This is a genomic window from Bacillus cereus group sp. BfR-BA-01356, assembly GCF_022663635.1.
In the GTDB taxonomy this organism is placed as follows: domain Bacteria; phylum Bacillota; class Bacilli; order Bacillales; family Bacillaceae_G; genus Bacillus_A; species Bacillus_A cereus.
Genome location: NZ_JAKUFX010000001.1, coordinates 57,672 through 115,342 on the forward strand (window position 1 = coordinate 57,672; position 57,671 = coordinate 115,342).

The following is a 57,671-nucleotide window of genomic DNA, read 5'->3' on the forward strand; positions in this document are numbered from 1 at the left end:
CTGCTGTTTCTTTTTGATCTAGCAGAGGTTTGTCTTGTTTCTTCGAAGACTGTTCTCCTCCAAAGAAAGATAGTTGCGATTCTTCTTCAGTCTCTACTTTCGTTTCCTGTATTTCTGCTATTTCCTCTTTTACAACTACAGGTTCTGGAGCAGCTTCTTGTACTTTCACTTCTACTCGTTTTGGAATAATAATTTCTTCCTGTCCTTCTAGCTGTGCTAACACTTCTTTCGCGCGGGCGATTAAGCTATCTGGAAGCTCTGCAAGTTGCGCAACGTGAATTCCGTAACTTTTATCTGCTGCCCCGTCTTGAATTTTATGAAGGAATACTACTTTTCCATTCTCTTCAATTGCTGAAACGTGTACATTTTTCAGTTGATCTAAACTCTCTTCTAACACCGTTAATTCGTGATAATGCGTAGAGAATAACGTTTTTGCACCAATTTGGTCATGAATATGTTCAATAATTGCTTGTGCAAGTGCCATACCATCATAGGTAGATGTACCGCGTCCAATTTCATCGAATAAAATTAAACTTCTTTCTGATGCGTTTGCAATTGCATTTTTCGCTTCTAACATTTCGACCATAAATGTACTTTGACCTGATATTAAATCATCCGCTGCACCAATTCTCGTAAAGATTTGATCAAATACAGGTAATACTGCTTCTGTTGCTGGTACGAAACAACCGATTTGCGACATAACCGTTACAAGTGCTAATTGTCTCATATACGTACTTTTACCAGACATGTTCGGCCCTGTAATTAAAAAGACATCCATATTCTCTGGCATAATACAATCATTCGGTACATACAATTTCCCGTTCAATACTTTTTCAACGACAGGATGACGACCATCTTTAATAAAGATTTCGCGCTTCGTTGTCAGTACAGGTTTTACAAACTGTTCTTCTTCACTAACTGTCGCAAAACTTTGCAGTACGTCTAATTCACTAATTACTTTCGCTAAATGTTGTAATTTCGGAATAAATACCTTTACTTCTTCACGAAGTGCTGTAAATAAATCGTATTCTAGCTGTACGATTTTTTCTTCAGCTTCCAAGATTAACGTTTCTTTTTCTTTCAGTTCATCTGTAATGAAACGTTCAGCATTAGCAAGCGTCTGTTTACGTTCATAGCGACCTTCTGGAAGTGCTGCAAGATTCGCTTTCGTTACTTCAATGTAGTAACCGAAAATACGGTTGTATCCGATTTTTAACGATTTAATTCCAGTAATATCACGTTCTCTTTTTTCAAGCTCAGCAATCCACGTTTTCCCGTTTTTACTCACGTAACGATATTGATCAAGCTTGTCATTATAACCATCTTTAATAATATCTCCATCTTTAATTGAAAGCGGTGGGTTTTCTTGAATACTTCTTCCTAGTAATTCTGTTAAGCTTTCACATGGATCTGCACCTTGAATTAATCTCGATGCATAAGCGTTATCTAACAAACTAATTGCTTCTAAAATAGCTGGCACTTGAAGTAATGAACGTCTTAATTGTAATAAGTCTCTTGCATTTACGTTACCAAATGCAACTTTTCCTGCTAAGCGTTCTAAATCATATACTTCTTTTAACTTTTCTTTTAAATCTTCACGTAAGAAGTAATCATTTACAAACGTTTCAACCATTTCTAAACGCTCTTCAATTCTTTCTTTCTGTATAAGTGGACGTTCCATCCACTGTTTTAACATACGACCACCCATAGCTGTTTTCGTCTTGTCCAATAACCATAATAGTGATCCTGTTTTTTCTTTCGTCCGAAGTGTTTCTGTCAGTTCTAAATTTCGCTTTGAATGTACATCAATTTTCATAAATTGATTCGTATAATAAATTTCTACTGGTTGCAAATGATCTAAAGAACGTTTTTGCGTTCTTATTACATAGTTAAATAAACGTCCAACTGCTTTAATTAATTTTGCTTGTGAAACATTTTTCACAAGATGTTCTAATCCTTCCGGAATTGCCGTTGCATCTTCATACGAAATCGTCATTTTCAATGTTTCAGTTAACTTGTTTAGTTCATCTTTAGAAAATGAAGAATCAACAACAATTTCTTTCGAACCAGTTGCATACACTTCTAATAAAATATCTTCTACTGAACCAGTCAGTAACGTTACTGTATTTTGTCCAGTCGTTAAGTCGTTACAAGCTAATGCATATGATCCATCTTCAAAATGTGTTAATGCGGCTAAGAAGTTGTTTTCTTTCTCATCAATTGTACGCCCTTCCATCATCGTTCCTGGCGTAATTAATTGTACTACTTCACGACGTACTACACCTTTAGCTGTTTTCGGATCTTCTACTTGCTCACAAACAGCTACTTTATATCCTTTTTCAACAAGTTGTTCAATATAGTTTTTAGCCGCATGATATGGTACACCGCACATTGGTATACGTTCACTACTACCGCCATCTCGGCTCGTTAATGTAATTTCAAGTTCATGGGCTGCTTTAACAGCATCCTCAAAGAACATTTCATAAAAATCGCCTAAGCGAAAAAATAAAAAGGCATCTTGATAATCTGCCTTAACCTTTAAATATTGCTGTATCATAGGCGTATATTGAGTCATACTTTTCCTCCATAATTCTTACATGATAATCTATTTTCATATATGTCGCATTTCACGGACACTCTTATCTCCTATTTCAGGAGTCTTTCTTCATTATAACATATTTCATAAAGAATCATGTTCATTCAGCGCCACTTATATAAAGTAAAAAGCTAGGAAGAACTTCTCCCTAGCTTTCTATTACTCTTCTTCTGCATCAACGATAAAGTTCGGATCTAATTCTTCAAATTCATCATCAGCAATTTGGAAATCATCATCTGATTCTACGCAGCCTTCAGGATTTACACTTACACAAATTTTCGTTTCTCCAACTACTTCTGTTACAAATTCACGTTCTACAGTTACAACAATTTTATTACCATTTGGTGATACAAGTGCTTCTAAACAATTTGGCGGCTGAATAACACGAGCAATAATTTCTAAATCGTCACCAGAAAAGTTTTTATCACGATAACCAATACTTACTTCGTCCGTGTAGTTCACACGTTCTGTTACAACTTCAGTCTTTGTATTTCCATCAAATGAATACCAAGTGTTCACATCATAGAAACCTTCAATTTCCACATGTTTTCCATTCTTTCTTGCTTCGTACGAGTGGTTAATTACCCAGCACCCTAAAATACTTGTTGGCTCATTATTCGATTCACATGTATGCGTTGACTTTGTATACTTACGTCCTTTTCCAACCACTGCTTTTGTAATAATCTCTCTAAATTCGGACATTCGTAACCCTCCTCAATCACTATTCACTTAATCATATGCGTGACAATAGCGGAATGTGTCATTCTTTTTTTGAGAAGACCTTACGTTTAATCCACAAAAAAAGAGATGTCAATATGACATCTCTTTAACAACCACAATTTCCTTTTTTACTTTCTACCGCTGCGCCAGTTTCACCCTTTAGTACATCACCACCAGTTGAAATTAATATTTCATCTGTTACGTTGTTAGAAATTGTACTAGCAACTAACTGTAATAAGTCATTTACGTATGTTTGTGAAGATTTAAATTGTTGTACGACTGGAATACTGTCTAACTTATCTTGCAATACATCAATTTCAGCTTCTACCTTTTTTAAAGCTTCCCATTTCCCGTAATGTTGCAAGTTTACTGCTTGTTTTTGCAGTGCTTTAATTTCATCGATTGCGCGCTTTACATTTTCATTTTTATGAATTTGCGCCTCTGCTTTCTTAAAAAAATCAACTTCTTCTGTTTCAGAAATCATTTTTGCTAATTCTTTCGCTTGTTCAACAATGTCATCTTTCGAATATACTTTCATCTATTATTTCACCTCAATCGGCTCTTCAACTAATTCCCCGTTAAGAGACCAAGTTTTTGCTTCCGTTATTTTTACTTTCACAAGCTGACCAATTAAAGATTTTGAAGCGACGAAGTTTACAAGTTTATTCGTACGAGTATAACCTGCAAGTACTTCCGGATTATTTTTACTTTCCCCATCAACTAACACTTCTACAATTTGACCTTTGTAACGACTATTCTTTTCAATTGCCAACGTATTTACTAGTGTATTTAAGCGTTGAAGACGTTCTTTCTTTACTTCCATCGGTACATTATCTTTCATTTTTGCAGCTGGTGTACCTTCGCGAGGAGAGTAAATGAATGTAAAGGCAGTATCAAACCCTACTTCACGATATAACGACATCGTTTCTTCAAATTGCTCATCTGTTTCATTTGGAAAACCAACGATAATATCTGTTGTTAATACTGCATCTGGAATTGCTTCTTTAATTTTTCTTACAAGTTCTAAATAATGCTCACGCGAATATTTACGTGCCATAATTTTCAGCATATCCGTACTTCCAGATTGAACTGGTAAATGGATATGTTCTACTAGGTTGCCACCTTTGCCAAGCACTTCAATTAAGTGATCATCGAAATCACGTGGATGGCTCGTTGTAAAACGAATACGGGCAATATCAACTTTACGAAGTTCGTCCATTAAATCGCCAAGACCGTATTCTATATCTTCAAAGTCTTTACCATATGCATTTACGTTTTGACCAAGTAAAGTAATTTCTTTATAACCATTTGCAGCTAAATGACGAATCTCTTGGATAATATCTTCTGGACGTCTACTTCGCTCTTTTCCGCGTGTATACGGTACAATACAATACGTACAGAATTTATCACAGCCATACATAATATTTACCCAAGCTTTAATATCACCACGACGTACTTTCGGAAGGTTTTCAATTACGTCACCTTCTTTTGACCATACTTCAACTACCGTCTCTTTCGAGAACATCGCATCTTTTAGAATGTACGGTAATCTATGAATATTATGCGTTCCAAATACCATATCTACATGCTGATTTTTTTGCATAATTTTATTTACAACAGATTCCTCTTGAGACATACAACCACATACACCAATTAAAAGGTCTGGATTTCTTCGTTTGAGTGACTTTAAATGGCCTAGCTCACCAAACACCTTATTTTCAGCATTTTCACGAATTGCACAAGTGTTTAATAAAACTACATCTGCATCCTCAGTTGAAAAAGTTGGTTCATATCCAAGTGCGGTGAAAATACCTGCCATTACTTCCGTATCATGCTCATTCATTTGACAACCATATGTACGAATATAGAACTTTCTTCCTGTACCAAAATTGCGAAACTCTTCAGGTAAGCCAAAATCCCGTTCAATTTTAACTTCTTCTTTCCCGCGCTTTTTCGCATCCTTTAAGGAAGGTGGTTGATATACATTTTCAAAGTATTTACTATAATCTTTCTCTTCTTTTTTCGTAGAGGAATTTGCTTGTTGACTTGCTAATCGTTGTTGCTCGTTCATCGGTAATCTCCTTTCACCCTTAACTATACATACTCTATAGTCCATTTTAATGCGCCTAGACTCACCTCAAAAATGGTTAGATAGCTTGAGAGATAACTTGTCCTTTGAAACTTGAGTAATCAATCTAATCATTCATAAGAATGAAGTCTTCCCCACGCAAATAGACATTCCCTTTTTATCATTTCTTGTTGTCCTACCAAAAAGCATATTGCTTTATCCCTATAAACATTACCATAGTATGATGTATTTCGCCAATTTTAACAATAAAGAGGCCCTTTATGATCTTACATTTCATAAGCAATGAACTTGCCATTTTCATACAACGATTTATATATTATTTTATCATTCTGAATTTTCTAAGTAAATAAGGCTACCCTATATTTTTGTACATAAAAAAAGGTTACCAAATCGGCAACCTCCTCTTCTTACATTACATAAATTCAGCAACAAGCTCATCAAACATTTTCTGATCCATATTTAAATCAGATTTCACTAAAGGCTCTTCACTATAGCCTTTAACAAGTTCTTGATATGATGGTTGCTTAGTATTTTGATAAATTAACCCTGTTACTAAACCGTTATTTTCCATTAAAGTTTGCATAGCCATCATGCGATTAGATGGATCATATCCCTCTACTGTGCTTAGTTTCGTTAAATTCTCTTTAAACCAATCGTAAGTATTTACTTTATTGTAAGTAACACATGGGCTAAATACGTTAATTAATGAAAATCCTTTATGGTTAATACCAGCTTCAATAATTTGTGTTAATTCTTTTAAATCACTCGAAAAGCTTTGCGCCACAAATGTCGCACCAGCTGTTAAGGCCATTTCCATTACATTTAGTGATGGTTCAATTGAACCTTGTGGTGTGCTTTTCGTTTTAAATCCAGCTTCACTACGTGGTGAAGTTTGCCCTTTTGTTAATCCGTAAATTTGGTTATCCATTACGATGTACGTAATGTCGATATTACGACGAATAGAATGGATTGTATGACCCATACCAATCGCAAACCCATCACCGTCACCACCTGAAGCGATAACTGTTAAATCACGATTTGCCATTTTCACACCTTGCGCAATTGGAAGGGCACGACCATGAATACTATGCACACCATATGAATTAATATAACCTGAAATACGGCCTGAACAGCCGATACCAGAAATAACAGCAAGTTCATCTGGATTTAGGCCAACGTTAGCTGCCGCACGTTGAATTGCAGCTTGCACTGAGAAGTCTCCGCAACCTGGGCACCAGTTTGGCTTTACACTGTTACGAAAGTCCTTAAATGTTGCCATTTAATACAACCCCTTTTTTGCATTCGTTGTAAATCTCTTTCGGCAAGAATGGGTTTCCATCATATTTTAAAAGACTAGAAATTTTCTCACCATTACCAAGATTCATTTTCATAATGTTAGCAAGCTGACCTGTTGCATTGTTTTCTACTACTACAACACGCTTCGCCTTTTTCACAAGTGGATCGATTTCAGCTGTTGGGAACGGGTGAATTAAACGCACATGAGCATGGTTTACTTTCATACCCTCTTGTTCTAAACGCGTCATTGCCTCTTCGATCGCACCACGAGTTGAGTTAAATCCAACAAGCAATACGTCTGCTTCTTCATGCTTAACATTTTTATAAACAGGGGTATTAAACTTCAAGTTCTCCATTTTACGGAAACGTTTGTCCATTTGATCTTTACGGTTTATTGCTGATTCCGATGGTTTTCCAGTTTCATCATGTTCTACACCTGTAACATGGTGAACACCATTTTTCATACCAGGTAAAACACGTGGTGAAACGCCGTCTTCTGTTACTTCATAACGCTTGAAGTATGCTTTATTTTCACGTTCTGGTAATTCTACTTCTAAATCAAGCTTACCACGACGAATTTCCACTTTATCTAATTTAAGTGGTTCTACTGTTTGTTTTCCTAAAGAAAGCTGTAAATCTGTTAAGAAAATAACAGGAACTTGATATTCTTCAGATAAGTTAAATGCTTCTACAATGTCATAGAAAGCTTCTTCAACTGTACTTGGCGCCATTACGATTTTTGGAATTTCACCATGCGTACCGTAAATCATCGCCATTAAGTCAGACTGTTCTTGCTTAGTTGGTAATCCTGTACTTGGGCCGCCACGTTGTGTATCAACAATTACTAATGGAGTTTCTGTAATACCTGCTAAACCGATTGCTTCCATCATTAATGAAAGACCTGGACCAGCAGATGCCGTTAATGTACGAACACCAGCATAGTTTGCACCGATTGCCATTGTACAAGCTGCGATTTCATCCTCAGTTTGGATTACTGTTCCGCCGACTTTCGGTAATTTTTTAATTAAGTATTCCATAATTTCTGATGCAGGTGTGATTGGGTATGCTGACATAAAACGAGCACCACCAGCTACCGCACCAAATGCGATTGCATCGTTTCCAATCATAAACATGCGTTTTTTACCATCAGCTTTTTCAAGCTGCATCATGTTTACTTTCTCACCTAGTAATTCTTTCATATATTGAGAGCCGCGTTTAATTGCGTCCATATTCTTTTGAACGACTTGCTCTCCTTTACGACCAAAGATTTCTTCAACAACATCTAAATAAGCTGTTTCATCTAATCCTAATACTGCACTTGATGCTCCAACAGCAACCATGTTTTTCATTAATGATGTGCCTAATTCTGAAGCAATATCTGTAAACGGTATCACATATAGATTTACATCTGTATTGTCAGGTATTGTTGGATTAAATTTCGCATCCGCAACTACAATTCCACCTGGACGTAGTTCGTGGAAATTAAAATCAATTGTTTCTTGGTCAAAAGCAATTAAAATATCTAAATCATCTGAGATCGCTCGTACTTCTGTTGTACTTACACGAATTTTATTATTTGTATGGCCGCCTTTTATACGTGATGAGAAGTGGCGGTAACCGTATAGGTAATATCCTAATCGGTTTAATGCAATACAGAAGATTTCTCCTGTACTTTCAATTCCTTCACCTTGTTGGCCTCCAACTTTCCATGAAAGTTGACTAATCATCTCCTACACCCCTTTTGGCTGCATTCATTGTAGTGTATTTTTTTACAGTAATAGTTTAGCATTTTTTATGCAAATAAACTACAACGGACGCAAATTATGCCTCTTCTGATTTCCCTGAATCTTTAGTATAAAGCTATTTTGTTTTTCATTCTAGTATTAGGTCTTAAAAAAAGCAATAAAATCAAATGAATTAATTTTAATTTTTCTGAATTTTAAACCAAAACTTAAAAACTCATATGTTCTACAAAATTATCATATAAAAATCGTTCTACAGTAGATGCAGCATAGTGTTTACAAAGCTCATTCATTACATTTTCATAATCTCGATAAACTGATACATTTACAACTGTTTCTAAAATCCCATCAAAATCTGAACCAAATCCTATATTGTACTCTCCACCTAATGAACAAATATATTCGATATGTCTTACTATATCTGTTATATTTGCTTCATTTTCATTCGTTAGAAACTGCGGTACAAAAGTGACACCGATCATGCCATTTTTCTTTATAAGAGCTTTAAGTTGTTCATCGTTTAAATTACGTGGGTGCTCGCAAAATTTCATACAATTTGAGTGGGAAGCAATAGGATTTTTTGCAATCTCTATAACATCCCAAAAACTTCTTTCATTCAGATGAGACACATCAGTCCATACATGTAGCGCATTCAGTTCTTGTACAACCTGTTTACCAAAATTCGTTAAACCCGCCCCACGTGTCTCTAGCGCACCATCAGCTAAGAGATTGGCATAATTCCATGTTAGTCCAAAAGAACGTACTCCTAGGCGATACAACAACCGTAATTTCATTGCTTCTTTTCCAATTGCTTCGCATCCTTCTAGTGTTAATATCGCTCCAACCTCGTCCTGTTTTAACATGTTAATATCATCTTTTGTCTGAATAAACTTTACACCTGGTAGGGATAAAATTTCATTATAAAAAATATCTACCATTTGTAATGCTGCTTCAAATCGGTTTTCATATGCCACTGTTTCTGGTACATATATAGCAAAACATTGTATACTTCCTTTTCTTCTCTTTAACTGTTCAAATGTAATATGTAATTGTGAATCATCGTTAAAATTCCTTTTCCCTTGTGCACTCCATAACTGAAGAAGCACGTCACAATGAGCATCAAAAATTTTCATTTTCATTCCTCCATTATAAAAACAACCTGTTTGCATACTGCAAACAGGTTGTTTAAAACTTAACGAGGTTCTACAATTAATTTTATTGCTGTACGCTCTTCGCCATCAATCATAATATCTGTAAACGCTGGGATACAAATCAGGTCCAAACCACTAGGCGCTACAAATCCTCTTGCAATTGCTACTGCCTTTACCGCTTGGTTCAATGCACCTGCACCAATAGCTTGAATTTCTGCTGTTCCGCGTTCGCGAATAACACCTGCAAGTGCACCAGCTACAGAATTAGGGACCGACGTTGCTTTAACTTTTAATATTTCCATTCCGCGTTTCCTCCTCGTTTCTTTAAAAAGTATTAGCAATTATTTCACTTTTACTTATATTCACGAGGAATGGCGCGTATTCCTGCTAAATTTTCGTAATTTTTCTAAAAAATTAAAATATAATAACTTATCTAAAATTTAACGAGAATTTACTCAAAAAATGGTTGATCGTCATTAATTAAAATACGTTCAATTTTCTTTGCTTTTCCTGTATTTGGATCCACATCAATTAACACTGCACTTAATTGCGTTCTACCATTTGTTACTTCAAATCGTACTGGTAAGTTTGTTAAAAACTTCTTCAATACTGCTTCTCTGTCCATACCTAATATTCCGTCATATGGCCCTGTCATCCCAACATCTGTAATGTATGCTGTTCCGCTTGGTAAAATACGGTTATCTGCTGTAGGGACATGCGTATGCGTACCTACTACTGCTGTAGCACGCCCATCTACATACCAACCTAGCGCTTGTTTTTCACTTGTAGTCTCTGCATGGAAATCAACAAAGATAATATTCGTACGTTTTTTCGCAATATTAATTAATTCATCCACTTTACGGAATGGACAATCAATCGGAGGAAGGAAAGTACGTCCTTGTAAGTTAATAACTGCAACTTCTGTTCCATTACAGTTCACAAAGATAAGTCCTTTTCCTGGAGTTCCTTCTGGGAAGTTAGCTGGTCTTGCAAGATATTTTGCATCATCGATGAATTCAAATACTTCACGATTATCCCAAGCGTGGTTTCCAAGTGTAACTGCTTGCGCCCCACATTCTAAAAAGTTTCGATATATTTTTTCTGTAATCCCACGGCCACCTGCTGCGTTTTCTCCATTAATGATTGTTACTGTAGGTGTATATTTTTTCTTTAATGCCGGTACGTATTGTTGAATCATACCTCTACCAGGAGATCCTACTACATCCCCAACAAATAATATTCTCATATGTCTTACCCTTTCTATGTACTGCATTTTTTATTGCTATAGCATCAAGTAAATTCCTTATAATATGTTTATTATAAGTTTGTTTCACTTTTATACTATATAACTAACTGTCTTTATTTTATCCAATTCCAACACAAAAAAATAAAGTGGTGTTTCACCACTTTATTTTGCGTATTCCACTGCACGTGTTTCACGAATAACAGTTACTTTAATATGTCCTGGGTAATCCAGTTCATTTTCAATACGTTTTCGGATATCACGAGCTAAGCGATGAGCTTCTAAGTCATCGATTGTATCTGGTTTTACCAAAATACGAACTTCACGTCCTGCTTGAATTGCAAATGACTTTTCAACGCCTTCATAAGACTCTGAAATCTCTTCTAACTTTTCAAGACGACGAATATAGTTTTCAAGTGTTTCACTACGAGCTCCCGGTCTTGCAGCTGATAAAGCATCTGCTGCTGCAACTAAAACTGCAATGATAGAAGTTGGTTCTGTGTCACCATGGTGAGATGCGATACTGTTTATAACTACAGGATGCTCTTTATATTTCGTTGCAAGTTCAACACCAATTTCAACGTGGCTTCCTTCTACTTCATGGTCAATCGCTTTTCCGATATCATGTAATAGACCTGCACGTCTTGCTAGTTTTTCATCCTCGCCAAGCTCTGCCGCCATAAGTCCAGTTAAATATGCAACTTCCATAGAGTGTTTTAAGACGTTTTGACCATAACTTGTACGGTATTTTAAACGACCTAAAATTTTAATTAAATCTGGATGTAATCCGTGAACACCCACTTCAAACGTTGTTTGCTCTCCGACTTCGCGAATATACTCGTCCACTTCACGTCTTGATTTTTCGACCATCTCTTCAATACGCGCTGGGTGAATACGTCCGTCCTGTACTAGTTTATCAAGAGCGATACGAGCTGTTTCACGACGAATTGGGTCGAATCCAGAAAGGATTACCGCCTCTGGTGTATCATCGATAATTAAGTCAATACCCGTTAACGTTTCTAACGTACGAATATTACGACCTTCACGCCCGATAATACGTCCCTTCATTTCGTCATTTGGAAGATTTACAACCGAAACGGTTGTTTCAGCAACATGATCAGCTGCACATCTTTGCATTGCAAGAGATAAAATCTCTTTTGCTTTCTTATCCGCTTCTTCTTTCGCGCGAACTTCACTTTCTTTTACCATAACAGCGATTTCATGAGAAACTTCACTTTCTACTTTACCAAGAATAATTGCTTTCGCTTGTTCGCGTGTCAGATTGGAAATGCGCTCTAATTCTGTTTGTTGCTTTTGAACTAACTCTCCCACTTTGCTTTCCAACTCTTCAATCTGTTGTTGTCTCGCTACAAGAGATTCCTCTTTCTTCTCTAACTGTTGCTCGCGTTTATCGAGCGTTTCGTCTTTACGATCAAGGTTCTCTTCTTTTTGCATTAAACGATTTTCTTGTTTTTGTAATTCGCTTCTACGGTCACGAATTTCTAATTCAGCTTCTGTACGAAGTGTATGAATTTCATCCTTTGCTTCTAAAAGCGCTTCTTTCTTAAGTGCTTCAGCATCACGATTCGCTTCGTCTAAAATACGTCTCGCTTCATTAGCCGCACCATTAATCTTCGCTTCAGCAATAGACTTTCGAACAAAAAAGCCAACAACTGCACCGACTGTTGCAAGCAAAATGGAGATGAGTATCCAAACTGTACTCGTCATGATTTCACCTCCCCTTGCTATGAATGAAAAAAGACTGTCGGCATGTACATTGAATTACAACATACAGCAAAGACCGTCGTCCCGCTTTTTTAAGGGACTTTCTTCATTTCACAATTAAAATGTCATATTATTATTTCGGTAAGATTTAAACCTTACTCCGAATATTACTTCTCTTCTTGAGAAGAGTATATTGTATATAAGAAAAAATATACATTCTCATTGTATCTATCGTAATTTTCATTGTCAAGCGTTGTCTACTTTTACTTTCTTTGCCTTCAGCCTTGAATGTGACCTAAATTTTAAAAGTAAGGAGCCTACTATACTGGAAAACCTTAGTAATTCCCATTTCTTTTACTTAAAATATTTAAATATCCCTCTTTACACAACGCATTTGAAGTAAAAAAATATTTTTTATCTATAATATTATGCTCCTTAATAGTAGATAAAAAAATAAAAGACACGAGGCCGTGTCTTTTATTTTTTTAATCAAGAAGAGTTGAATCTTCTGCGCCCTCAGCACCAGAATCTTCACTAATTCCGTGATGCTCACGAATAAAGAAGGCAATTTCTTCTCTTAAATCTGTATTTTCTTTTAAGAACTGCTTCGAATTTTCACGACCTTGTCCTAGGCGTTCTTCATTATAAGAATACCAAGCACCGCTCTTTTGAACGATATCAAGCTCAGAAGCCATATCCAAGATTTCACCTTCTCTTGAAATACCTTCTCCGTACATAATATCAACTTCAGCAACACGGAATGGTGGTGCTACTTTATTTTTCACTACTTTTACTTTTGTTTTATTACCAACGATGTCGTTACCTTGCTTTAATTGCTCCGCACGACGCACTTCAAGACGGACAGTTGAATAGAATTTCAACGCACGACCACCTGGAGTTGTTTCTGGGTTTCCGAACATAACCCCAACTTTTTCACGAATTTGGTTAATAAAGATTGCAATTGTTTTTGATTTGTTGATTGCTCCTGAAAGCTTACGAAGTGCTTGTGACATTAAACGTGCTTGTAAACCTACGTGTGAGTCACCCATGTCGCCTTCAATCTCTGCTTTCGGTACAAGAGCTGCTACAGAGTCAATTACGATAATGTCAACCGCACCACTTCGTACAAGTGCTTCCGCGATTTCTAATCCTTGCTCCCCTGTATCAGGCTGTGATAATAGTAATTCATCTATGTTAACGCCTAATTTTTGTGCATATACAGGATCCATTGCGTGCTCCGCATCGATGAATGCTGCTTGTCCACCTTGACGTTGTACTTCTGCAATTGCATGTAATGAAACTGTCGTTTTACCTGAACTTTCAGGTCCGTAAATTTCGATAATACGGCCACGTGGATATCCGCCTACCCCTAGTGCCACATCAAGTGCTAAAGAACCACTAGAAACTGTAGAAACTCTACGCTCCGCTTGTTCTCCTAATTTCATAATTGAACCTTTACCGAATTGCTTCTCTATTTGTTTTAACGCCATATCTAACGCTGCTTGACGATCACTCATTCAAAATTCCTCCTTAACTGAATTGCTAATCTTATTATACCTATTTTCAATTCAATTTGCCAACAAAAATCGAACATTTATTCGATTTTTTTATTTTCTATCAAATAATATCTAAATTTAACCGTAAAAAAACTAGAAGAAACTTATATCTCTTCTAGCTTTTTATATAAATGATAAAATCCATATTTTGCTGTTCGTTCTCTAATTTGTTGACGACTTCCGCTTAAATTAAGAGGAAAGACTACAGTTGGTTCATCCTTAATAGAAAGCCCAACAAATACTGTTCCTGGTTCTTTCTGTTCTGAAGCATCTGGCCCTGCTACACCAGTGAAACTAATTCCGATATCCGCTTTTAGTACATCCTTAACATTTTCAGCAAGATAACGAGCACATTCTTTACTAACTGCACCATCAGTATGCAACACTTCTTCAGGCACACGTAAAACATGTTGCTTCACATCATTATGATAACAAATGACACCGCCTTTAAACACAGAAGAAACACCAGCGTTTTCAGTTACTTGATTTCCAAAAAGACCACCTGTTAAACTTTCTGCACACGCTAAAGTTAACCCTTTTCTCTTCAATAACTCGATTGCCTTATAATGCAAAAATTCTTGGTCATATCCGTAGAAAAATTCTCCTACTCTTTCTAAAATCAAATCTTCCACATATTGAATTAGTTTCTCCGCTTCGCTAACATTTTGATGCTTAGCGGTTAAACGTAATGTCACTTCTCCATCATTTGCTAATGGGGCAATTGTTGGGTTTGTTTGTCCATCAATTAAATCTTGAACTTTCACCTCTAATTGGGACTCCCCAATACCGAAGAAACGAAGCACACGAGAATAAATGTTTTCTCCTGTTGTAAAATTACGTAAAAAAGGCTCTACGTAACTTACATACATTGGTTTCATCTCTTTTGGCGGCCCTGGTAATAAAATATAAACTTTTCCGTTCTTATTTACCCCCATACCCGGCGCCATACCGTGGTCATTTGCAAATACTGTTGCTCCATTTAAAACGAGCGCTTGCTTTTTATTATTCTCCGTAAATTCACGGCCTGTACGCTTAAAGTAATTACTTATTAAGGCTAATGCCTTTTCATCATACACAAGCTCTTCATCTAAACTAGTAGCTATCGTTTCTTTCGTTAAATCATCTTTTGTCGGTCCTAATCCACCTGTGAAAATAAGTATATCAGCACGTTCTTCCGCAGCTTCAATCGCCTTTTGCAATCGCTTATTATTATCACCAACAACAGTATGATAGTACACGTTAATTCCGATTGAAGCTAACTTTTCAGATAAAAACTGGGCATTTGTATTTGCAATTTGTCCAAGTAATAATTCAGTTCCAACCGCAATAATCTCAGCATTCATCCCAATTCCCCCATAAACTTCTATTTTGAGTTTACAAAAGCAGCTCTATTTTTCCAGAAATAATCCCATCCTGAAATAACAGTAAAGATTAATGCAATCCATATGAAGATATCCGCAACTGGAATATGGATTAAATTTAAAGGTACATCGTGTAATAAATATGCTGCAATCGCAATAATTTGTGTCCATGTCTTAATTTTTCCTAGCTGGTTTGCTGCAACTACTTCCCCTGTTCCAGCAAGTACAAGACGTAAACCAGTTACCGCAAACTCACGACTGATAATTACAATAACAATCCAAGCCGGTACATATTGCATCTCTACCAATGTAATAAGTGCTGCCGAAACAAGTAATTTATCAGCTAACGGGTCAAGAAACTTCCCTAAATTCGTTACAAGATTATATTTTCTTGCGTAATGTCCATCAATCCAATCTGTAGCTGAAGCAATGATAAAGATAAGTGCCCCCACTAAATGTTGAATCGGTAAATCAACATCACCAATTTTGTATGAACCCCAATCAAAGGGTGCTAACATAATTACCATAAAAATTGGAATTAAGAAGATTCTAGATATTGTAATTTTATTTGGTAAATTCACAGCTATTCCTCCATCATATCAAAAACATTTGTTCATCGAAAAAAAGTCATCGAAGCGATGACTGTTATTGTGCAGGTTGCTCTATCCCTTGGTTTTTTATCACCAATCTTTGGTGAAGTTCTTTTTCTGGATCCAATGGATAAGCGACCACTTGGCCATTCAGTTTAACTTCAACATTCGTTGCATTTCCAATATTAAGTCGCACTTCTTTTAATGTTGATACATCACGTTTTTCTATTTGGCCCTCTTGTACTGTAGCGTTTAGAATCACATTCCCAGCTTCATCTTTAACATCTACATAACTCGCACCTTTACCCGATAATTCCAGTTCTAATGTTTTATTATTATGAATTTCCAAAGTAGATACCTTTCCAGTTGTTCCAACTACTTTCACTTCTTGCTGTCCAGTTGGTTGTGCTGGTTGCTCCTCTTTCTTTGGTTCTTCTTTCTTTGGTTCCTCTTTTTTTGGTTCCTCTTTTTTTGGCTCTTCCGCTTTCACTTCATCTTTCTTCGTATCTAACGGAGAATCTTTCGCTTTTTGAACTTCAATTTTCTCACTTTGAGCGCTCGGAACTTTTTCATCATCTTTTCCAGTTAACGCTTGAAACACAAACCAGATTACCACTCCAACTGCGATTACTAACAGCGCAACTAAGATTTTCGGCATGTGATCTGCAATTGGCCATGATGAAGATTTTTGCATTGTTTCTTGTGTTTTTTGTCCCGTTGATACTTGTGGAACTTCACGCTTTTCAGATTGTGGTATCGTACTCTGATGTTCTACGAGCAGTTCCTCTCCATTTAATCCAACCGCATCTGCGTATTGTTTAATGAATGCACGTGCATAAAAAGCTCCTGGCAATACATCATAATTGCCTTCTTCAATTGCCACTAAATGGCGTTTTTGAATTTTTGTAATCTCATGCAGCTGATCAATAGACAAGCCTTTCGCTTCTCTTGCTTCTTTCAGCTTTTGTCCCAATTCCGTCACTACTAACACCTCAATATTTCTTTAAAAGTCAAACATAGAGAAATTATTTTGCGTACCTTGCTCAATTTCATCTACTAAATTATATTGAATTTCTTCATCATAATCGTTACGCAACTCGATAATATAATCAAAATCATCCAATGTGTATTCTGACTGACTCACAAATACATCAGGATGTTCCACAACTTTCGTTGCAGGCAATCTCATAATTTCACGAACGAGCTGCCAATGTCTTTCGTTAGCACGCTTCGTTGACACAATTCCATCTAGGATGAAAATATTGTCATCGCTATACTCATCTTCAATTAATTGACTACGAACAGTTTGCTTAATAAGAGTAGATGATACAAATAACCACCTTTTATTTGCACAAACACTTGCAGCAACAATGGATTCTGTTTTTCCGACACGAGGCATTCCGCGTATCCCAATTAGTTTATGGCCTTCTTTTTTCATAATTTCTGCCATAAAGTCTACAAGTAAGCCTAATTCATCACGCACAAATCGAAATGTTTTCTTATCATCTGCATCTCGTTGTATGTACCTACCATGCCTAACCGCTAGCTTATCTCTTAGCTTGGGCGGACGATATTTCGTTACCGTTATGTTATCCATCGTATTTAAAATTGATTCAAGTCTAGAGATTTGCTCTTGATTATCACACATAAGAAGTAACCCACGTCGTGCATTATCTACACCATTAATTGTGACAATATTAATGCCGAGCATACCGATTAACGAAGAAACGTCACCAAGCAAGCCAGGTCGGTTTTTATGTATTTCATATTCAAAATACCATTCAATCATCCAAGATCACTCCCCTTGCTTACTTTACACCTACGTACTATATTATATGATTTCACCTTAATAGGGAAGCTAAATGTATAATCTACCCTGTGTAATTATTATACAAAAAAAGTAGAGAGGAGAATCTCCTCTCTACTTTTACTTATGTTGTACGAACTTAACCATTAAATTTGCAATTGTATGTTGCTCCTGTTCATCAGCAACTTTCCAAAGCTCAGCTAATAATTTCTCTTGGTCATTGCGTCCTTCTACTTCATTAGCAAGATAGTCGCCAACACGAAACGCCATATCTGATACCGCACCGCCATCTAAACCTTTGTCTTGCGCTTGCTCTAAACGTTCTCCTAAAAAGCTCTTCCACTGATCAAAATTATCTAATACTGACATAATTAAGCACCTCACTATTGAGTAATAAAATCATCCTTAATTTGTGCAACTATTCATTTTTTATGTAAGAATTTTTTAGCAGTGCCAACCGCCATTCACTCCGATAATTTGTCCAGTTATGTAAGACGCTCCTGGTGATACGAGGAATGAAACTGTTTTCGCTACTTCTTCTGGTAATCCTATTCTACCTAATGGTATATCTTCAGCAATTCCCATTTTATCTTCTTCAGAAAAAACACTTAACATTTCCGTTTCAATTGCTCCTGGTGCTACTGCATTCACACGTAATCCACTTAAAGAAACTTCTTTCGCTAAAGCTTTCACATATGAATTTTGTGCCCCTTTTACCATTGAATAAAGCACTTCACAAGAAGCCCCTATTTGTCCCCATATAGATGAAACAATTACAATATTACCACTTCTTCTCCCGATCATAGGCGGAAGTGCCATAGAAAGTAATTTATATACGTTCTTCACTTGAAGTTCTACCATATAATCCAATTCATCGTTTGTTACATCTGTTACTAGTCCAAAAATACTCTTCCCAGCTGCGTATACAATAACATCAATAGGATGTTCAATTTGTCCCCACAATTGCTCTGCTCCATCACTAGAAGCTAAATTCGCTTGAACAGGGATAACTTCTCCCCATGCCTTCTGCAATTCCAATACCTTTTCTTCATTGTTATTGTAATGAACATAAACTGTATATCCATCTTGAATTAATTGTTTCGAAATAGCAGAGCCAATTCCTCCGCTCCCTCCAGTTACTAACGCATACTTTTTCATAAAGTCCCTCTCTTATCTCTACAAGTTCAATTTTCACATAACTAAATAATACCCTCATCTTACAATTTTTCAATGATAAGATGAGGGTATCTTTTTAATTTTATTTTTTCGGTAACACCTGACAAATACTCATTTTGTCTTCTGATAACAATAATTTCGCTACTTCTTGTAAGTCTTGAACGGTTAGTCCTTCTAATACAGTCAATGCGTCAAACAGGCTAGATTCATTAAACGCGTATCGTGTAAATTGATTTGCAATATATTCTGGTGAATTCAACGAGCGTAAAAAACCACCAATTTTCTTTTTCTTCACTCGTTCTAATGCCGCCGCATCTAATTGATCATAATCTGTTTTTAATAAAATATCTTTTAAACGATTTGCCAATTCATCAGGTTGTTTCGTATCACCGCCAACCATTGCAAAACCGAAGTTATTTTCTTCTGTATAGTCATACGAGAATGAATCATCAATAAGCCCTTCATTATATAAAGTTTCGTAATGAACAGAACTTTTTCCAAATAAATAATCTAAGAGTAACGTAAGCGCAATTTCTTGTTTTAAAAGCGCTTGCCCCTTTTCCTTTAAATTAGTCGCTTTAATACCAACTAAACATTTCGGTGTTTGCACAGGCATTGAAATAATTTTTTTCTTTTCATTTACCTCATTTGGTTCTTTTTCAAATGAACGCACAATTTCTGGCTGGTTTTTATAATCTTTTTTCGCTTGATTTTCACGTACTAAATCCATTGTTTTCTCTGGATCAATTGCACCCACAACAAATAATAACATATTGCTCGGATGATAAAATGTTTCATAACATTCATACAATAAATCTTTCGTAATTTTACTAATAGATTCGATTGTCCCTGCAATATCAATTTTAATTGGGTGTTTTACAAACAAGCTATCAATTAACCCGAAGTACAAACGCCAATCTGGGTTATCTTGATACATTTGAATTTCTTGCCCAATTATCCCCTTCTCTTTTTCAACCGTTTTTTCAGAGAAATAAGGCTCTTGCACGAAGTTTAGCAATGTATTTAAATTTTGTTCTACGTTTGAAGTACATGAAAAAAGGTAAGCTGTTCGTGTAAAGGATGTAAAAGCATTTGCCGATGCTCCTTGTTTACTAAACAATTGGAAAGCATCGTGATCTTCTTTTTCAAATAATTTATGCTCAAGAAAATGTGCAATTCCATCAGGCACACGAATCATTTCTTCTTTCCCTAATGGTACAAATGTATTATCTACAGAACCATATTTCGTCGTAAACGTCGCAAATGTTTTATTAAATCCTTGTTTCGGTAAAACATATACATCTAATCCATTAGGAAGTTTTTCATAATAGAGTGTTTCTTTTAATTGCTCATAAACAATTTTCTCCATTTACTCTCCCTCCGTTCCTTGTAAAAAGTAAATTGTATCTAGTTCAATATTTTTAGCAACTTTTACAATTTCTTCTTTCGTCACACTTTCTATACCTGTAAGCCATTCTTCAACTGGACGTGTACGATCTGAAATAATACCATGATATAGCATTTCTACAAAGCCACGTGGTGTATCAATTGCCTCTAATATTTGATTTTGGATGACACTTTTTGTTTGATGTATTTCTTCTTCAGAAAACTCTCCGTTTTGCATCGCAAGCATTTGTTCTTTAATAATCTCAACTGCTTTTTCATAATTTTTCGCTTCGATTCCTGACATAACAAATAATAAACCTTTATGACTTTCAAAGCGCGATGCTGCATAGTACGCTAAACTATTTTTTTCACGCACATTTACGAATAACTTCGAATGAGAAAAGCCACCAAACAATCCATTGAACAATTGCAATGCAAAATAATCTTCATCTTTATATGTGACAAATGTACGATAACCGATGTGTAATTTACTTTGTTTTAATTCTTGTTTTTCAACAACTTCTTTTTCTTCATTGTTTCGTCTATGAAGGAGTACATTTCTTTCTCTCACTGGACGAGTTGAAATAGAAAAATACTTACTTACAAGATCAACGGCGTTTTCTGAAATATCACCAATAATATATAGATCCATTTCATCTTCCGCTAACACCTTTTGATAATACTGATACAAACTTTCATTTGTAATAGACATAACACTCTCTTTTTTTCCATTTGCACTTAAACGATACGGTTCTACTTTGCACATTTCTTCAATTAAACGCTCGTTTGCATAACGCATTTTATCATCATAAGTAGCTTCAATTCTCTGTAACAGTGCTCTTTTTTCACTTTCTACGATAGAAGATAGGAAACCGTTCCCCTCCGTTGCTGGATGTAACACAATATCTGACAACATAGAAAGCGCTTTTTCAAATAACGGTGGTGCATCATGTAAATAAACTTCATTTGCAATGTCTACATAAATGGAGATAATATGGTCTTCCCCTTTTTTACTTACATCTACCGCTAAAGAAGATCCGTATAATTCTTCTAAATATTGACGAAGACGAATTACAGAAGGTAATTTTTCTGTCGCACTTTGCAATACGTATGGCAATAGGGCACGCTCTGTCACCGTCTCCTCATTTAAAGGCGCTTTAAAACGAAATACAAAGGTATTCGTTTTATATTTATCAGTCGGAATAATATGTACGCGCAAACCACCTAACTCATGTAGTTGTTGTTCCATTAGTTTCATTTATAGCCCTCCTTTACGTATATAGGAATATTCCTCTTCAATATACAGTTTTTAGAAATAAAAAATCAACTTTTCTCCCTTATTATGCTTACATATGATTCTTTCTAAAAACTTTAATATGTAAGGAACATAGTAAAATTCCGTATTAAATATATTCTATGTAAAAAAGCCCACACTAATGTGCGAGCTTTTTTATACTTATAAAATACTTATCGTTTTCCTTTTTCATAAGGAGTTCCTAATGCTTTAGGAGCTTCAGAACGACCTACAAAACCGACAAGCGCTAATATTGTGAATACATATGGTAATATCGTTAATAAAACACTTGGAATTTGGTCTAATACAGGGATTGTTCCGCCCGTTACACTTAAAGATTGCGCAAAACCAAAGAATAGAGCTGCACCTAGTGCGCCTAGTGGATTCCACTTTCCAAAAATCATAGCAGCTAAAGCTAAGAAACCTTGTCCTGTAATAGTTGCCCCTGAGAAGTTATTAGAAATTGACATTGCAAAAATCGCTCCACCAATTCCAGCAAACACTCCTGAAATACAGACTCCAATATAGCGCATTTTATATACGTTAATCCCCATCGTATCCGCTGCCATTGGGTGTTCACCAACAGCACGTAGACGAAGACCGAACGGTGTTTTATAAATAACATACCAAACAACGAATGCTAAAATAATGGCAATATATGACGTTATTGGTACGTTCGAGAAAAATATTTTCCCTAAAACCGGAATATCCGAAAGGCCTGGAATATCAATCTTTTCAATACGATACTGAATAAAGTCAGTCTGCCCTTTATCAAAAATCTTCTTAATTGCAAATACTGTTAAACCAAGAGATAAGAAGTTAATGGCTACACCACTTACAACTTGATCTGCTCGGAATGTAATAGAAGCTACCGCATGAAGTAATGCAAATAATCCACTACCAATTGCCGCAAATAGTAACGCAATCCACGGAGTCATCGTTCCCCAAGTATCACCCATTAATAAGTTTGTAACGACTCCAATAAATGCACCAAATAGCATTAGTCCTTCTAATCCGATATTTACAACACCCGATCGTTCACTAAATACACCACCTAGTGCCGTGAAAATGATAGGTGCCGATGTATATAACGTACCCGTCACAAGAATGGCTAATATATCTAAAAAGCTCATTTATTTCCCCTCCTTGCTCATGCGTGTAAGCGCCCATCTTAACACATAACTACATGCAACAAAGAAGATGATACATGCAATAATTACATTAATAAGCTCTGACGGTACATCTGCCTCAAAGTTCATTTGAGGGGAAGCACTTTTCAAACCACCAAATAATAAAGCTGAAAGGATTATACCAAACGGATTATTCCCTCCAAGTAATGCTACGGCAATCCCATCAAATCCTACTCCTGTAAACGAAGACATCGCTGTCATACTCTGGAATGTCCCTAATCCTTCCATCGCTCCACCAATCCCCGCAAATGCACCAGCAATTGTCATGGAGAATACTACATTACGAGAAACTTTCATACCTGCATATTGAGAAGCATGCTGATTAAATCCTACTGACTTTAATTCGTAACCTAAAGTTGTTCGATCTAATAAGAACCACATTAAAATAGCGATTAAAATTGCTACAATAATTCCCCAGTGTAGACGTGAACCATCAGTAATAGAAGCAAGCCAGTCTGAAGATAGTGACGCACTCTCTTTAATATCATACGTTTTGTCATTACCCGCATGTAAGAAACGCTTAATGATGTCATACGTTACATACAACGCGATATAGTTCATCATAATAGTTACAATAACTTCATTCACTTGAAACTTCCCTTTTAAATATCCCGGAATGAAGCCCCAAATTCCGCCCACCAATGCTGCAAATAAAATAGATAATGGAATATGAAGGAAAGCTGGTAGTGAGACTGCATAACCGAACCAAACCGCTGCAAGCCAACCAACTAACAATTGACCCTCTACCCCGATATTAAATAAACCTGTACGAAATGCAAACGCCACCGATAAGCCAGCAAGAATAAGCGGTATCATTGTACGAAGCGTTTCACCAATCGCACTTGCGCTGCCGAACATTCCTGTCCAAAGTGCACTATAACCAACAATTGGATCATAGCCACTAACTAGCATTACAATCGCTCCTACAAGTAAGCCGAAAATAACGGATAGTACTGGGACTAAAATATTTATCGTTCGTTCTGTTAAAAGCTTTTTAGCCATTTGTACCCACCTGCTCCTTCTTTGTTCCTCCAGCCATTAACAATCCAAGCTGTTGTTCATTCGTTTCTTTCGCATCAACTATTGCTACAATTTCCCCTTCATAAATAACAGCAATTCGATCGCTAACATTTAAGATTTCATCTAACTCTAATGATAAAAGTAATACACCTTTTCCTTTATCCCTTTGCTCTATTAATCTCTTATGAATAAATTCAATTGCTCCTACATCTAAACCACGTGTTGGCTGTGCCGCAATTAATAAATCTGGATTTCGGTCTACTTCACGTGCAATAATTGCTTTTTGTTGATTCCCCCCAGATAGAGCGCGTGCTAACGTTTGCTCACTAGGTGTACGCACATCAAACTGTTCAATAAGAGCCTTTGCTTTTTCTGTAATTTTGCTGAAATTTAAAATCCCTTTCTTTGAAAATGGATTTTTATAATACGTTTGCAGAACTATATTATCTCTAACAGAAAAATCAAGAACGAGTCCGTGTTTATGACGATCTTCTGGAATATGACCAATTCCTTCTTCTGTTATTCTTCTAACAGGCCAATTTGTTATTTCTTTTCCTTTAATTGCAATAGAACCTGACTCAACTTTTCGTAAACCAGTAATTGCTTCTATTAATTCACTTTGTCCGTTTCCATCAATCCCTGCAATCCCAACAATTTCCCCCGCACGAACAGTTAAGTCAAGGCCTTTTACAGCAGGTAGTTGACGTGCATCGTGAACAACAAGGTTTGCAATTGAAAGTACCTCTTCTTTTGGCTTCGCGTCTATTTTTTCTGTTTTAAAATTCACTTGACGTCCGACCATTAATTCTGCAAGTTTATTTTCATCCGTATTTGCAACGTCAACCGTTCCAATCCCTTTTCCTTTACGAATAATCGTACAACGATCGCAAACTTCCATAATTTCTTTCAACTTATGTGTAATAAGAACAATAGATTTTCCTTCTTGCACAAGCTTTTTCATAATTTGAATTAGCTCATGAATTTCTTGCGGTGTTAACACAGCTGTTGGTTCATCAAATATTAAAATTTCTGCACCGCGGTAAAGAGTTTTCAAAATCTCAACACGCTGCTGCATACCAACTGAAATATCCTGTATTTTCGCATATGGATCTACAGATAAACCGTATTGTTCAGACAGTTTTTGAATTTCTTTAGCAGCTTCCTCAACAGCAATTTTCCCTTTTTTCTTCGGTTCATTTCCGAGAATAATATTCTCTGTAACTGTAAAATTATGAACAAGCATAAAGTGTTGATGGACCATTCCAATACCAAGGTCATTTGCTATATTCGGATTTGTGATTTTTACAGGTTTACCTTTAATTTTAATTTCACCCTGCTCTGGTTGGTACAAACCAAATAGTACATTCATTAATGTGGATTTCCCTGCACCATTTTCTCCAAGTAAAGCATGTATCTCACCCTGCTTTACTTGCAGCGTAATATCATCATTCGCTACAATGCCTGGGAATACTTTCGTAATGTTATTCATCTCAATTACGTATTCCATTGTGTTCCTCCTTTTAACAGGGAACATTCCCTATTACACTATTAACTTATTAAGCAATTCGGAAGTTTTATACATACAAAGGTTAGTTCTATGAACTAACCTTTGCTATTTCTCTATTTATTTTTTTAGAGAAGCTTCGTATTCTTTATACTCTTTATCTGTAGCTGGCACTTTAATTTCACCGGCTGTAATTTTCTTTTCAAGCTCTTCTACTTTTGTTAAAATTTCAGGGTTAACTTTTTTCACGTTATCAGTTGTTTTTGAAATACCAATACCGTCATCTTTTAAGCCAAACTCTTCAATTTTTCCACCTTTTAAATTCCCATCTTTTGCTTCTTTAGCTACTTTTTCTACTGCTACATCAACACGTTTAATCATTGAAGTTAATGTTACATTTTCAGGCATACCTTCTTGATGTTGGTCACGGTCAACACCGATTACCCAAACATTTTCACCTTTTTTCTTACGGTTTTTCGCTTCTGTGAACACACCGTTACCTGTACCACCAGCAGCATGATAAATTACGTCTACGCCTTGACCATACATTGCTGAAGCAAGAACTGTACCTTTTTCAGGCTTATCGAATGCTTCTGCATATTCAGATACGATTTCAATGTTTGGATTTACTGCCTTTGCACCAGCTTTAAATCCATTTTCAAATTTACTAATTAAATCACTTTTCATTCCACCAACAAATCCTACTTTATTCGATTTTGTTGACATAGCTGCTACCGCACCTACAAGGAATGATCCTTCATGATCTTTAAACGTAATGCTCGTTACGTTCGGTGCATCTACAACAGTATCTACGATTGCAAATTGTTGTTTTGAAGATTCTTTTGCTACTTCTTTAATTGCACCTTCTAATTTATAACCAATTCCGAATGTTAAATCATATTTATCTTTTGAGAATTTTTTTAAATTCGGAATATAATCAGCTTCTTTTTCAGACTGAAGGTAACGATAATTTGTCTTTTCTTTTAAACCATTATCTTTACCAAACTTTTGTAACCCTTCCCAAGAAGATTGGTTAAATGACTTATCATCAACGCCCCCAACATCCGTTACAAGACCAACCTTGAAATCTTTATTGTCTTTCGTGTCTTTCTTGTCACTGCTCGCCTTATCCGAGTTACCACATGCACCTAAAACTGTACTTGCTGCTAAAGTTAATGATAATAAAAGGCCTGCTTTTTTCTTCATACTAGAAACCCCTCCAAAAATGATATATATTTATTTATTCTTACGCTGCTGTTCCTTACTTCTTGCTGTCACCTCCCTAAAAAGGAATTTACCTACATACGCTTTCTTAATACGTGGAAGCTAAATTTATCAGCTCTAAAGTAATTGATAGAATATAAGATTGGCTCATCATTTTGATCATAGTGCATTTGTTTTAATACAAGCAGTGCTGTTTCAGGCTCACATTCTAAAATTGGTGAGATTTTAGGGTGATAGCCAATTGGCTCAATGTGAGCAACCGCATATGTTATGCGCTTATGCGTGTTATTATGTATCACCGTTAATAATGATTCCTCATTGTAACCCGATAAGTCTGGCAATATTTCTTTTGCAAGTTTATCGATACAATACACAACAGGTTCCCCATCTGCTGTACGCACGCGTTCAATCATCACTGCATTAAAACCATCTTCACTATTAAACTTCTCTTTTTCCTCTTCTGTTAAAGTTGTAGTAGATGATGATAAAAAGATTGTTCCTGGTGTTTTCCCCACACTAGAAATCATATCTGTAATACTAGAAAGTTGTTCTATTCCAGAAGAAAATAATGGCTTTGCATTTACAAATGTCCCTACACCATGTCTACGAATGACAACATTTTCTTCTTCTAAAATACGCAACGCTTCCCTTAAAGTCGCTCTACTTACGCCAAGTTCTTTCGCTAAATCAAACTCTGATGGTAACTTTTGTCGTTCTTTATAAGCGCCATCTTTAATTTTTTCTTTGATGTGATCAATCACCCGTAGATATAGGTGACGACTATCAGATTTTACTGACATAAGACTCCCCCGCATTTCAATTATTCGACCTCTGATGTAAGACTTCTTTTCTCTTTTTTCAACTTACAACATAGTACAAATGACTAAACACCAAAATAAGTGTAATTGTCGAATAAATAATAATAATTTTTTAAAATAAAATTTTCACTCTTTATTGCATAAAAAAAACTTTGCACCATAAACATTCCTCATTTCGAGAAAAAGTTCGGCACAAAGATCCTTTACATCCTTTGTTACACACTTTTCCCCTCATAGTCTAGCAATTCATGGTTGCCAGGTAGAAACTTATGGACCTTATCTCCAAGATTATATGAGGCAGTGATTCTTTTCGAAGTAATCTTACCACTTGCTCTCATACGTGTCAACAAAATCTAACATTTTTCTGCATTAAATATCGAACATTTACATAAAACATACTAAAAGTATTCGTATTCTAAAGGGCACCCCTAAATGTAAGCCCTTTCTTTATCGCTGAGTATAGTATATAACAAAAACACTATATAAAAAAGCCTAATTGTAAAAACAATTAGGCTTTTTTTAAGAACTTTTTTCTTGTACATCATTAATGAGTACTTCCCTCGGTTTACTCCCTTCATACGGACCTACTACACCATTCATTTCCATTGCATCAATTAGGCGAGCAGCTCGCGTATAACCTACTCTAAACCTACGTTGTAACATAGAAACAGATGCTGTTTGCATTTCCACTACAAGTTGAACCGCTTCATCATATAATTCATCTTCTACTTCCTGCTTCGTATCAGGAACATCTTGCGGAATCATATCTTCTTGATATTGTGCTTTTTGCTGTCCAATAACATATTCTACAACTCTCTCAACTTCATCATCTGATAGAAATGCGCCTTGTACACGTACAGGTTTCGATGCACCAATTGGTATAAACAGCATGTCTCCACGACCTAGTAGCTTCTCTGCACCACCACCGTCAAGAATTGTACGAGAATCTGTTTGAGAAGATACAGCGAATGCAATACGTGATGGAATATTTGCTTTAATAACACCCGTAATAACGTCAACTGACGGACGTTGCGTTGCAATAATTAAATGAATACCAGCAGCACGAGCCATTTGCGCTAGACGCATAATCGCATCCTCTACATCAGACGAAGCAACCATCATTAAATCTGCTAACTCGTCCACAATTACTACAATATAAGGTAATTCGGGTTGTTTCGCTTCTGATTGACTATTATGCTCTTTTATATAATCGTTGTATCCTTCAATGTTACGTGTACCACTATGAGCAAACAATTCATAACGACGTTCCATTTCACTCACAACTTTTTTCAATGCTTGCGATGCTTTTTTCGGATCAGTTACAACTGGCGTTAACAAATGAGGCACACCGTTATATACATTTAGCTCTACCATTTTCGGGTCAATCATCATTAATTTTACTTCATGTGGTTTTGCACGCATTAAAATACTAACAATAATACCGTTAATACATACACTTTTCCCGCTACCTGTCGCACCAGCTACGAGTAAATGAGGCATTTTATTTAGACGGGCTAATACAGCTTCACCTGTAATATCTCGGCCAAGACCAATTAACAACTTCTCTTCCGGATGATTATTAGCCTTAGAGTCAAGAACTTCCCTCAGCGTTACCATCGAAACCTCTGAGTTTGGAACTTCGATCCCTACAGCTGATTTCCCGGGAATTGGCGCTTCAATACGAATGTCCTTTGCAGCTAAAGCAAGGGCTAAATCATCACTTAAACTGACAATTTTGCTTACCTTTACCCCCATATCAGGATACACTTCATATTTTGTAACTGCAGGACCTCTATGCACTTTTGTTACTTTCGCTTTCACTCCAAAACTTTGGAATGTACGTTCTAATTTACGAGCATTCTCATAAATTTCCGCATTTTCATTTGTAACTTGCTTATTCTTTGGAAATTTTAATATATCAAGTGAAGGAAGCTTGTAATCTTTATTTTCTACATTTGAAAATTGCATAGGAGGTGCTTGCGCTTCACTCTCTAACGATTCAACAATTTTTTCTCCACGCTTTTTCTTTGGTTCTTCAATTGGCGGAGTCTCTTCAATAAACGGTGAAGTGATCAACTCTTCTTGCTCTACTTCGATTCGTTTATCCTCTTCTTCATTTACAGGATAATTCTCAGTGAAATTCGAAATAATCGGAGGATCAATTGAGATTTCTTCCATCGGCTCAATAATTTCTTCTTGTTCTGCAGCACGTTTGCTTCTTGTGCTTCTTGTTGTTTTTTTCTTTTCTGTTTGTTCAGCCGTTCTTTTGGCTCTCCAATCTTTATAATCCCCTTGCATCACTTGAAACTGACTTCTAAGAATTCTACCAACTGGAGCTAACACTTCTCCAATATGCTTATTTGTTATACAAAGTATACCGAGAATAACTAGAATAATACCAATGATATAAGCTCCTACTTCGTCAAATAAGAAGTAACATGTTGCGAACATAAGCGCACCAAACATACCACCACCTAAATGAACGCTATCTGGCCCCTTTTTCATTTCAAGAAAGAAGTTATCTTTCGTACTCACAATAACAGAAGTATTTTGCACTGCTCCATCTTTTGTAAGAAGGTTAAATAATGTAATATGACTAAACATTAATATCGCCAATACAATTAAATAAAATCCAATTAATCGTTTATTTAAAAGGTTCGGCCATCCGCGTTTTATAACAAAGGAAACCGATAAAGCTATTACACCTAACACACCAATTATGTACCACTCACCAAAGAAGAAGCGAAAAAATAACACAAACGATTTCCCTACAACACCTAGCTGTAAAATCGTAATGATTGAAAGTGCAAAAAGAGTTAAACCGACGATTTCATAATACAAAGTTGGCTTTATCGTACGTCTTGCCTTTGCCTTCGTCCCTCTTTGCTTTTGTTTTGCCATTTCTTCACCTCGTGTTCTACATATAAGTAAAGCTCCCTTCAAAATGCTCTATTTATATGTCTGTTTTCTCTATTTTTCAGGTCTTTATATCTTCTATTTTTACACTTCTTGTAAAATGCTAAATAAACAGAAGAAAGCAGCCTACTCATGGCTGCTCAACCGTCTTGTTTTTTATATTATACCATAGCTTCTAAACAAAATCCTTCTTTTTGCTAAAAGGTTATTTTCTGACCGGGCTCAAACTCTAAATAGTGAAGTGGGTCCGTACTTAGCACACGTACAATAGAATAACATCCATGTTCCTCTTCAGAAACCATTAATTCCACACCATTTATATTTACAACTTTTTGACTTTCACATTGTGAATAATCGACCGGATACACAAGTTGCTCTGGCATAATTGTATATAAAATCATTGTAGCATTGTCCCTTCTGTACTATCTTCCGCACGAACATCTATTAATTCGTTTAATTTTCGAATCGCATTTCCAATACCGCCGACATCATCTATAAGACCGTACTTTACTGCATCTCCACCAATTACATTCGTCCCAATATCTCGCGTTAAATTTCCTTTCGCAAACATAAGCTCTTTAAAACGATCTTCTGTTACTTTCGAGTGCTTCGTCACAAAACGAATGACTCTTTCTTGCATCTTATCCAAATACTCAAATGTTTGTGGCACACCTATGACAAGACCTGTTAAACGAATTGGATGAATTGTCATCGTCGCAGTTTCCGCAATAAACGAATAGTCAGTAGAAACAGCAATCGGTACACCGATGGAATGTCCCCCACCTAAAACTAGAGATACTGTTGGTTTTGAAAGTGAAGCTACCATTTCAGAAATTGCTAGCCCAGCTTCAACGTCACCTCCAACTGTATTTAATATTAAAAGCAAACCTTCAATTTTCGGATTTTGTTCAATCGCAACAATTTGCGGAATGATATGCTCATATTTTGTTGTTTTATTTTGCGGTGGTAATTGAACATGACCTTCCACTTGTCCGATAATCGTTAAACAATGAATACGTGATTCATTCATCTGTGGTACATTTGTCTGTCCAAGCTGTTGAATTTTTTCAACTATTGAAGCCTCTTTTCCAGCTTCTTTTGGCTCAGCTTCTTTTTCTTCATTTGTATATCGATCACGTTCTGTCATTTCGCATCCCCTTTCACTCGTATATAACTATTATTTCTTAAGTTATAAATTTCATTCGATAGGGTTAAAAAGAAAAAAGATCACCCATAAGGGTGATCTTTTTATACTTCCATAATAATCGGTAAAATCATAGGTTTTCTCTTTGTCTCTTCGTACAAGAACTGTCCTAATAATTCACGAATATTTTGTTTTAACATTGACCATTCAATTGAATATTCTTTAATTGACTGCTCAACAATCATACGTACAATCTCTGTAGATCGTTCAATTAACGCTTCTGATTCACGAACATATACGAAACCACGTGAAATGATTTCTGGACCAGAGATAATTTTCTTTTCATCTTTACCAAGTGTTACAACAACTACTAGTATTCCATCTTGAGATAACATCTTTCTATCTCGAAGAACGATATTACCAACGTCACCTACACCTAATCCATCAATTAAAACATTACCAGCTTGTACTTTACCGACTAAGTTCGCTTCATCGTCACCAAAAGCAATTACATCGCCTTTTTCTACGATAAAGATATTTTCTCTTGTAATACCTACATCTTCAGCTAAATATGCATGTGCTTTTTGCATACGGAACTCACCATGTACGGGTACAAAGTACTTTGGTTTCATTAAATTTAACATTAATTTTAATTCTTCTTGGCTACCGTGACCTGACACGTGAACTTTTCGTTCGCCGTAATAAACAACTTCAGCTCCAGCTCTAAATAACAAATCAATAATTTTTGATACAGATATTTCATTACCCGGAATTGGTGAAGCAGCAATGATAACAGTATCACCTTTACGAATTGAAATTTGTTTATGTGCTTGTTTTGCCATTCTAGATAGAGCAGCCATCGGTTCACCTTGACTACCTGTCGTTAAAATAGCTACCTTTTTCTCTGGGAAGTTGTCTACTTCTTGTAATGAAATAACCATACCTTCTGGAACATCTAAATAACCAAGACGTCTTGCAATGTCTACTACTTTCACCATACTACGTCCTACTACCGCTACTTTTCGCCCTGTTTCAGCAGCTGCATCAAATACTTGTTGAATACGATGTACATTCGATGCAAATGAAGCAACGATAATACGACCTTCTGCACCGTAGAACACTTTAGAGATTTCTACACCAACTTCTTTTTCTGAACCTGTATAGCCTGGGCGCTCTGCGTTTGTACTATCAGATAATAAGCAAAGTACGCCTTCATTTCCGATTTGCGCCATTTTCCCAAGGTCTGCTCCACTATTTCCAATTGGAGTTTGATCGAATTTAAAGTCTCCCGTATATACGACTGCACCTTTTGATGTATGGAAACAAACGCCAACAGAATCCGGAATACTATGTGTCGTTCCGAAGAATGACACCGTTGTAGTGTTAAATTCTACTGTTGAATTTGAATCGATTGTTTTTAGGTCTACACGGCCTAACATGCCCGCTTCACCAAGTTTTTCTTGTATAAGTCCTACTGTTAATTTCGTTGCATAGACTGGAATAGATAATTTACGAAGTACATACACAATTCCACCAATATGATCTTCATGACCGTGAGTAATAAATAAACCTTTTACTCGCTCTTGATTTTCCACTAAATATGTAATATCAGGAATAACGATATCAATTCCAAACATTTCATCTCCCGGGAACATTAACCCTGCATCTACGATAAAGATTTCAGAATCAATTTCAACACAGTACATATTTTTCCCGATTTCACCTACTCCACCAAGAGCAAATACTTTAACAGACTCATTCTCTTTTCTCTTCATGTTGTTGCCTGGTTTAAAAATCTTGCAAACACTGATTTCACTAAAATTGCAGAGACACCAGGGGAAACTCTACAACCACCATATTTTCACCGTCCAAGACGAATGTCCTTACCGTTATGCGATATCATGTCCTTGTTTATTTTTTAAACCAGGTTTCACCTCTCTTTCATTATATAAATCAAATATCTTATTCGATATGATATGAAAATTTAATTAAATTATAATTTTTCCCAATTTTGCTAAGCATACCCGTACTAAGCTACTTAGCCATATTATACCTGATACAAGAAATAGAACACAAGTTAAATCGTGCGAAAGAAAGAGTAAAGGAACGGAATGACAACAAAAGTATCGAACGTATTTCCTTTATATTTACTCCGATTTTATACTCCATATTATTTTTAAGAACTAGCCATACATACGCTAAATTCATTTCATAATAGGAAGTTTCAAGATTTATTTTTCTAGAATCCAACAAAAACACTTACAAAATGGAGTTTTTTTATGAATTACGTCACATTTGAGGGGATTTCTCTAAAAACAGACACCGTAGTTTATTACGTTTATGCCATAATATCTATCATTTTTTGACTCAGTTAAAGGGGTACGATTATTTTCTTATACACATAATGAAGAAGCGATTAATATTCTTATAAGAACACATATAAGTGAGAAAAAGAGGAAAAGATTTGCATATAATAAAAAATGACCTAGTTCTACACTAGGTCATTTTTTATTAACGAGGGATAGATTGCATTACAGATTGTAACGTTACTCTTTCTTCTTCTGTTAATGGAAGAAGTGGTAAACGTACAGAACCTACATCTAATCCAACCATTTGTAACGCTGTTTTTACTGGAGTTGGACTTGGCGCCATAAATAATGAATCAGTTACTCTTACAAGTAATTGATGTAATTTTTGTGCCTTCTTAAATTCTCCTGCTTGAAATGCTGTAATCATTTCTTGCATTTCGTTTCCGATAACATGAGAGGCTACCGAAACGATACCTTTCGCTCCAACTGCCATAGCTGGTAACGTTAAACCGTCATCACCGCTGTATACCGCAAAGTCGTCCGCTGTTTTTTCAATGATTTCTGTCATTGTTAACACATCGCCGCCGGCATCTTTAATAGCAACAATGTTTTCTATTTCTGATAAACGAACAACTGTATCAACGGAGATTTGTACAATAGATCGTCCTGGAACGTTATATAGCATAACCGGAAGCGGCGTGCTTTCAGCAATTGCTTTAAAATGCTGATACATTCCTTCTTGACTCGGTTTGTTATAATACGGTGCTACTAGCATTACTGCATCCACACCAACTTCTGTTGCCTTTTTAGTTAAGTCAATAGAAGCATGCGTATTATTGCTACCTGTTCCAGCGATTACGGGCACTCTTTTATCGACAACAGATACGACATGGCGATATAACGCTACTTTCTCTTCTGAAGTTAATGTAGGAGATTCTCCTGTCGTTCCTCCTACCACGATTGCTGTTGTACCGTTATCAATTAAATAATTTACCAATTTCGTTGTCTTTGCAAAATCGATATTCCCGTTTATATCAAACGGTGTTACCATCGCGGTTGCAATTGTCCCAAAATCTATCATGGTCTCACTCCTTATTGTTCCAGTTGCTTTTCTTTTGAAAGCTCAAACGCACTATGTAATGCATTTACAGCCTCCACTAAATCAGTTTCTTTTACAAGAACCCAAATTGTTGTATGACTATCTGCCGATTGCAGGATTTGAATACCTTTTTCCGCTAAAGCTGTAACGATTTTCGCAGTAACCCCTGGGTATCCTGCCATTCCAGCCCCAACGATAGATACTTTCGCACAATGTTCTGTCACAATTGGCTCATATCCAAGGTTCTGTAATAATTTAACTGCATGACTTGATACATTATCACTCACCGTATATGCTACGCCAGTAGGTGAAATATTAATTAAATCAACACTTATTCCTTCGTTCGCCATCTCTTTAAACACATGTTGTTGCAAATCATATGCCGTTTCTTTTGCAAGCACTTTAATTTGCGTTACGTTTGATACGTGGGCAATGCCTGTAACAGGACGTTCTTCTACATCACGACCTCTTGTAGCACCGTCATATGCTGAAATAAGCGTACCTTCACTATCAGAATACGTAGAACGTACACGAAGTGGCACTTTTGCATGCATCGCAATTTCAACTGCACGTGGATGAACGACTTTCGCACCTTGATAAGCCATGTTACAAATTTCGTTATACGTTACAGTTTGAAGATGACGTGCATCTTTTACAATACGAGGATCCGCAGTCATAACACCTTCTACATCAGTGAATATATCGATGTATTCAGCATGAAGTGCAACACCTAATGCTGAAGCTGAAGTATCACTACCTCCGCGTCCAAGTGTTGTCGTATCACCTTTTTTCGTTTGTCCCTGGAATCCTGTAACGACGATTACATCTACATTTTCTAACTCTTCATGTATACGATCGCAATTCATTTCAATAATCTTTGCATTCGTAAAGTCATCATTCGTTACAAAACCAGCTTGTGCACCATTTAATGCTGCTGCTTTTATACCGTTCTCATTCAACATATTAGAGAAAACAATTGCAGAGATTAACTCTCCACACGATAATAATAAATCTTGCTCACGCTTAGAAATAGTAGATTCCTCTTGATTTACAAGACTTAATAACGTATCCGTTGCATATGGTTCACCTTTACGGCCCATAGCAGATACGACAGTAACTACTTTATAACCAGCAGCTAATGATTTTTTTATATGATGAAGCGCATGCTTACGTCCATTGTCATCACGTACTGATGTGCCACCAAATTTTTGAACAATTATTTTCATATTTTGCACCTTCTCTTAGCCGTTTACACTAATTGTAATTTTACTAAGCGCTCTGCAATTTGAACAGAATTCCATGCAGCGCCTTTTAATAAGTTATCAGATACGACCCAAAGATGGAATCCTTTATCGTTATTTAAATCTTTACGGATTCTTCCAACGAATACTTCGTTTTTACCTACTGCAGTAGCTGGCATTGGATATAACTGCTCTTCTGGATTATCTTGTAGAACAATACCTTCCGCATTTGCAAGTAAGCTCTTTAATTCTGCTACTGTTACGCCTTCTTTTTCTACTTCGATGTAAACAGACTCAGAGTGTCCTGATACAACTGGTAAACGTACACATGTTGCCGCTACTTCTAATTCAGGCATATGCATAATTTTTTTCGTTTCGTTAATCATTTTCATTTCTTCAAACGTAAATCCATTATCTTGGAATTTATCAATCTGTGGAATCGCATTAAAAGCAATTGGGAAATGCTTCTTATCACCTGATACAGGAAGAACATTTGCCTTAACTTCTTCGCCATTTAAGATTGCTTGTGATTGTTCATGCAGTTCTTCAATAGCTGCCGCACCAGCACCTGATACAGCTTGATATGTGGAAACGATTACTCGTTTTAAACCATATTGCTGACGAACTGGCTCAAGAGCTACTACCATTTGAATTGTAGAACAGTTTGGATTTGCAATAATACCATTATGTTCTTTTAAGTCGTTTTCATTTACTTCAGGTACAACAAGTGGCACGTTTTCTGTCATACGGAATGCACTTGTATTATCAACAACAATCGCACCGCGTTTTGCTGCTTCTGGCGCTAATTGTTTCGATACAGATCCACCAGCACTAAATAGTGCAATATCTACTCCTTCAAAGCTTTCAGGAGTTGCCTCTTGAACTGTAAATTCTTCGCCTTTAAATACAAGTTTCTTACCTGCAGATCGTTTAGATGAAAGTAACGTTAATTTCCCGATTGGAAATTCTCGTTTCTCTAAAGTATTTAACATTTGTTCACCAACTGCGCCGGTTGCTCCAACTACAGCGACATGAAAAGTTTTTTGCTTTTCCATCACTATGCCCCTTTCTAGATACCAATCCTTCTATAACTTAGAATCAGAAGGAGTATACAATACCCCTTCTAATCTTAATAACGTTAATTTTATCATATTCTACAGTAAGAATGATGGTTTCATCAAAAATTGTCCGTTTTTTTTCGTTTTTTAATTCATATATCTGAATTTTTCTACGACCACCGGTTGCAATTGCTTCCCTTGCAGCGCTTCTAATACTGTATCTTCCAGTAACTCCATACGAGCTACCATTGAGTTCGGTTTTTTCTCTGGCGCATCTTGACCGAATGGGACGAAGTAGATGTTTTTTGTTGCCATTAGGCGCATGAGATTTACCCCATTTAACCCTAAAGCATCATTCGTCGAAACCGCCAATACGACAGGCTTGCCATTTCTTAGCGTCGCTTTTGCTGCCATTAGTACTGGAGAATCTGTCATTGCATTTGCAAATTTACTCATAGAATTTCCTGTTAAAGGAGCGATTACCATGCAGTCTAATGGAATTTTAGGTCCAAGTGGCTCTGCTCCAACAATTGAATTAATTGCTTTAAAACCTGTTATTTCTTCAATCTTCTTAATCCACTCTGCTCCTTCTCCAAATCTAGTATTTGTTGATTGAACAGTGTATGAAACAACAGGACGTACTTCTGCTCCTTCAGCAATTAATTTTTCTAAGTGCGGCATAACTTCCTCATACGTACAATGTGAACCTGTAAATCCGAAACCAATTCGTTTCCCCTTCAAACTCATTTCTTTTCCTCCTCCTTTGCGATTGCATCTGCTGCTAATAACTGAGAAAGAACATTTGCTAAAATTTGCCCAGCCGTTTTTGGGGCAACAATACCTGGTAATCCAGGTGCTAGCAATGCTTTGACTCCTCTTTTTTCTGCATATCTAAAGTCGGTACCGCCTGGTTTAGAAGCTAAATCAATCACTAACGTATGAGCTGGCATTTTTGCAATAACATTCGCTGTTACAACGAGGTGCGGAATCGTATTAATTACAATATCGATATTTCCTACTTCTTTCTCTATGTCTTGCATATGAAAAGGAGAAAACATCATTTCTGTAATACGTGCAATATGTTCAGATCGTCTTGCTCCAACTTTGACATGGGCTCCTAATGATTGAAATGCTCTCGCAACACTCATTCCTGTTCTACCAAATCCTAGAACCATTACATTGGACCCATGAATTGTATAGTCGGTATGTTGAATTACCATCATTAATGTACCTTCTACCGTTGGAATAGAATTGTATATTGCTACATCATCACGATCAAATAATTTAACAAGTTTTCGGTTCGTAGTAGATACGAGATTTTCCAAGTAAGGTGTACCAATACCTGAATATATAGTAAAGTGTTCTGGTGTATTTTCAATTTGTTCTTTCGTTATTGAAACTTTTTCATTTGAAAAAATAGTATCTACTTCTCCTTTGGCATTTGTACCGGCAACCGGCAAAATAATTGCGTCTACAGAAGTGAAATCTAAATTTTGTATACTTTCTTTTGCTGCCCCTGTGAAACCATGATCTAACTGATCAAAACCTATCAAAGAAAGTTTCGCATCCAATTCAACTAGCTTACGAATTACTTCTAGCTGCCTTGCATCTCCTCCTATGACAGCAATATGCATCTCAGTCAACATTCCCTAATTCACCTTCTTTTTCTGTCATTTATAAGAAAAGTGCCTACTTTTTCTTTTTCCTCCACATCATATGTAATGTACGAGTTTATGGTGATTGAAAATCCAAATGCACATATGATTTATCAGGTTTCTATGTAGATACAAAAAAAGATGACCAAAATGGCCATCCTTCACTCCGAATTTGAACGATCTATACTATCACAAAGAAGCATATCGTGTCCGACTTTCTTTATTTGACTCCATGCCACCCTTACTTCTTGTGGTTCCTTTTTAAAACCTCCCCACTTCCCTACAGGTATTATAAGTGTTTGTATTTGCCCGTCTTTCTCATTAATCTCTAAATCCATATAACCTAAGACTCCCATTTTTTCCGCTTTTTCTATATCTACAACCTCTTTACCACTTAATTCACTTAATCGCATACACACTCCACTCCCCTAATGAATTTTTCATTTGCATTGTCTATAATTAGTACCTATTCTATATGTATAAAAAAAATAACCTTCTCTCATTTAAAAAGAGAGAAGGTTATTTTTTTTACATCGTAAAAATTGATTATAGTTTTATTCCTTTTGGAAGTTTTCCGTCTGGACTAATAAGTGCTGCAGAGAACTCGTCAGTAAACATATTGCGAATTAATCCGTCCACATTTTCTTTTGTTACAGTGTTTACACTTTCAATAATCTCATCAAGTGAACGATGTTTACGAAGAAGCAATTCATTTTTACCGTTACGGCTCATACGGCTATTTGTACTTTCTAAACTTAACATTAAGTTTCCTTTTAATTGCTCTTTACTATTCATAAGCTCTTTTTCTGTAATACCTGTATTTTTCAATGTCTCTAATGTTTCTTGCATTGTTTCATACAATGTATCTAATTGTTGGCTACCTGTTCCACCGTAAAGTGTTAACATGCCTGTATCTTCATAAGAAGAGTGGTAAGAAAATACTGAGTAAGCTAATCCACGTTGCTCACGTACTTCTTGGAATAAACGGCTACTCATGCTACCGCCTAAAACATTATTTAATACAATTAAGTTATAAATATCTTCGTGTCCCATTTGTAAGCCTTTATATCCTAGACATAAATGAGCTTGTTCCGTTTCTTTTTTACGGGCTACCTTATTGAAATGGAAAATTGGGCTATGTACTTGTTCACGGTTTGTTGTTCCTTCATAACTACCGAAATATTGCTCCACTGTTTGTAAAAATGCTTCATCAATATTTCCTGCGATTGATACAACTACATTTTCAGGTGTATAATGATCTTTTATATATTGACGTAACGTATCACCTGTAAACGTATTAAGCGTTTCTTCTGTTCCTAAAATAGGATATCCAAGTGGATGCGTTTCATATGTTGCTTTCGTTAACATATCATGCACAATATCATCTGGAGCATCTTCGTACATTTTAATTTCTTCACATACGACATTCTTCTCTTTTTTCAGTTCTTCCTCATCAAATGTTGAATTAAAGAACATATCTGCTAAAACATCTAAAGCATATTTAGCATGCTCATCTAATACTTTTGCATAGTAACATGTATATTCTTTTGAAGTAAATGCATTCACTTGACCACCAATGCTATCAAATGATTCTGCAATCTCTCGTGCACTACGTGTTTCTGTCCCTTTAAAGAACATATGCTCTAAAAAGTGAGAAATCCCATTATTTTTTTCATTTTCATTTCTTGATCCCGCATGGATCCAAATACCAATTGCAACCGATCTTACAGTTGGTATATTCTCCATAACTATTCTTACACCATTTTTACAAGTATATTTTTTAATCAAAAACTTTCCTCCTACTGCCAGTTTCTCTAAATAAAACGCTATTATTTAATGATAACAAGTTTAAGGATGAATGTCATGCAAATGTATTTAATCCACACGTTTTTCATCCAGTAATTCAGTTATATTCCCCACTTTATATCCTTGTTCCTTCAATTTTGTAATCATTATATCTAAAGCCTCTGCTGCAGACGAAGTAGGATGCATTAATATGATAGCACCTGGATGTATTTTTCTCATTACTCTCTGCAATAGTACATCCGGCTCAGGTCGCTTCCAATCAATCGTATCTACAGTCCACATAATCGTTCCCATTTGAAAATCATCTGCAATCTTTACGACTTCATCTCGAAAACTTCCACTCGGCGGGGCAAACCATCTTACTTTTTGATTCGTTACTACTTCTATCATTCGATTTGTTTTTTGTAACTGCTCTCGTATTTCATCAGACGATAACGTTTTCATATTTGGATGTGTGTATGAGTGATTTCCAACTTCTTGTTTTGCATCGACAATCATTTTTGCAAATCGCAAATTTTCTTTCACCCAACGTCCTTCTAAAAAGAAAGTGGCCTTCACATCATGCTTTTTCAATATCTCTAATATGCGAGGCAAATACTCATTTCCCCATGCCACATTTATTGTTAATCCTACCATCTTTTTATTTGGATGCCCTCTATAAATTGGAGCTGGTGATAAATCTTCTAAATGAACACTCGGTGAGACTTCTTTGAATTCAAGATATTTTTGATCAAATTCCTTTAGCTTCTTCATATTATTATACGATGCTTCAATATCCACTTGTCTTCCATTATATCCAGGTGTTGCCTTCCATATTTTATCAATCATCGCATTTTGAGGTGCAATCTCATACTGTTTTGCATGCTTTTGAATTTCTTCATGCAAGTTATCTTGCGCAAAAACAGAATAAGAGCCTAAACTGACATATAAAGAAAATATACATATGTATGCCAATATACGAACTTTCATATAAACCCTCCCAAATTAACTATATAAAAACATTTTCTTCTTATCTTTGTTAATTTGAGCGTTATAATGAAAACTATACCTATACCGACATAAAAATATATTGAACATCATGTTTTTTACATAACAAAAAAAGCCAGTTAAACTGGCTTTTACTTATTGCTGCTCTTGTTTGTTTTCTTCTTTAGCAGCTTCTTTTTCTTGCTCTTCTTTTAGCAATACTTTTCTAGATAGATTTACGCGACCTTGCTTGTCAATCTCGATAACTTTAACCGTAATTACGTCACCGATTTTTACAACGTCTTCTACTTTACCTACACGCTCAAGTGCAAGTTCAGAAATGTGAACTAATCCATCTTTACCGCTGAATAATTCAACGAAAGCACCGAATTTCTCAACACGTTTCACTTTTCCTTCGTAGATTTCACCTACTTGTACTTCGCGAACGATATCTTCGATAATTTTCTTAGCTTTGTCGTTCATTTCTTGGTTTATTGAAGAAATGAATACTGTGCCATCTTGCTCGATGTCAATTTTAACGCCAGTTTCTTCAATAATTTTATTGATTTGTTTACCGCTCGGTCCGATAACGTCACGGATTTTATCTGGATTAATTGTCATTGTAATAATCTTTGGAGCGTACGCTGATAATTCAGTGCGTGGCTCTGGAATAACAGATAACATATGATTTAGAATGTGCACACGACCAACTTTCGCTTGTTGTAATGCCTCTTCTAAAATTTCACGAGATAGACCATCGATTTTAATGTCCATTTGTAGTGCAGTTACACCTTGTGCTGTACCTGCTACTTTAAAGTCCATATCACCTAAATGATCTTCCATACCTTGAATATCAGATAAAATTGTGTAATGCTCACCAGTTTTAACTAGACCCATTGCAATACCTGCAACTGGAGCTTTAAGTGGAACACCAGCATCCATCATTGCTAAAGTACTACCACAAATACTTGCTTGTGAAGTAGAACCATTTGATTCTAAAACTTCAGATACAAGACGTACTGTGTATGGGAAATCTTTTTCAGATGGAATTACAGGCTCAAGTGCACGTTCTCCTAGTGCACCGTGACCGATTTCACGACGACCTGGTCCACGCATTGGTCTTGTTTCACCAACACTAAATGATGGGAAATTGTAATGGTGCATAAAACGTTTTGATTCTTCTACGCCAAGACCATCTAAAATTTGCACATCGCCTAATGCACCTAATGTACAAATACTTAATGCTTGTGTTTGTCCACGAGTGAACAAACCAGAACCGTGTGTACGAGATAAAATACCAACCTCTGATGCTAATGGACGGATTTCGTCACCTTTACGGCCATCTGGACGGATTTTTTCAACTGTAATAAGACGACGTACTTCTTCTTTTACAATTTTATATAAAATCTCATTTACTTGTCCTAATGTATCAGCGTCAGCTTCCTGCGCTTCGTAATGCTCAATAACACGCTTTTTCACTTCGTTAATTGCATCTTCACGTGCATGTTTCTCATGTACTTGAATTGCTGAATGCATATCTTCTTCAGCCATTTCACGTACAGCTTGGTTAAGATCAGCGTCAACTTCATAAAGTTTCACTTCTGATTTCTCTTTACCTACAGCTTGTACAATCTCTTCTTGGAATGCAATTAGACGTTTAATTTCGTCATGACCAAACATAATTGCTTCTAACATTGTTTCTTCAGGTACTTGATCTGCTCCTGCTTCAACCATGTTAATCGCATCTTTCGTACCAGCTACAACTAAGTGGATATCACTTTGTTCTTGCTGTTCTACTGTTGGGTTAATAACGAATTCGCCATTAATACGGCCAACTGTCGCACCAGCGATTGGACCTTCAAATGGAATATCTGAAATCGATAACGCTAATGAAGAACCAAGCATAGCTGCCATTTCAGAAGAACAATCTTGATCAACACTCATTACAATGCTGACAACTTGTACTTCGTTACGGAAGCCATCTGCGAATAGCGGACGAATTGGACGGTCGATTAAACGACTTGCCAAAATTGCTTTTTCACTTGGACGACCTTCACGCTTAATAAAACCGCCAGGAATTTTTCCGACTGCATATAAACGCTCTTCATAGTTTACTGTAAGTGGGAAGAAATCTACATTTTTTGCTTCTTTTGATGCAGTTGCTGTAGATAGAACCGCTGTATCGCCATATCTTACTAATACTGCTCCGTTCGCTTGTTTTGCAAGCTGACCAGTTTCAACTGTTAGCTGGCGACCAGCTAAATCTATCGAGAAGACTTGCTTTTCTTGACTCATTTAAGTACCCCTCTCAATTTAAAGTATTCAATTCTTCTATGTAAATGGATAGTATATCACAATATTCTACCTCTAGTATTGCCTAAAATTAAGTAAGCTATAAAGCGTAGAAGATATATTTTTACCTAACAAAAAAGCGGGAATATTCCCGCTTCTTTGACTATCGACGTAAGCCAAGCTTTGTGATTAATTCACGGTAACGTGTGATATCGCTATTACGAAGGTAAGTTAGTAAGTTACGACGTTTACCAACCATCTTTAATAGACCACGACGTGAATGATGATCTTTCTTGTGAGTACGTAAGTGCTCGTTTAGAGTGTTAATTTGCTCCGTTAGGACAGCAATTTGAACCTCCGGAGAACCAGTATCAGTCTCATGAGTTCTAAATTGTGCAATGATTTCATTTTTACGTTCTTGTGTTAAAGCCATCCTATTTCACCTCCTATTAATTAAACCCCCAATTACCTAGCAAGCGTCGGTGAGTCGCAATGCCAAGCAATGGTTGTCATAAAGTACATAACATAGAATACTACTTTTCATTTGAAAAAGCAAGTATATTCTTTTCGCTCATAAAATATTCTTGTGCTGTTTTCTTATCTTTTGCGATTTGTTCAACTAACTCATCAATACCGTTGAATTTCTTTTCTGCTCTTATACGCATATGCCACTCTACTGTAACATTTTGATCGTATATATCTTTGTTAAATTCAAATAAGTGCACTTCAATTGATAATTGACGCTCATCTTCTTTAAAAGTCGGTTTATATCCAATATTACATACACCATCGTACCATTCATCGTGAACTTTTAATCTCACTGCATAAACACCTACAGGTGGCAATAAATACTCATCACTTAAACCTACATTAGCTGTTGGAAAACCAATTTGACGCCCACGTTTGTCGCCGTGTATAACTGTTCCCGCTACAGTATAGGCTCTACCTAAAATAGATGGAATTTGCTCCATTTCGCCATTTCGAATTAACTTTCGTAATGCTGTAGAACTTACTTTCTCTTCTTGAAATTCAACTTTTTCAATCACAGTCTGTGTAAACTCCCCTCTTGCATGAAATGGTAAAGTCTCCATCTTTCCTTTTCCTAAACGTCCATATGAATAATCAAACCCTGCTACTACATGCTTTACATTTAAACCAATAATATAATCATCTACAAATTGTTGCGGTAATAACCCTGCAAATGATTCATCAAATTTAATCACATATAATATATCGATTCCTAAGCTTTCGACTATTTTTTCTTTATCGCGCATTGGTGTAATATACTCCACATGCGCATCCTTTTTCCCTAAAACAACAGATGGATGAGGATGAAATGTCATAACTGCACTTTTATATCCTCGTTCGTCCGCTATTTTTTTCGCAGTTCGAATTACACATTGATGTCCTAAATGAATGCCATCAAAAAATCCTAATGCCATTACAGTAGGTGGTAATTCTAATTTATTTTGTTCATGTGGATGAGTTAAATGAATAAGTTTCACGCTTGAATTCACCTTTTTCTGTAATAATCCTTCCAATAATTCATTATAGCTTTAGTTCTTGATTATTCACAAGTACTTTCATCGGCTTTAACATGCCAGGATGTTTCGGATGATGTTCATAAATTGCTAAGCAACGATCATTTTTATCAAACACTGTAATAAATGGTGCTGTTATTTCTAATTCATTCTTTAAGAACATACCATTCTTTATTTTCTCTGCTTGCTTTTCATCTACAACCATTTTTGGAAACTTACTTAATGCTTCATCAATTGAAATGAAGATAGACTCTACTGTTCCATTTTGCACGTTTTCTTCAATTTCTTCAAATGATATGCAATCTTCTAATAAAAATTCACCAGATGCCGTTCTTACAAGGTGAGACATATGTGATGGGAAACCAAGTTTCTCCCCGATCATTACAGCTAATGTTCTTACATATGTTCCTTTACTACACGTTACACGGAAACGGAATGAAATATTTTCACCTTCAAAAACTTCACGATCATCAAGTAATACGAATTCATGAATTGTAATTGTACGAACTGGACGTTCCACCTCTTGTCCTGCTCTTGCATATTCATATAATTTTTTCCCGTTTACTTTTACAGCCGAGAACATTGGTGGCATTTGTTCAATCGTGCCTGTTAATTCCGCAAGGGCTTTCTCTACTTCCATACGAGTAATAGTACGATCTACATTTTTCGTTTCAACAACCTCACCAGAAGCGTCTTCAGTTGTCGTCGAAAACCCTAATGTTACTTCACCTTCATATGTTTTCGTTTCACTTGTTAAAAATTGTGCAATTTTCGTTGCTCGTCCCACACAAATAGGTAATACTCCTGTTACATCTGGATCTAATGTTCCCGTATGACCAATTCTCTTTTCTCGCAATATCTTTCTTAATTTAAATACACAATCATGTGATGTCATGCCTTTTGGCTTATGTAATAATACTACACCTTCCATATATGTTCACCTCATCATAATTCTTTCGTATTAAATATCCAAAACTTATTTTGCATTGAAAAAATGGATAGACAAATGTCTATCCATTATTCTTCACGTTTACCGTCTTTATTAATTTCATGTAAAAGTGTATCAATTCGATGACCATATCCGATAGACTCATCAAACTCAAAGGTAATTTCCGGTGTTTTACGAAGACGAATACGTTGGCCAATTTCTGAACGAATAAAGCCTTTTGCCTTCGCTAAACCTTTTAAAGTATTTTCTTTCTGTTCTTCGTCACCTAAAACAGAAATATATACTTTAGCAATTTGTAAATCACCACTCACTTGTACATCTGTTACTGTAACAAATCCAATACGTGGGTCTTTAATTTTACGACTGATAATATCGCCTAATTCTTTTTTCATTTGCTCGCCCACACGGTTCGCACGTAATTTCATAACTCTTCACCTCATTCAATACCATTCCAAATGTGTTATTGTACGTTCAATTTCAGGAAATGAATCGATGTACTCAAGTACACGATTCATTTCTTTTTCACAGATAACACGATTTGAGGATACGGAAACAATTGCAATTTCTGTACGTTGCCATACATCTTGATGCCCAACTTCAGAAACAGCTACATTATAGCGCTGTTTCACACGAGTTAACACACGTTGTAAAATTGCACGTTTCTCTTTTAAAGAATGCACATCGTAAATCATACACTCGAATGAGAGTGAAGCGATAATCATCGCTTCACTTCTTCCATAATGTACGCTTCAATGATGTCCCCTTCTTTAAGATCATTATATCTCTCAATTGTAATACCACACTCATAGTTTTGTGCAACTTCTTTTACGTCGTCTTTGAAACGTTTTAACGTATCAAGTTGTCCTTCGAAAATTACTACGCCGTCACGGATAATACGTACGCCACTATCACGCGTAATTTTACCGTCTGTTACGTAACAACCTGCGATTGTTCCAACTTTTGTTACTTTAAACGTTTGACGAACTTCTGCTTGACCGATTACTTTTTCTTCGAATTCTGGATCAAGCATACCTTGCATCGCTGCTTCAATCTCTTCGATTACTTTATAAATAATACGGTGTAAACGAATATCAACGTTCTCTAATTCAGCTGTACGCTTCGCGTTCACATCTGGACGTACGTTAAATCCAATTACAATTGCATTAGATGCAGAAGCTAAAATGATATCAGATTCTGTAATCGCACCTACACCAGTGTGAATGATTTTAACTTTTACACCTTCAACATCAATTTTACGAAGTGATGCTGCCATCGCTTCAACAGAACCTTGTACGTCTGCTTTTACGATTAAGTTAATTTCTTTTACATCGCCCTCTTGGATTTGTTGGAATAAATCTTCAAGGCTTAATTTAGATTTCTCACCACGTTGTGCAACTAAAGCTTCTTGTGCACGTGATTCACCAATTTGACGAGCTTTCTTCTCATCAGCGAATGCCATGAAACGATCTCCAGCCTGTGGTACTTCGTTTAAACCAGTAATTTCAACAGGAGTTGATGGACCAGCAACTTTTACACGACGACCAATATCACTTACCATTGCACGAACACGTCCGAATGAAGTTCCAACAACGATTGGATCTCCAACTCGAAGCGTACCGTTTTGAACAAGTAATGTCGCGATAGTTCCTTTACCTTTATCAAGCTGTGCTTCGATTACTGTACCAGTTGCATAGCGGTTTGGATTTGCTTTATATTCTTCTACTTCACTTACAAGAAGGATCATTTCTAGTAAGTTGTCAATGCCTTCGCCTTGAATTGCAGAAATTGGTACGAAAATAGTATCTCCGCCCCAAGCTTCTGGAACTAATTCATATTCTGTTAGTTCTTGCATTACGCGATCAGGGTTTGCAGCTGGTTTATCCATTTTATTCACAGCAACAATAATTGGTACTCCTGCTGCCTTCGCATGGTTAATTGCTTCAACCGTTTGTGGCATAACACCGTCATCCGCTGCAACAACAAGGATTGTAATATCCGTTACTTGTGCACCACGAGCACGCATCGTTGTAAATGCTGCGTGACCAGGTGTATCTAAGAATGTAATCTTCTTATCGTTTACTTCAACTTGATATGCACCGATATGCTGAGTAATTCCACCCGCTTCGCCTGCAGTTACTTTTGAGTTACGAATAGAATCCAGTAATGTTGTTTTACCGTGGTCAACGTGTCCCATGATTGTAACTACAGCTGGACGTTCTTTTAAGTTCTCTTCATCATCTTGCTCATCAATGAATGTTTCAAACTCAGTCTCGCTCACAATTACTTCTTCTTCTACTTCAATACCGTAGTCGTTAGCAATTAACTCAATTGTATCTTTATCCAAGTCTTGGTTAATTGTTGCCATAATTCCAAGCATGAAGAGCTTCTTAATAATTTCAGATGGCTCTTTGCTTAATTTTTTAGCAAGATCTCCTACTGTAAGGCTTCCAGAGAAAGTAATTTTATCTGGTGTTTCTACAATTTGAGTTTGTTGTCTACCAGCAAAGTTCTCTTGACGTTTGTCTTCGTTCCCTTTGCCTTTTTTCTTTTTCTTATTGCTGTTCTTTTTACTGCGAACAACTTTTTCTTCTACTTCAAACTCATCTGCAACAGAAGGTTTTTCAGTTTGATATTCATTATCTAATTTATTTACTACTTCATCGTCTAACATTGTCATATGATTCGAAACCTCGATATTCATTTCTTTTAGTTTTGTCATAAGATCTTTACTTGAGATATTATGTTTTTTTGCATATTCATGCACTCGAATTTTACTCATACCTTCACCCCCGGTAATTTGTATCGAGCATGCTACGCAGCTTTTTCGCAAAGCCTTCATCTAACACAGCTACAACGACTCGCTCATCTCTCCCAATCGCATGCCCTAATTGTTGTCGATTTTCGACCTTTCTCATTGGTACGTTGTAGTACGTAGTTTTATCTGTGATGCGTTTTGTAGTATTTACTGACGCATCTTCAGATAGCAATACAAGTTTTGCTTTGCCACTTCGTACTTCTTTTAAAACGAGTTCTTCACCCGAAATAATTTTCCGAGCCCGGTTTGCTAGTCCTAAAAACGATTTCCAATCGGACACTTATTTCGACTCCTTCTCAACAAGCTCAAGAAGCTCTTCATATAAAGAACCGTCGATTTTCGCTTTTAGATGATGTTCCAAAACATTTTTCTTTTGAGCTTGAAGAATGCTCTCCTTGTCCTTCGACAAGTAAGCACCTCGTCCTGATTTTTTCCCAGTTAAATCAATGGACACTTCTCCCTCTTTGGAACGAACAATGCGAACGAGCTCTCGTTTTGATTTCATTTCTTGCGTTGCAACACATTTTCGTAACGGAACTTTTCGATTGCTCATACTCATCACCTCTATTCGATTTCGTCTTCCACTGAATCGAATCCAAATGCGATTACGCTATCTTCTTCTGTTACAATACCAAGTTGTTTCGCATCAGACTCACTCTTAATGTCAATTTTCCAGCCTGTTAATTTAGCTGCAAGACGTGCATTTTGTCCACGCTTACCGATAGCTAATGATAGCTGGTGGTCTGGAACAACTACTGTTGTCGCTTTTTCTTCTTCATCTACAAGTACTTTAACAACTTGTGATGGGCTTAATGCATTTGCAACATATTCAACTGGATCATTTGACCAGCGAACGATGTCAATTTTTTCACCTTTTAATTCGTCTACAATGCGTTGTACACGTTGCCCTTTTGGTCCTACACAAGAACCAACTGGATCAACATCAGTGTTCTCTGCATATACAGAGATCTTAGAGCGATCGCCAGCTTCACGTGCTACAGAACGAATTTCTACAGTTCCATCATAGATTTCAGGAACTTCCATTTCGAATAAACGTTTTAAAAGACCAGGATGTGTACGTGATACGTAAATTTGTGGTCCTTTTGTCGTTTTTTCTACTTTCGTAATGAATACGCGAATACGATCATGTGGTTTGTATTGCTCATTAGGCATTTGCTCACTTACAGGTAATAAAGCTTCTACTTTTCCTAAGCTTACATAGATGAAACGAGCATCTTGACGTTGTACAATACCTACCATAATATCTTCTTCACGGTCACTAAACTCAGAGTAAATAACACCGCGCTCTGCTTCACGCACTCGTTGTGTTACAACTTGTTTTGCAGTTTGTGCTGCAATACGACCAAAGTCTTTTGGTGTTACTTCAATTTCTAGTACGTCACCATCTTGATAGTTTGGATTAATTTGTCTTGCTTCCTCTACAGAAATTTCAAGACGTGGATCAAACACATTGTCTACTACGTCTTTACGTGCTAAAACTTGAATTGTTCCCACTTCTGGGTTAAAGCTCACACGAACGTTTTGTGCTTGATTAAAATTGCGCTTATAAGCAGAGATTAAAGCTGCTTCAATCGCATCAATAATAATGTCTTTGCTAATGCCTTTTTCAGATTCTAATACGAGCAAAGCATCTAATAACTCAGTGCTCATGAAGATCCCCCTTCTAACTAAAACGTAACAGCAAGTCGCGCATTTGCGACTTTATCCATCGAAATTTGGATTTCTTTTTTACGTGTTTTAATTGTTAATAATAATGTTATTGTTGTACCATCGTAAGAAAGCAGCTTTCCTTCAAACATCTTTTCACCATCAATCGGCTCATATGTTTTAATTGCCACTTGTTTTCCTACCGCTTGCTGGAAGTCTTTTTCTTTCTTTAATGGGCGTTCCGCTCCAGGAGATGATACATCCAAAAAGTAAAGATGAGGAATTGGGTCCTCTTTATCTAAAGCTTCGCTTAAACGTTCACTTACCGCACCGCATTCTTCAATGTCGACTCCCTTTTCAGAATCGATGAATACGCGTAAGAACCAGTCTTGTCCTTCTTTCACATACTCTACATCTACAAGTTCAAGATTTAACTCTTCAACGATCGGCTGCGCAAATGCTTCTACAACTTCTGTGACTTTCTTATCCATAAACAGCCTCCTTCCTGCCGTCATGTACCATTTAAAAGAAGAAGACCCCGCCAATTTAAAAACGGTCTATCTTATTCTTTCTCGTTAGCTAACAAAAGCCCCTGCTGTTCAGCAGGGATTATCTGTCTTAGTATTACCAAATTTAAGAAGTAAAACTTGTAACAAAATATGTATATACGACAGAAATCTTTTACCTATCTACGTAGATAAAACATAGATAGTAACACGAAAGAGTGGGTTTCCCCACTCTTTTCTTTACACAATATACATGACATGGTTATCTCGGTTAATAGTATATCATAGGAAATGTTGATTTGCAAAGACTTTTCCTACCTACTAGAACAGTGATAACTGGTTTTGATCCGGTAAGTCTCCTAAACAACCTTGGCTATCTAAATACTCAATAATTGTTTTCGAAACCTTACTTCGCTGTTGCAAGTCTTCTTTTGATAAGAAGTCTCCATTTTTACGTGCTTCTACAATACTTAAAGCTGCGTTTGTGCCAAGACCAGGTACTGCATTAAATGGAGGGATTAATGTATCTCCATCAATAATAAATTCTGTTGCATGTGAGCGGTATAAATCCACCTTTTGGAATGAGTATCCACGCTCACACATTTCAAGTGTCATTTCTAGTACCGTTAATAAACTCTTCTCTTTCGGCGCAGCATCGAGTCCCTTTTGAGCAATTTCATCAATTCTTGCACGTATAGATGCTGAACCTTTCGCCATTGCCTCTACATCAAAATCATCTGCACGAACTGTAAAATATGCGGCATAGAATAACAGTGCAAAATGTACTTTAAAGTATGCGATACGTACAGCCATAAGTACGTAAGCAGCCGCATGGGCTTTAGGGAACATGTATTTAATCTTCTTACATGAATCAATATACCAACCTGGTACATTATTATTTTTCATGTCTTCTTCCCATTCTTCCGGTACACCTTTACCTTTACGAACCGACTCCATGATTTTGAAGGCTAATGATGGATCTAGACCTTGATAGATTAAATATACCATGATGTCATCACGACAACCGATAACTTCGCTCAGCGTACATGTACCGTTATAAATTAACTCGTTTGCATTACCAAGCCATACGTCAGTACCATGTGATAGTCCAGAAATTTGGACTAACTCTGAGAATGTCGTCGGTTTTGTCTCTTCTAACATCTGTCTTACGAATTTTGTACCAAACTCTGGTATACCAAGTGTACCTGTTTTACAGTTAATTTGTTCTTCCGTTACCCCTAACGATTCTGGACCAGAGAAAATTTTCATTACTTCTGGATCATCCGTTGGGATTGTTTTCGGATCAATACCACTTAAATCTTGTAACATACGAATAACGGTCGGATCATCGTGTCCTAGTATATCAAGTTTCAATAAATTATCATGAATCGAGTGGAAATCAAAATGCGTTGTTCTCCATTCAGCACCAATTGAATCAGCTGGATACTGTATTGGTGAGAAATCAAAGATATCCATGTAATCTGGCACAACGATAATACCGCCTGGATGCTGTCCTGTTGTACGTTTTACACCGGTACACCCTGCTACTAAGCGATCAATCTCTGCATTTCGAATCGTTAAGTTATGATCATTTGCATAACCTTTTACATATCCGTAAGCAGTTTTTTCCGCAACTGTACCAATCGTTCCTGCACGATATACATAGTCTTCACCGAACAGTACTTTCGTATAGTTATGGGCACGTGGTTGGTATTCCCCGGAGAAGTTCAAATCGATATCGGGTACCTTATCTCCTTTAAATCCAAGGAACGTTTCGAACGGAATGTCATGTCCATCTTTTACATATGGAATATTACAAGCAGGGCATTCTTTATCTGGTAAGTCAAAACCAGAACCTACAGAACCATCATTAAAGAATTCTGATTGCTTACACTTCGGACATACATAGTGTGGTGGTAATGGGTTTACTTCTGTAATTTCCATCATCGTTGCAACAAATGATGACCCTACCGATCCACGCGAACCTACTAGATATCCGTCTACTAACGATTTTTTCACAAGCTTATGTGAAATTAAATAAATTACGGCGAATCCATGCCCAATAATACTTTTTAATTCTTTTTCTAAACGTGCTTCTACAATTTCCGGTAGCTCTTCACCATAAATGCTACGCGCCATTTTATAACTCATATCACGCGTTTCATCATCAGCACCTTCAATTTTCGGTGTATATAGATCGTCTTTTACTGGATGCACATCACCAATTAATGACGCAATCTTTTGTGTATTTGTTACAACAACTTCTTTCGCTTTGTCTTCACCTAAGAATGAAAAACATTCTAACATTTCATCAGTTGTCCGGAAATGTACTGGCGGTAATGAATGTCGATTTAACGGATTGGCTCCGCCCTGCGAACTGACTAAAATTTTACGATACATTGCATCCTCAGGGTCTAAATAATGCACGTTTCCTGTAGCAACAACTGGTTTATCTAACGTCTCACCTAGTTTTACTAAGTTAGAAATAATTGTTTTTAATTGACCTTCGTCTCGAACAAGTTCACGTTCTACTAAATGACGCAACACCTCTGGAGGCATTACTTCAATGTAATCATAGAACTGGGCAATTTCTTCTACCTCTTCAGGTGCCTTTTGCATCATTGCCTCGAACACTTCACCTTTATCACAAGCCGTTCCTACTAAAATTCCTTCACGGTATTTTTTTAATAGTGACCTCGGCACACGTGGTACACGGTAAAAGTAATTAAGGTGAGAATATGAAACAAGTTTATATAAATTTTTCAATCCAACATCTGATGTGGCAAGTAACGTCATATGACTTGGACGGCCACGCTTATACGCATCCCCTTGTCCCATGCTATCATTTAATTGATCGTGATATTCAAATCCCTTTTCAATTACGTCTTTCAACATTTTCACAAGTAAATATCCCGTCGCTTCTGTATCATAAATCGCACGGTGATGTTGTGTTAATTCAATATCAAGTTTTTTACACATCGTATTTAATCGATGATTTTTCATTTCTGGGAATAAGAATCGTGCAAGTTCTAACGTATCAATAACGGGGTTATTCGTTTTTTCTAGTCCAGCCTTTTTAAAACCTACGTTAATAAAGCCCATATCAAAGCTCGCGTTATGGGCAACAAGTGTATGGTCGCCCATCCATTCCTCAAACTTTTTAAACACTTCGTCCACTTCAGGTGCATCAGTTAACATATCATCTGTAATACCTGTCAATTCAATAATCGTCGCTGATAATGGTTGATGTGGATTTGCGAAAGATTCAAAGCGATCAATAATTTCGCCACCCTTTACTTTTACGGCAGCCAACTCAATGACTGTATCGTATACAGCTGATAAACCTGTCGTCTCAACGTCGAAAACAACATACGTTTCCTCTGCAAGTAAACGATGCGCTTCGTTATACGCTATCGGTACACCATCATTAACTAGATTTGCTTCTACACCATATATAACTTTAACTCCAGCCTTCTTCCCCGCAGAATACGCCTCTGGGAAAGACTGAGCCACGGCATGGTCTGTAACCGCAATAGCCTCATGTCCCCATTTACCAGCTTGAGCAACAAGCTTAGAAACTGGAGTGACAGCGTCCATTTGACTCATCGGAGTATGGAGATGCAGCTCTACTCGTTTTTCGCCTTCTGGTGCTTTATCTTTACGAGACGGTCCTGTTATTTCATTAATATCATTTGCAATCATTACTAAATCTCGAACGAATGTATCGTTTTGAACAGAACCACGCGCTTTCACCCACATTCCTTTTTTCAAGGATTGCAGCATTGGAATATCTTCTTTGTCACGCGAGAACATTTTGATCATAATAGAATCCGTATAATCCGTTATTTTTAAAGTTAATAACGTACGTCCACTACGAAGCTCTTTTGTTTCTACATGGAAGACATATCCTTGAACCGTTTTTCTTCTTTCTTCATCTTGAATTTCTCGCATCGGTGTAATCTCTTCATCTGGCTTAATAAGATACCCGAGTGTAATCGGTCCTTCATACACAACGCTGCTTTCTTCAGCTTGCTTCTTCGCCATTTCTTCCATAGCTTGTATAACACGCTCGCGGTCTTCTTGCTGCGTTTGTTCACGAAATTTTTGCATTTCTTCTGTATTTTGCTGTATATGTGTGTCTAACTGAAAACGCGGGAATCCAAAAACTTCGTATTGATCCCCTACTGGTTTCGCAACGTTTTTCTTTAAAGCAGTAGACTCCAGCTCGTTATTCACATTTATTAGCAACTTCACTCCATTCACCTGCGGAAGCTGCTTCTTTAAGTATGCGAACATAGGTGAAAATGTAATTCGTTCCGTACAAAGCGGCCAATACGCCCTCACTTCTTCTTCTGTAAATTGTTTATTCTCTGTTTCTAATGCAAATGTTGTTCTTGCAATATGAGAAAATGATTGCTTAAGCTTTGTTTCTAGCAATTCATATAATTCTGTAGGCAAAATACGTGGCACTTGTAAATCAAAATGCCAACTTTTATTCGCTTTATCAATAACGAGCCTTTCAATACCACCGCCTTGTAAATATTGATTTATAAGGTCGTCTGGTATTTGCAACTGCTGGAGCAAAATTTGAAATCGCTCTTGTTGTTCATTTGTTAAAGACATAAGCACTCTCCTTCCATTTGCTATTATAAATTGAAACGTACCACAAAGAAAGATTTCTCACCTCTTCTTTTACAAAATACGTTTACAAAGAAAGAGAAGGTACCCCATTACGAGGTACCTCTTCTTATTTTAAAATATTTGCAATATATGTTTGAAGTTCTTCTACGTTTACTTCTTCAGACTCACCTGTAGCACGTACTTTCACTTCTACAATACCTTCGTCTGCTTTTTTACCAACTGTAACACGAACTGGAAGACCGAATAAATCTGCATCTGCAAATTTAACACCTGCACGTTCTGCACGATCGTCTAATAACACTTCATAGCCTTGTTCTTGTAATGAGTTGTAGATATTTTCACCCATTTCACGTTGTGCATCCGATTTCATATTTACTGGAATTACATGCACATGGAACGGTGCTACAGCTTTTGGCCAAACTAAGCCGTTCTCATCGTTAAACTGCTCTGCAATTGCTGCCACTGTACGAGATACACCGATACCGTAACAACCCATAATAAGTGGTTGTGTTTTTCCGTTTTCATCTAGGAATGTTGCGTTCATTGCTTCACTATAACGAGTTCCTAATTTGAATACATGACCAACTTCAATTCCGCGTGCAAAAAGAATTGTTCCGTTTCCATCTGGAGATTGGTCTCCTTCTTGGATGAAGCGTAAATCTGTATATTGACTTACTTTAAAGTCACGTTCTGGATTTACATTTACATAATGGAATCCTTCTTCATTCGCTCCTGAACATCCGTTAACAATTGATGCTACAGCATGATCAGCAATAATTTCGATATCACCTGTTACATTAATCGGTCCTAATGAACCAACTTCACAATTTAATAATGCTTTTACTTCTTCATGAGAAGCAAGCTCAACAACTGAAGCGCCGTATACATTTTTCACTTTCACATCGTTTACTTCGTGATCACCACGAACAAGTACCACTACTAATTTCTCATCTACTTTAAACACCATAGACTTAATGCACTTGTCAGCTGCAATGTTTAAGAATGCAGATACTTCTTCAATTGCTTTTTGGTCTGGTGTTGCTACTTTTTCAAGTGCTTTTTCTGCTTCGTCACTCTTCGTATACGTAGCTACAACAGGAGCCATTTCGATGTTTGCTGCATAATCAGATGTGTCAGAGTATGCAATTGTATCTTCACCAACATCAGATAATACCATAAATTCATGTGTATCTTTTCCGCCCATTGCTCCAGAATCAGCAATAACTGCACGGAAATTCAAGCCACAGCGAGCAAAAATGTTAGAGTATGCTTTATATAAACGATCGTATACTTCATCTAAGCTCTCTTGTGTAGCATGGAAAGAGTATGCATCTTTCATTAGAAACTCTCTTCCACGTAATAAGCCGAAACGAGGTCTTTGCTCATCACGGAATTTTGTTTGAATTTGGTATAATGTTAACGGTAATTTTTTATATGATTTCACTTCATCACGCACAAGATCCGTAATTACTTCCTCATGTGTCGCTCCTAATGCGAATTCACGAGCATTACGATCTTTCATACGCATTAATTCAGATCCGTAAGAATACCAACGACCTGATTCTTGCCACAATTCC

Annotated in this window: 49 protein-coding genes and 1 riboswitch (2 of these 50 cut by a window edge); all 49 genes read right to left on the reverse strand. The window is 36.5% G+C overall.

Annotated elements, in window-relative coordinates:
* Positions 1-2,575 carry the 5' portion of a DNA mismatch repair protein MutS gene (gene mutS / locus MR168_RS00280; RefSeq protein WP_000196026.1) on the reverse strand. 98 nt of this gene lie to the left of the window's left edge, so the window shows 2,575 of its 2,673 coding nt (coding positions 1-2,575); the start codon lies at positions 2,573-2,575; its stop codon lies off the left edge, out of view.
* 180 nt (positions 2,576-2,755) lie between these two features.
* Entirely contained in the window at positions 2,756-3,298 is a 543-nt protein-coding gene (gene cotE / locus MR168_RS00285; protein WP_001288799.1) for an outer spore coat protein CotE, read from the reverse strand.
* Between the two features lie 124 nt (positions 3,299-3,422).
* Entirely contained in the window at positions 3,423-3,854 is a 432-nt protein-coding gene (locus MR168_RS00290; protein WP_086411751.1) for a YlbF/YmcA family competence regulator, read from the reverse strand.
* A gap of 3 nt (positions 3,855-3,857) precedes the next feature.
* Complete coding sequence (miaB, locus tag MR168_RS00295) at positions 3,858-5,387, reverse strand: tRNA (N6-isopentenyl adenosine(37)-C2)-methylthiotransferase MiaB (RefSeq protein ID WP_001005378.1); 1,530 nt, start codon at positions 5,385-5,387, stop codon at positions 3,858-3,860.
* A gap of 430 nt (positions 5,388-5,817) precedes the next feature.
* Positions 5,818-6,684 (reverse strand): 2-oxoacid:ferredoxin oxidoreductase subunit beta, encoded by an 867-nt coding sequence (locus MR168_RS00300; protein WP_000190155.1) that lies wholly within the window; start codon positions 6,682-6,684, stop codon positions 5,818-5,820.
* The gene (locus MR168_RS00305) at positions 6,671-8,428 is read right to left on the reverse strand and encodes a 2-oxoacid:acceptor oxidoreductase subunit alpha (RefSeq protein ID WP_000625418.1); all 1,758 of its coding nucleotides are present in this window, start codon (positions 8,426-8,428) and stop codon (positions 6,671-6,673) included. Before MR168_RS00305 ends, MR168_RS00300 begins: the two co-directional genes overlap by 14 nt.
* A gap of 224 nt (positions 8,429-8,652) precedes the next feature.
* Positions 8,653-9,576, reverse strand: coding sequence for a dipeptidase (locus MR168_RS00310; RefSeq protein ID WP_086411753.1), 924 nt, complete (start codon positions 9,574-9,576; stop codon positions 8,653-8,655).
* A gap of 59 nt (positions 9,577-9,635) precedes the next feature.
* Positions 9,636-9,896: a stage V sporulation protein SpoVS gene (gene spoVS / locus MR168_RS00315; RefSeq protein ID WP_000404341.1), complete on the reverse strand. Its 261-nt coding sequence runs from the start codon at positions 9,894-9,896 to the stop codon at positions 9,636-9,638.
* A 149-nt stretch (positions 9,897-10,045) separates the two neighbouring features.
* Positions 10,046-10,840 carry a TIGR00282 family metallophosphoesterase gene (locus MR168_RS00320; protein ID WP_001221095.1) on the reverse strand — a complete coding sequence of 265 codons (795 nt, stop codon included), beginning with the start codon at positions 10,838-10,840 and terminating at the stop codon, positions 10,046-10,048.
* Positions 10,841-11,002: 162 nt separating this feature from the next.
* The gene (gene rny, locus MR168_RS00325; RefSeq protein ID WP_000204911.1) at positions 11,003-12,565 is read right to left on the reverse strand and encodes a ribonuclease Y; all 1,563 of its coding nucleotides are present in this window, start codon (positions 12,563-12,565) and stop codon (positions 11,003-11,005) included.
* A 482-nt stretch (positions 12,566-13,047) separates the two neighbouring features.
* Positions 13,048-14,079: a recombinase RecA gene (gene recA, locus MR168_RS00330; protein WP_001283860.1), complete on the reverse strand. Its 1,032-nt coding sequence runs from the start codon at positions 14,077-14,079 to the stop codon at positions 13,048-13,050.
* A gap of 143 nt (positions 14,080-14,222) precedes the next feature.
* Positions 14,223-15,461, reverse strand: coding sequence for a competence/damage-inducible protein CinA (gene cinA, locus MR168_RS00335; RefSeq protein WP_006928395.1), 1,239 nt, complete (start codon positions 15,459-15,461; stop codon positions 14,223-14,225).
* 20 nt (positions 15,462-15,481) lie between these two features.
* Entirely contained in the window at positions 15,482-16,060 is a 579-nt protein-coding gene (pgsA, locus tag MR168_RS00340; protein ID WP_001052967.1) for a CDP-diacylglycerol--glycerol-3-phosphate 3-phosphatidyltransferase, read from the reverse strand.
* Between the two features lie 64 nt (positions 16,061-16,124).
* Entirely contained in the window at positions 16,125-17,051 is a 927-nt protein-coding gene (locus MR168_RS00345) for a helix-turn-helix domain-containing protein (RefSeq protein ID WP_006928386.1), read from the reverse strand.
* Between the two features lie 21 nt (positions 17,052-17,072).
* Entirely contained in the window at positions 17,073-17,858 is a 786-nt protein-coding gene (locus MR168_RS00350; protein WP_000574107.1) for a DUF3388 domain-containing protein, read from the reverse strand.
* Between the two features lie 138 nt (positions 17,859-17,996).
* Complete coding sequence (locus MR168_RS00355) at positions 17,997-18,245, reverse strand: DUF3243 domain-containing protein (RefSeq protein WP_000114450.1); 249 nt, start codon at positions 18,243-18,245, stop codon at positions 17,997-17,999.
* Positions 18,246-18,320: 75 nt separating this feature from the next.
* The gene (gene ymfI / locus MR168_RS00360) at positions 18,321-19,034 is read right to left on the reverse strand and encodes an elongation factor P 5-aminopentanone reductase (protein ID WP_086411754.1); all 714 of its coding nucleotides are present in this window, start codon (positions 19,032-19,034) and stop codon (positions 18,321-18,323) included.
* A gap of 100 nt (positions 19,035-19,134) precedes the next feature.
* Positions 19,135-20,421 (reverse strand): EF-P 5-aminopentanol modification-associated protein YfmH, encoded by a 1,287-nt coding sequence (yfmH, locus tag MR168_RS00365; RefSeq protein WP_016123272.1) that lies wholly within the window; start codon positions 20,419-20,421, stop codon positions 19,135-19,137.
* The gene (gene yfmF, locus MR168_RS00370) at positions 20,422-21,696 is read right to left on the reverse strand and encodes an EF-P 5-aminopentanol modification-associated protein YfmF (RefSeq protein ID WP_000772418.1); all 1,275 of its coding nucleotides are present in this window, start codon (positions 21,694-21,696) and stop codon (positions 20,422-20,424) included.
* A 209-nt stretch (positions 21,697-21,905) separates the two neighbouring features.
* Positions 21,906-22,865, reverse strand: coding sequence for an ABC transporter permease (locus tag MR168_RS00375; RefSeq protein WP_000008857.1), 960 nt, complete (start codon positions 22,863-22,865; stop codon positions 21,906-21,908).
* On the reverse strand, positions 22,866-23,924 hold the full coding sequence (locus tag MR168_RS00380) for an ABC transporter permease (protein ID WP_001085254.1): 1,059 nt from the start codon (positions 23,922-23,924) through the stop codon (positions 22,866-22,868).
* Positions 23,917-25,449, reverse strand: coding sequence for an ABC transporter ATP-binding protein (locus MR168_RS00385; RefSeq protein WP_000456914.1), 1,533 nt, complete (start codon positions 25,447-25,449; stop codon positions 23,917-23,919). Before MR168_RS00385 ends, MR168_RS00380 begins: the two co-directional genes overlap by 8 nt.
* 117 nt (positions 25,450-25,566) lie before the next feature.
* On the reverse strand, positions 25,567-26,652 hold the full coding sequence (locus tag MR168_RS00390; RefSeq protein WP_000725771.1) for a BMP family lipoprotein: 1,086 nt from the start codon (positions 26,650-26,652) through the stop codon (positions 25,567-25,569).
* A 92-nt stretch (positions 26,653-26,744) separates the two neighbouring features.
* The gene (locus tag MR168_RS00395) at positions 26,745-27,470 is read right to left on the reverse strand and encodes a GntR family transcriptional regulator (RefSeq protein WP_000114182.1); all 726 of its coding nucleotides are present in this window, start codon (positions 27,468-27,470) and stop codon (positions 26,745-26,747) included.
* 232 nt (positions 27,471-27,702) lie between these two features.
* Positions 27,703-27,804: riboswitch (purine riboswitch) on the reverse strand.
* A gap of 203 nt (positions 27,805-28,007) precedes the next feature.
* On the reverse strand, positions 28,008-30,389 hold the full coding sequence (locus tag MR168_RS00405; protein ID WP_001118782.1) for a DNA translocase FtsK: 2,382 nt from the start codon (positions 30,387-30,389) through the stop codon (positions 28,008-28,010).
* 212 nt (positions 30,390-30,601) lie between these two features.
* A complete protein-coding gene (locus MR168_RS00410) occupies positions 30,602-30,805 on the reverse strand; it encodes a YlzJ-like family protein (RefSeq protein WP_000605036.1) in 204 nt (67 codons plus the stop codon).
* Complete coding sequence (gene tepA, locus MR168_RS00415; RefSeq protein ID WP_000139806.1) at positions 30,802-31,551, reverse strand: translocation-enhancing protein TepA; 750 nt, start codon at positions 31,549-31,551, stop codon at positions 30,802-30,804. Before tepA ends, MR168_RS00410 begins: the two co-directional genes overlap by 4 nt.
* Before the next feature lie 101 nt (positions 31,552-31,652).
* On the reverse strand, positions 31,653-33,323 hold the full coding sequence (locus MR168_RS00420; protein ID WP_000823096.1) for a ribonuclease J: 1,671 nt from the start codon (positions 33,321-33,323) through the stop codon (positions 31,653-31,655).
* A gap of 736 nt (positions 33,324-34,059) precedes the next feature.
* A complete protein-coding gene (gene dapA / locus MR168_RS00425; RefSeq protein ID WP_000564763.1) occupies positions 34,060-34,938 on the reverse strand; it encodes a 4-hydroxy-tetrahydrodipicolinate synthase in 879 nt (292 codons plus the stop codon).
* 11 nt (positions 34,939-34,949) lie between these two features.
* Positions 34,950-36,182: an aspartate kinase gene (gene dapG / locus MR168_RS00430; RefSeq protein ID WP_000692451.1), complete on the reverse strand. Its 1,233-nt coding sequence runs from the start codon at positions 36,180-36,182 to the stop codon at positions 34,950-34,952.
* A 23-nt stretch (positions 36,183-36,205) separates the two neighbouring features.
* Positions 36,206-37,252 (reverse strand): aspartate-semialdehyde dehydrogenase, encoded by a 1,047-nt coding sequence (asd, locus tag MR168_RS00435; RefSeq protein ID WP_000414846.1) that lies wholly within the window; start codon positions 37,250-37,252, stop codon positions 36,206-36,208.
* Between the two features lie 150 nt (positions 37,253-37,402).
* Positions 37,403-38,002, reverse strand: a complete 600-nt coding sequence (gene dpaB / locus MR168_RS00440) for a dipicolinate synthase subunit B (protein ID WP_000053596.1) — start codon at positions 38,000-38,002, stop codon at positions 37,403-37,405.
* On the reverse strand, positions 37,999-38,901 hold the full coding sequence (gene dpaA, locus MR168_RS00445) for a dipicolinic acid synthetase subunit A (protein WP_000954735.1): 903 nt from the start codon (positions 38,899-38,901) through the stop codon (positions 37,999-38,001). Before dpaA ends, dpaB begins: the two co-directional genes overlap by 4 nt.
* A 170-nt stretch (positions 38,902-39,071) precedes the next feature.
* Positions 39,072-39,323, reverse strand: coding sequence for a YlmC/YmxH family sporulation protein (locus MR168_RS00450; protein ID WP_001239759.1), 252 nt, complete (start codon positions 39,321-39,323; stop codon positions 39,072-39,074).
* 133 nt (positions 39,324-39,456) lie between these two features.
* Entirely contained in the window at positions 39,457-40,698 is a 1,242-nt protein-coding gene (locus tag MR168_RS00455) for a M16 family metallopeptidase (protein ID WP_000592996.1), read from the reverse strand.
* A gap of 87 nt (positions 40,699-40,785) precedes the next feature.
* Positions 40,786-41,685 carry a polysaccharide deacetylase family protein gene (locus MR168_RS00460; RefSeq protein WP_086411756.1) on the reverse strand — a complete coding sequence of 300 codons (900 nt, stop codon included), beginning with the start codon at positions 41,683-41,685 and terminating at the stop codon, positions 40,786-40,788.
* A 153-nt stretch (positions 41,686-41,838) separates the two neighbouring features.
* Positions 41,839-43,977, reverse strand: coding sequence for a polyribonucleotide nucleotidyltransferase (gene pnp, locus MR168_RS00465; RefSeq protein ID WP_000076737.1), 2,139 nt, complete (start codon positions 43,975-43,977; stop codon positions 41,839-41,841).
* Positions 43,978-44,137: 160 nt separating this feature from the next.
* Entirely contained in the window at positions 44,138-44,407 is a 270-nt protein-coding gene (gene rpsO / locus MR168_RS00470; RefSeq protein ID WP_001229392.1) for a 30S ribosomal protein S15, read from the reverse strand.
* Between the two features lie 100 nt (positions 44,408-44,507).
* The gene (gene ribF / locus MR168_RS00475; RefSeq protein ID WP_000766706.1) at positions 44,508-45,479 is read right to left on the reverse strand and encodes a bifunctional riboflavin kinase/FAD synthetase; all 972 of its coding nucleotides are present in this window, start codon (positions 45,477-45,479) and stop codon (positions 44,508-44,510) included.
* Between the two features lie 43 nt (positions 45,480-45,522).
* A complete protein-coding gene (gene truB / locus MR168_RS00480) occupies positions 45,523-46,446 on the reverse strand; it encodes a tRNA pseudouridine(55) synthase TruB (RefSeq protein ID WP_000399350.1) in 924 nt (307 codons plus the stop codon).
* A gap of 86 nt (positions 46,447-46,532) precedes the next feature.
* A complete protein-coding gene (rbfA, locus tag MR168_RS00485; protein ID WP_000776437.1) occupies positions 46,533-46,889 on the reverse strand; it encodes a 30S ribosome-binding factor RbfA in 357 nt (118 codons plus the stop codon).
* A 15-nt stretch (positions 46,890-46,904) separates the two neighbouring features.
* A complete protein-coding gene (locus MR168_RS00490; RefSeq protein WP_000582363.1) occupies positions 46,905-47,186 on the reverse strand; it encodes a DUF503 domain-containing protein in 282 nt (93 codons plus the stop codon).
* Positions 47,183-49,243 carry a translation initiation factor IF-2 gene (gene infB / locus MR168_RS00495; protein ID WP_000036343.1) on the reverse strand — a complete coding sequence of 687 codons (2,061 nt, stop codon included), beginning with the start codon at positions 49,241-49,243 and terminating at the stop codon, positions 47,183-47,185. The genes MR168_RS00490 and infB overlap by 4 nt, the downstream gene beginning before the upstream one ends.
* 4 nt (positions 49,244-49,247) lie before the next feature.
* The gene (locus MR168_RS00500; RefSeq protein ID WP_001286523.1) at positions 49,248-49,559 is read right to left on the reverse strand and encodes a YlxQ family RNA-binding protein; all 312 of its coding nucleotides are present in this window, start codon (positions 49,557-49,559) and stop codon (positions 49,248-49,250) included.
* Complete coding sequence (gene rnpM, locus MR168_RS00505) at positions 49,560-49,832, reverse strand: RNase P modulator RnpM (protein WP_000071127.1); 273 nt, start codon at positions 49,830-49,832, stop codon at positions 49,560-49,562. It lies immediately after the preceding gene.
* 11 nt (positions 49,833-49,843) lie between these two features.
* The gene (nusA, locus tag MR168_RS00510; protein ID WP_000102604.1) at positions 49,844-50,950 is read right to left on the reverse strand and encodes a transcription termination factor NusA; all 1,107 of its coding nucleotides are present in this window, start codon (positions 50,948-50,950) and stop codon (positions 49,844-49,846) included.
* A gap of 17 nt (positions 50,951-50,967) precedes the next feature.
* On the reverse strand, positions 50,968-51,438 hold the full coding sequence (rimP, locus tag MR168_RS00515) for a ribosome maturation factor RimP (RefSeq protein WP_000359096.1): 471 nt from the start codon (positions 51,436-51,438) through the stop codon (positions 50,968-50,970).
* A 336-nt stretch (positions 51,439-51,774) separates the two neighbouring features.
* Positions 51,775-56,076, reverse strand: coding sequence for a PolC-type DNA polymerase III (locus MR168_RS00520; RefSeq protein WP_000060005.1), 4,302 nt, complete (start codon positions 56,074-56,076; stop codon positions 51,775-51,777).
* Positions 56,077-56,200: 124 nt separating this feature from the next.
* Positions 56,201-57,671 carry the 3' portion of a proline--tRNA ligase gene (locus MR168_RS00525; protein ID WP_000814300.1) on the reverse strand. It continues 230 nt past the right edge of the window, so 1,471 of the gene's 1,701 nt are visible here — the last part of the coding sequence; the start codon falls outside the window, past its right edge; its stop codon occupies positions 56,201-56,203.

Coding starts and splice junctions, on each gene's coding strand:
- MR168_RS00290 (WP_086411751.1), bottom strand. CDS start 3,854: ATGAAAGTATATTCGAAAGATGACATTGTTGAACAAGCGAAAGAATTA.
- MR168_RS00450 (WP_001239759.1), bottom strand. CDS start 39,323: ATGCGATTAAGTGAATTAAGTGGTAAAGAGGTTGTAGATATAGAAAAA.
- MR168_RS00395 (WP_000114182.1), bottom strand. CDS start 27,470: ATGTCAGTAAAATCTGATAGTCGTCACCTATATCTACGGGTGATTGAT.
- MR168_RS00350 (WP_000574107.1), bottom strand. CDS start 17,858: ATGATTGAATGGTATTTTGAATATGAAATACATAAAAACCGACCTGGC.
- spoVS (WP_000404341.1), bottom strand. CDS start 9,896: ATGGAAATATTAAAAGTTAAAGCAACGTCGGTCCCTAATTCTGTAGCT.
- rimP (WP_000359096.1), bottom strand. CDS start 51,438: ATGGATAAGAAAGTCACAGAAGTTGTAGAAGCATTTGCGCAGCCGATC.
- MR168_RS00520 (WP_000060005.1), bottom strand. CDS start 56,076: ATGTCTTTAACAAATGAACAACAAGAGCGATTTCAAATTTTGCTCCAG.
- nusA (WP_000102604.1), bottom strand. CDS start 50,950: ATGAGCACTGAGTTATTAGATGCTTTGCTCGTATTAGAATCTGAAAAA.
- MR168_RS00460 (WP_086411756.1), bottom strand. CDS start 41,685: ATGAAAGTTCGTATATTGGCATACATATGTATATTTTCTTTATATGTC.
- cinA (WP_006928395.1), bottom strand. CDS start 15,461: ATGAATGCTGAGATTATTGCGGTTGGAACTGAATTATTACTTGGACAA.
- MR168_RS00390 (WP_000725771.1), bottom strand. CDS start 26,652: ATGAAGAAAAAAGCAGGCCTTTTATTATCATTAACTTTAGCAGCAAGT.
- recA (WP_001283860.1), bottom strand. CDS start 14,079: ATGAGTGATCGTCAAGCAGCGTTAGATATGGCGTTAAAACAAATAGAG.
- truB (WP_000399350.1), bottom strand. CDS start 46,446: ATGGAAGGTGTAGTATTATTACATAAGCCAAAAGGCATGACATCACAT.
- miaB (WP_001005378.1), bottom strand. CDS start 5,387: ATGAACGAGCAACAACGATTAGCAAGTCAACAAGCAAATTCCTCTACG.
- MR168_RS00385 (WP_000456914.1), bottom strand. CDS start 25,449: ATGGAATACGTAATTGAGATGAATAACATTACGAAAGTATTCCCAGGC.
- yfmF (WP_000772418.1), bottom strand. CDS start 21,696: ATGAAACTAATGGAACAACAACTACATGAGTTAGGTGGTTTGCGCGTA.
- rnpM (WP_000071127.1), bottom strand. CDS start 49,832: ATGAGCAATCGAAAAGTTCCGTTACGAAAATGTGTTGCAACGCAAGAA.
- MR168_RS00355 (WP_000114450.1), bottom strand. CDS start 18,245: ATGTCAGTATTAGATAATTTTGATCAGTGGAAGAGCTTTTTAGGAGAA.
- rpsO (WP_001229392.1), bottom strand. CDS start 44,407: ATGGCTTTAACACAAGAACGTAAAAATGAAATCATTGCACAATTTAGA.
- yfmH (WP_016123272.1), bottom strand. CDS start 20,421: ATGGAGAAAATTGTTTATGAGCAATTAAAAGAAACACTCTATTATGAA.
- MR168_RS00490 (WP_000582363.1), bottom strand. CDS start 47,186: ATGATTATCGCTTCACTCTCATTCGAGTGTATGATTTACGATGTGCAT.
- infB (WP_000036343.1), bottom strand. CDS start 49,243: ATGAGTAAAATTCGAGTGCATGAATATGCAAAAAAACATAATATCTCA.
- dpaA (WP_000954735.1), bottom strand. CDS start 38,901: ATGTTGACTGAGATGCATATTGCTGTCATAGGAGGAGATGCAAGGCAG.
- pnp (WP_000076737.1), bottom strand. CDS start 43,977: ATGAGTCAAGAAAAGCAAGTCTTCTCGATAGATTTAGCTGGTCGCCAG.
- rny (WP_000204911.1), bottom strand. CDS start 12,565: ATGACGAGTACAGTTTGGATACTCATCTCCATTTTGCTTGCAACAGTC.
- MR168_RS00320 (WP_001221095.1), bottom strand. CDS start 10,840: ATGAGAATATTATTTGTTGGGGATGTAGTAGGATCTCCTGGTAGAGGT.
- MR168_RS00300 (WP_000190155.1), bottom strand. CDS start 6,684: ATGGCAACATTTAAGGACTTTCGTAACAGTGTAAAGCCAAACTGGTGC.
- MR168_RS00405 (WP_001118782.1), bottom strand. CDS start 30,389: ATGGCAAAACAAAAGCAAAGAGGGACGAAGGCAAAGGCAAGACGTACG.
- dpaB (WP_000053596.1), bottom strand. CDS start 38,002: ATGAGTTTGAAGGGGAAACGAATTGGTTTCGGATTTACAGGTTCACAT.
- MR168_RS00410 (WP_000605036.1), bottom strand. CDS start 30,805: ATGATTTTATATACAATTATGCCAGAGCAACTTGTGTATCCGGTCGAT.
- cotE (WP_001288799.1), bottom strand. CDS start 3,298: ATGTCCGAATTTAGAGAGATTATTACAAAAGCAGTGGTTGGAAAAGGA.
- dapA (WP_000564763.1), bottom strand. CDS start 34,938: ATGATAGATTTTGGGACAATTGCAACCGCGATGGTAACACCGTTTGAT.
- MR168_RS00380 (WP_001085254.1), bottom strand. CDS start 23,924: ATGGCTAAAAAGCTTTTAACAGAACGAACGATAAATATTTTAGTCCCA.
- ymfI (WP_086411754.1), bottom strand. CDS start 19,034: ATGAAAAAGTATGCGTTAGTAACTGGAGGGAGCGGAGGAATTGGCTCT.
- MR168_RS00375 (WP_000008857.1), bottom strand. CDS start 22,865: ATGAGCTTTTTAGATATATTAGCCATTCTTGTGACGGGTACGTTATAT.
- MR168_RS00310 (WP_086411753.1), bottom strand. CDS start 9,576: ATGAAAATTTTTGATGCTCATTGTGACGTGCTTCTTCAGTTATGGAGT.
- tepA (WP_000139806.1), bottom strand. CDS start 31,551: ATGACAGAACGTGATCGATATACAAATGAAGAAAAAGAAGCTGAGCCA.
- rbfA (WP_000776437.1), bottom strand. CDS start 46,889: ATGAAATTACGTGCGAACCGTGTGGGCGAGCAAATGAAAAAAGAATTA.
- dapG (WP_000692451.1), bottom strand. CDS start 36,182: ATGAAAATAATTGTTCAAAAATTTGGTGGCACATCAGTACGTGATGAC.
- MR168_RS00420 (WP_000823096.1), bottom strand. CDS start 33,323: ATGAAGAGAAAAGAGAATGAGTCTGTTAAAGTATTTGCTCTTGGTGGA.
- MR168_RS00305 (WP_000625418.1), bottom strand. CDS start 8,428: ATGATTAGTCAACTTTCATGGAAAGTTGGAGGCCAACAAGGTGAAGGA.
- asd (WP_000414846.1), bottom strand. CDS start 37,252: ATGGAAAAGCAAAAAACTTTTCATGTCGCTGTAGTTGGAGCAACCGGC.